We start from the raw sequence: 55,467 nt of genomic DNA on the forward strand, positions 1-55,467 counted from the left end.
GGGACGATCTGCGCGAACAGCGTCTGGAGCGGGCAGCTGCGCTCGGGATTGTGCCTGCCGACACGCCCATGGTGCGCATGGAAACAACCGACGATTGGGACGCGTTGAGCGAAGAGGACAGGCGTTACCAAGCAAAGCGCATGGCGGTTTATGCCGGTATGATCGAGGCGATGGATTTCCACATCGGCCGCCTGATCGACCATCTCAAGCAGACCGGCCAATACGACAACACGATCTTCATTGTCACTTCCGACAATGGCAGTGAGGCAAGCGGGCCTGCTGACCCTCGAGGGTTCCCGCAAAGGCTGGGTCCGGCAAATCTCGGCTACAATATCGATTATGAGACTCTGGGCATGAAAGGCAGTTTCAGCACAATTGGTCCCAGCTTTGCCAGCGCCTCTGCAAGCCCCTTAGCCTATTACAAATTCTACGCCGGTGAAGGAGGAATGCGTGTTCCTCTTATCATTGCAGGTGAGCCAGTTGGTCCTCAGCTGCGAATGACGCGCGCATTTGCTTGGGCAACTGATATCACGCCCACTATTCTATCGCTGACCGGCGTATCCCAGCCAGCGGAGCGCTATGCTGGCCGACCGGTTCAACCGATCACCGGACGCGACCTGACGCCGGTGATCTCGGGACAGGCCGAACGCGCCTATGGGCCCGACGACTGGGTAGGCTATGAACTGACCGATCACGGTGTGCTCTTCCAGGGTGACTACAAATTGGTCGTAAACCAGCCGCCGGTGGGCGATGGCCGATGGCGATTGTTCAACATCGCAACTGACCCCGGCGAGACCGTGGACCTGGCTACATCAGAGCCGCAGCGCTTCCAGCGAATGCTGGCCAACTATGAGCAATACCGCCGCGAGAACAAGGTGGTGCCCGTGCCCGAAGGCTACAGCCAGATGCGACAAATAGTCCTCAACGCGCTGTTACAGAGCCGGGAGAATATCATCGCCTTCTTGCTGACACTCCTGCTGCTCGTGCCATTCTATGTCGCCTATAAGAGTGCCAGAGCAAACAGGGCCTAGCCGTCCGATTAGGATCTGATGCGGTTTCGCAGCACCAGTCACAAGCTCGATGAAGCCGTGATCGGGCTATCGATTCCTCTACCAAACCCACAATGCCACTTTCGCAGGGCTCGAAGTCGGCAAGGATACAGCATTCGGCAAGGCGCTCTACGACCAGCGCAGCTCCGTTCGACTCCGACGTTTCACCCGGTGACGGGTCTATCTCGATCTTGGCGTCAGGCTAAGGGGCGAAACCCGAGATGGTGTTTGCAAATCCCTGAGCCTCCCCTTCTTGAGGTTGCGTTCGAATCCTGCGTTGGGACTGGAACGCAGCGGTGATCTTGGGACATTTTGGTTGATCCGCTTTTTGAATTCGCTTCGACAAGCCGTTGCATTTGGATGAGAATCTACTTCTCGCCGCAAGTTCACGGGTGGGGGTATCGCCTGATTCCACCCAAGCTGAATATACCCCCATCGATACCCCCCGAACGGCTCCGGCTTTAGGCGGACACATGCGGACGCATACGGCCCCAAGCGGACTGGCGTGGTAGCACATCTGTAATTAAAATCAGTGATTTGGGTCGAGAATCCGGACCCATGCGAACACAAGCGAACCTATGCGGACGCTGTTTCCTGGTAGCGGAGGAGGGACTTGAACCCCCGACACGCGGATTATGATTCTCAGTGCGATCGTTGATTTTAAACGATTTTTTTGTAGAACATTTCCTTAATGGGGCTTAAACCCCCCTTAATGGCGCTTAACTCTGTAAAACATTTTCGGAGGGGTGGCGGCAAATGCTTGGCGCCTGATGCTTGCAGTCTGTCAAGGCGAATGAGGAAAAAGCGCCACGCGCACAGCTCTATTATTGGATTCTCTTCGATGCCGCGAAGTGGCTTTATGACTGGCTAGCTTACTTCGGCTCAACTTTCGGCACACAAAACTCATCCCTCGGCCATGCCAAAGGGGTGACCCATACATGGCTCGACGTAGAACTTCGGCAAGGATGCATCGCTAAACGACAGAATGAACTGCGAGGGACTCGCTTAATCATTGGTGTTCTGACAAAGTCGTTCTCCGGCCGGAAGAGCTGTAGACGAGTACCGGCATCTTATCGTAATGCACTGATGTCGATTAGCTTTTCTCCAAATTAGACCGGTGCCAGATGGACAATCACGAATCCGAAGACATTAAGCTTGTCCAACGCTGGTGCGAGGCGAAAGGGGATGGTTGGTCCGTTATCAACAAAATGGGAGAAGGCGGTACAGCGTCAGTTTATGCTGTGGAATCTCCAACCGAAACCCTCGCGTTCAAGCTCTACAACAAAGAGTTTTCGGGGCCGAAAGGAGAAGAGAGCGAACGCAGACTTGAGCCGCAGCTGAAGCTTGGTCTTCACGACTGTCCTTTCATGGTGCGGACTCATGACGGAGGTCGGTTCGAAGAGAGACTATACACTCTTCTAGACCTCGCAGAGGGAAGAGAGCTGGAAAAGTGCTTGTCTGAAATTCCGCGAAGTCGGATTCAAGGCATTATCGATCAGATTGCACGAGCCGCACATTTTCTCAGGGAAAAAGGTCTCACCCATCGTGATCTTAAATCTGCAAACGTCTTTGTCTCGGATGACTTTGAGCGGGTGAAGGTTCTAGACTTGAGTGTGTTGAGAGACATTCATGACCCGGTAGGACTTGGAACCGATCACGGTGGAAAGCTGCCCGTCGTAGCTACTTCCCGATACTCCCCGCCTGAATACTTATTTCGCCTCATCGAGCCGAGCCCAGAAGCTTGGCATGCGCTCGACATATATCAGCTCGGCGGAATTCTACATGATCTCATTATGCGCAAACCAATGTTCTCTGATGAATATGGCCAAACGCGCGACACGAACAGATATCGATTTGCGTGGATTGTCGCGACGCAGGAGCCAAAAATCCAAGCGCCAGATGTCAGCGCTAACCTGATGTCACTCGCAAGACGAGCTTTGGACAAGAACTGGGAACGAAGGTCTACACTTGAGCTAAGTGACTTCTTCCAAGATGAGGATGTTCTGAAAGATCAGGCGTTAAATGCCATTGGATTAGGCAAGAGTACCGTTGTGGACCCGATATCTTTGGCGGAGACACAGCAGTTTATGACGGTCTTGAGTTCTGATATCGAAGAGATAATCGTGTCCGTACTCAAAACTGACGGAGTGACTTGTATACATGAAATAACAGGCACCGAGTCTAAGCGGGTTCTTAAGTTCAAATGGGAAAATCCGACATCACTCGAAGTCGAATATTCATCTGTTGAATTCATTGTTGACCTCGATTTGGCGCAGAATGCACTCGGTCCTTCGCTCGCACACAATTCAAAACTGAAGGTGAACATTAATGAGGAGCAGAAGGAAGCATCACTGGCGTTGCCCGATGTGACTGACATGGCAGAGGCAGCGACACGTGTAGCAAGGGCATCAATGAGTGCTCTGGGTGACTTAGCAAAGCAGATCAGAGAAAGCTGAGGTAACAATCGATGTCATTGTGGTGGGCGCGAAAAAATCAATTGGACGAACATCAAATTGAGCTAATCGAGAACACGCCTCTCGAAGGAAATTATATCGTAGTTGGACCGCCGGGCTCTGGGAAAACAAATGTCCTTCTTAGAAGAGCGCAATTTGTCAGAGCCCAAAATATGCCGAACATACTTGTTCTTACTTTCACAAGGTCCCTCACGGAATTCATCAGAACCGGATGTTATGCTGACGGAAAAAACATCTTTCCCGAGAAGCTCATCACAACAGTCGAGGCTTGGGTTCGCTCGATTTTCCAAGAATGCAAAGCTGATCCCCCAGCTGCTAATCAAGACCATAGGGAACGGCGAATTGCATTTGCGGAGAAGGCGATCGAATGCTTAGAGAATGCCTCTATCCCGAGATACGATTCCATATTCGTGGATGAAGGACAGGATCTTTTAGAAGCTGAGATCCGCCTCCTTTCGCGCCGCACCGACAATTTATTCATCGTAGGTGACGACAGGCAAAGAATTTACGACGGCGCGGCAGGGGTTGAAGGCCTAAGCAGCATTGTCTCAGATTTGCAGAAAAGGTCGTTGCCTTTTCACTATCGCATCGTACCAGAAATTTGCTCAATGGCTGATAAGATACTGATCCCCACTGGGCAGGAATCGCTTGCAAGCACCGCTCACTATCAAGGCCCAAAACCGGGGAGAATCTCAGTTGAAGGGCCTCTAGCTAGGGCTGAACAGATTGAGCAAGCGGCAAAGAGGCTTAAGGATCAGGTCCGTGTCTACGGCGATCTCATCGCTGATGGAGATCGCCTTGGAGTAGTGGTTCCGCGAAAAAGCGATCGCGATGATGTGTTCGAGTTTTTTGAAGCCGATCCGGAGCTTAAAGGAAAAAGCCAGATTGTGAGGGCGCGCGATGGGACAACATCCGATAGCCACAATCCTCAGATCGCGATCGACCAGCCCATTTTGATACTGACCAAACAGGGGGTAAAGGGTCTTGAGTTTAGAGGGGTCCAATGGTTGTTTGCAGACGATCTTCAAAAGTATGAAACGCCCGAAAAGGTCTACACCGTTGTGACAAGGGCGAAAACGAGCTTAGATATCTACTTCACTGAAACTGAACCGCCCCACGTGGCAAAATCTTTTGCAAAACCGGTGGAAGGGGGGCTTTGGTGATTGCCATGAGAAGCCTGCAATTTTCCCTCGTAGATGAGCACGAGCTAAACAATTTAGTGACCGGTGATATCTCGGTCCCTTCAGAGCCTTGGAACAACCGCTCAGCCAATAAGCGCATCCCAAAAGGCAAGTCTGCTGCTATCTGGAATGAGTATGGCAGCCCGAGCCCTCACGCCAGGCCTGTGTTGCTCGCGATCCATAGCGACGAAATGCCAAGGCTATTTGCCAGATTCTCTCAGTTGCGGTCAGAGCTTTCGCCATTGTCGTCATGGTGTCACATCATCTCGACCGATCAGTTTTCAAAGTTGCACGGCTCACGGATCGAATCAGACATTTTTGGCCTTGATGCCTGCTGGGCGGGATTGATCATTGCCGAAGCAAGAGTTCTTGCCTCTCGTCCGGTGTCGGCTCTCAAAGTCGCAAGCTGCTTTGCCACCCAGTCCTTTGCAATTGCAAGGACCGCAAGTCTCTGGGGTCCGCAGCCAATTGATCAAGTGCTTAATGCATATGACAACCTTCAAAGTGGGCTAAGGCATGCACCATCGAGCATGGGAGCGCTTCGTAACTTCCTGACCCCAGTCTGGAAGATACTCCTCCACGTAATGGGAGGAAAAGTCACTTTGAATGGAGATGAACAGGATGTGTCGTCGGCGATCATTGGGATTCAAGATGCGCGCTTCGACGGCACAGACCCATCACCCGGTCTCGCGAACTTATTTGGGTCTGTCGCTGATGTCAGCTTTTTGGAACAACTAGACAGTCTCACCGCTGAAGATCGACTGAAGGAATTTGATCGCCTTATCGAGGCATTGGCAAACTCAAAAGAGGGGTCTGGTGAATCGACACGACTAGGTTTTTTGGCAGGCTACCTAGCAACAATCGCCGCAGGAGGCGCTGCTAGTCTAAAATTGGCCGAAGGAGTGGTCGATCGCTTTCCACAAGTTACAGCTTGGGCTTATACAATTGGTGGTCTAGGCGAGCCAATAACGTGGACTTCAGGCTTTTCAGGCCTTGGCCGCCTTGTGGCGCGCGAGCTTCAAAGATCGTTTTTCGTTGACCAACCCCCGACAGCTGACTTTTCTGCCATCGAAGCCGCTGCGTTAATCGATCGGCAGCTTGCCGACCCATTGGTCAATCTTCGAATAAAACAAGCACGTTCAGTGACCGTTTCCCTCTATCCGGGGGTAAATGTGGTAATGCCGATCCACGAGCAAGTCTCCGAAGTTACTTCTTCAGCTTCAACGCCCACAAGCGCCCGTAGTCACCAGAATGACCCTGCGATGGAGACTTTGGCGAAAGCAATTTATCCTTACATCAGCAGACAGCTCGACGATCAAATCGCGGCAGCGCTACGCAGCGGATCAAGTAATAAAAGCCGAAAGAAAACGTCGCAGAAAAAGTTACTTTAGCGTTATTCCAGCTGCGTAAAGACCTCACTGCAAATATGATCCTCGTTTGCTACGAGCCAGACCAAGGCCGCAATTTATGATCAGCATAATTACAAGAAGCACTTCAGGATCAATAACTGACCTGTCTTGATCAAAACTTCCTCCGATACCTCGGAAATGGTTTCATCCTTTTCAATATCGCACGACTATCACTGTGCTGGAACGACCTCAGTCCGGCAAGTTGGGTAAGAATGGAACCGGTAATCCCGCATCAGTTAATTCCTGCCGCGCGGCCTTGCGGAGCCTATCGCGAATCCAAGCCGACTTTGTCATTCCTGCTAGCTTTGCGGACGATGCAATCGCGTCCTTTTCTTGCTCATCAATCCTGACCTGAAGGTTGAAAGTCTTCATTGGAACGCTCCGCCATGCCGTGCGGTGGCACTAGCGCGGACGGTCCTTTGATGTATGTCATGCATTTTACATTACATTCAGAGAAGGTAGGCTCGATATGCCGAGTGCAGCTAAATTTCCCTCATCACCTGAACTAAAGCGTGTTCTCAAAGCCGTACGGGATTCCGAAATAGCGGTTGGCAAAATCGAGATACAAGCGCGCAAAATCGTAGTTTATCCCGAGCTGTCCGAGCTGGACACGATGACCGAGAAAGAGTGGAAAAAGCTCCAAAGAGATTTGTTTTTCGGGGATTGAGCACAGGACTGAAATTCCGCAGCTCCAAATCCGTAATCCCCTGAAATAGAAAGGTTTTTTAGAAATTGGCCAACGATGTTTTACAAGGATGTGTAAAACAGGCGAATTCGTTGCAAAATCGAGGGCAACACCGGTCTCGTTCAAGTTACTGTTTTTTATAGGTTTTTTGGTAGCGGAGGAGGGACTCGAACCCCCGACACGCGGATTATGATTCCGCTGCTCTAACCACCTGAGCTACTCCGCCACACCAGTTTGCCCTGGGGGCTCCCGATTGTCGGTTGGCAACCGGGATTCGCGAGGCTTAATGCCTCAAGCGAGCGGCGCATTTAGGGCGCTCCCATGCCCCGGTCAACCTCAAGTTTGCGATTGCTCGGCGTCATCCTGATTTGCAGGTGCATTGGCCCTGTTCATGCGCATGACCTTGACTGCCAGCGAACGGTTGAAGGCGTTGTCGACCGCGCGCCCGATCTCGGGCAAGCTCTTGGACAACTGTGCGAGGGCATCGCGGTCGATGCGGGCGCAGCGCATCGGTTTCGTGACCTTGACTGTCGCGCTCGCCGTATGGCCGGAGATGTGGCTCATTTCGCCAAGAAACTCCCCTGCCCCGCATTCATTCACGGCCTCGCCATCGCGTACGATCGAAGCGCGGCCGCTGGCTATGTAGATAAGTGGCGGGTCGAGTTGGCCCTGGACGATCAGGTCTTCACCCACTTCCATGTCGCTCCACACCATGAGATCGCGGAGGCGGTTTTGACGAGCGGGATCTTCGATCTGCATGACGTGGTCGAACAGTTCGCGCTCTTCACTGGTCATCACGCCGCTGCGAGCGCGCCGATAGAGTGCGAAAAGCCGGAATGCATTGACCAGCAGAAACGCCGCCGCGATCAGCAGCGCTACGCTGAATTCTCCCTTGAGAGCGAAATGTGCAACGCCGAGAATACCTGCGACGAGCGCGATGATGCGTATCGTGCGCACCTGTCCCGGCAACATCGCCGCGACCAGCGCCGCGCCCGCGGCCCAGCCTGCTAAGGTGCTCGCCTCTTCCATCAATTTCCCCCCAAATGCGCCGGCGCACTGCGTCCGGATTCGCGCAGCCAATTACGCGGACTAAGTGCCTATACTACAAGCGCTCGCGTCCACGAAATGGCATTCGCTTCAGCTCTTTCCAAGGGCCGCCCTCATACAGGTGCAATTCGAGCGCGGGAAAGGTGAACCACCCACGTTCGATCCAAGGGTCAAGCTGGGGACCCAACCGGGTCTGGAGCCCCCTAGCCTCCTTTTTCGATACCTTGTTCTGGATCGTAATGTGAGGCCGCGGTTCGTGCAGATCCTGCTCGGTCAGCATGCCGTGAAAATGCTCTGCGATAATCCTGCGAACGGCGATGAGGCCCGGAGCTTCCAGCCTGATCGCCGTGCCCTTGCCGAAATCAAGCAGACCGGTGATGCGTCCCTCAGGAGGCTCGAATTCTCCCGTGACCTGCGGCAGAAAGCCGAGCAATTCCTCGCGCAAGGAAGGCGCAAACGCGTGGAACAGCGTCACATGTGCGTGCAGATGGTTTCGCTCTGGCGGAAAATGCGCGCGCCTTAGTCCTTCTGCCCAGCCACGAACCGGTTCAGGGATCGAAGCGGTCAGGATGAAAGGCTGCGAGCCCAAGACTAGTTCATCTCGCCGCGCTGCCTGCGGATTTCGAACCAGCGTCCGACCGCTTCATTGTGACCGTCCAACGTTTCGTTGAACTCATGACCGCCGGTGCCGTCGGCAACCATGAAAAGGTAATTGTGATCCTCAGGGTTAAGCACTGCGGCAATGCTCTCACGGCCCGGATTTGTGATCGGACCCTCGGGCAGGCCGACGCGGGTATAGGTGTTGTAGCCGTTGATCGCGGCAATCTCAGATTGGCGGATGCGGCGGCCCAGTGGCTTCCCCTTGGTGATGGGGTAGATAATCGTTGGGTCGGCCTGAAGCATCATGCCCACTTCGATCCGGTTGGAATACAGGCCAGCCACCGTGCGGCGCTCTTCGGGAGTGCCTGTCTCCTTCTCAACCACTGAGGCCAGGATCAGCGCCTCGCGGATCGTGTCGACGGCGATGTTCTCGCCCCGCTCGGCCCATGCTTCGGCGAGGTACAGGTCCATCGCCGACTGCATCTGCTCGAGCAGCTCGGAGCGCGGCTGTCCTCGCTCAAAGGCGTAGGTGTCAGGCAGGATCGAGCCTTCGGCAGGCACGTCGATTTCGCCGGTCAGCAATTCTTCGGCCATCAGGCGCTCCCAAACCAGCACCGAGGGCATGCCCTCTGGGATGGTGACAAAGCGCCGGATCACGTCACCCGACTGGAACGCAGTCAGAATGTCCTGCTGGCTCATGTCCGGCGTCAGGGCGAACTCGCCCGCCTGGATCGGATCGGACGAGCCGAACAGCCGGGCCGATAGCAGGAACCCGTCAGCCGAGCTGATAAGTTGCTTCTCTTCCAAATCCTGAGCCACGGCGCTGAGCGATGAGCCCGCCGGGATCATGAACGGCGTCTCTTCCTCGATCTGCGCTTGCCCAAGGAGCTGCGGCGCGAGCAGCAGGCCGACGCCTGCCAGCATGATCAGGCTGATGATGAGCAGCCCTAACCTGCGCACCGGCTCAGTCGACCTTCTGCATGATCAGCGAGGCGTTGGTGCCGCCGAAGCCGAAGCTGTTGTTGAGCACCGCGCGCACTTCGCGCTTTTTCGCCGTGTGCGGTACGAGGTCGATGCCTTCGGTGCCCTCGTCCGGATTGTCGAGGTTGAGCGTCGGCGGGACGATCCCGTCGCGCATGGCGAGGATGCAGAACACAGCCTCAACCGCGCCAGCGCCGCCCAGAAGGTGGCCAATAGCGCTCTTGGTCGAGCTCATCGAAGCACCGCTCAGGTTGTCGCCCAACACGCGCTTAACTGCGGCGAGTTCGATCGTGTCGGCCATCGTGCTGGTGCCATGCGCGTTGACATAATCGATGTCGCCCGGACCAAGGCCTGCCTTACGCAGCGCCATCTTCATGGCGAGTTCCGCGCCCTTGCCTTCGGGGTGCGGTGCGGTGACGTGGTAGGCGTCGCCCGAGAGGCCGTAGCCGGTGACTTCGGCGTAAATCTTTGCGCCGCGTGCCTTGGCGCGCTCATATTCTTCGAGCACGACGACACCGGCGCCCTCGCCCATCACGAAGCCTTCGCGGTCCTTGTCGTACGGACGGCTTGCTTCTTTGGGGCGGTCATTGAAATTGGTGTTAAGTGCGCGGGCCTGTGCAAATCCGGCGATGCCCAGCGGGTTGATGGTGCTCTCCGCACCTCCGGCCAGCATCACGTCCGCATCGTCCATCGCGATCATGCGCGCGGCATCACCAATCGAGTGTGCGCCGGTCGAACAGGCGGTCACGACCGCGTGGTTCGGGCCCATGAAACCGTATTTGATCTGAACCTGCCCGGTAACAAGGTTGATCAGGCGGCCATGCACGAAGTGCGGGCTGACCCGGCCAGGGCCGCGCTCGTGCAGGTTGACGCTTTCATATTCGATACCTGGAAGCCCGCCGATGCCTGCGCCGATTGAGCAGCCCACGCGTTCTTTTTCCTCGTCGGATAGGTCGGTGAGGCCTGCATCTTCGAGCGCCTGTCCGGCAGCATCGATGCCATAGACGATGAACGGATCAACCTGCCGCTGAACTTTGCTGTCGACGCGCTTGTCGGCGTCAAAACCCCATGGGTGGTCCTTGCCTTTGACTTCGCAGGCAATCGTGCATTTCTGGCCTTCGGTGTCGAAGCGCGTGATCGGACCCGCGCCGCTTTCGCCAGCGATCAGGTTCTTCCACGAGGTTTCAACGTCACCGCCAAGCGGTGTGACAAGGCCAAGACCGGTTACGACAACGCGGCGCATCAGGTATCTCCACAGCCCACAAGGGCAAAATTCGAATTTACGTCCAAAACACTACAGGCCCGAAGGCCCTTCACAAAGGGCTCGGGCCTGTTGGTCAATTGCGCGCCTCATGTGTGATGCGACGCGCATATTGCGGGGCGATTAGCCCTTGTTTTCCTCGATGAATTTCGTGGCATCGCCAACGGTCGAGATCTTCTCGGCTGCATCGTCGGGAATTTCGACGCCGAATTCTTCTTCGAAAGCCATCACAAGCTCGACGATGTCGAGGCTGTCTGCGCCAAGATCATCGATGAAGCTTGCATCCTGAGTGACCTTGTCACCTTCGACGCCGAGATGTTCGACGACAATTTTCTGCACGCGGTCGGCAGTATCGCTCATGTGTATCCCTCTTGAGACTGGGTATTAAACTCGTGAATGGCCCTAAAGGTCGGTTCGATTAAGCGCAAGTCAAGATCGCCATGGTTTTCCGCGAGTGTGTCACGCAAACAGATCGGCGGTGTCGAGCAGGGCAATGTCATTGCGTTGGGAAATGCTGCGGCGGATCATATATTTATGCGCCGATCCAAACATGATGAGCGCTGTGAGCCCTTCCCCGGAAATTTCGTCGAGGGCAGCATTGATAAGGTGGGTGTGCGCTCTGTTGATCTGACTCCAGCCACCCGGTCCGAGGTCTTGATCGAAATAGCGCTGATAAGGTTCGCGCGATTTTTCAACGAGTTGATCGAAACGTTCGGTGTGAATGAACCGCGGATCGTCGCTACGCCCGGCGACGGCCTGTGCAAAATCGCTCTGAGCCGCGCGGTGCTCGGCCCATTGCTCCGCGCGCGCCGGATCGTTCTGGATTCGCTCAAGCGCCTGGGCTCGGTCATCTGCGATTTGCCTTGTCCAGCCAGCACAACCAAACAGCCGAAAAGGCATCTCCCGGCTCAGCGGAAAAACGACCTCTGTGTATTCGGGGAAAACTTCAGTGCGCATTTCATCGACTTTTCCGGTGGAGGCGAATGAGGAACGCGCCTGATCGATGCGATCAGGCGGTATCTCGGTAAGGATCACATCAGGAGCGGCAATGCGGATCGCCTCTTCCAGCACCGCGAGCGAATAGCTCTCGCTGCGCCGATGCCGCCCGTGGATCACACCCATCACGTGGACCTTGGTGCTCGAAGGCGACGGTCCGCACCCCATCAAGGGATGAGCGGCAGCCATGGTGGCGAGGCTTCCTGCAAGAAAGGTGCGGCGCGTTGAGGTCATGTGTTTTCCTTCGCAAGACCCCTTCGCAGACAGTGCGTGCAAGGTTACTGACGAACGCATCCTACGCGCACCAGCGACCACTCAAAAGGCATCCATGCTCACCTTTTATTCCGACCACCAGTCCGCCCATGCCCCATTGCGCGAGCTCAATAATGGCGAGTGGATGGACTTTGCCGAAAGCCCGGCAAGGCTCGCATCGATCCACGCTTCCATCGGAACGGGCGAAGCGCCGCGCGACCACGGCATGGCTCCAATCGAGGCAGTGCATGACAGCGAATATCTCTCCTTCTTGAGAGCAGCACACGACGAATGGCTCGTAGCGGGGCGCGAAGGTGACGCGATCGGCTATGCCTTCCCGGTGCGCGGTCGCAGGCGGCTGTCGCTCAACCGGATCGACGCAAAGCTTGGCGCCTTCGGGTTCGATGCCGCATCCCCAATTTCCTCCGGCACATGGCAAGCGGCATATTGGGGTGCACAAAGTGCGATGAGCGCACTCGAATCGGTTGCAACAGGTCGCGCGCGCCAAGCCTTCGCGCTCTGCCGCCCTCCCGGTCACCATTCGGGCCGCGATTATTATGGCGGCTACTGTTATCTCAACAATGCGGCCATTGTCGCGCGCGCCGCAGTCGATCGCGGTCTCGGTCCGGTTGCGATCCTCGATGTCGATTACCACCACGGCAACGGGACGCAGGACATATTTTACAAGGATGCAGAGGTGTTCTTCGCCTCGATCCACGCCGACCCGGCGAGCGATTACCCCTACTTCTGGGGCCATGGTGACGAAACGGGAGAAGGCGCGGGCGATGGCACGACTTTCAACCAGCCGCTGCCGCGCGGGACCACATGGGAGACCTACGAAGCGGCGCTGGACCGAGCGCTTGAGGCCATCGCTAAGTTCGGGGCGAGGTTCCTTGTTGTCAGCTATGGCGCCGACACGTTTGAGCAGGACCCAATCTCACACTTCAGCCTTACGACACCCGACATGGAGCGGATCGGCGCGCGTATTGCGCAGGCCGATCTCCCGGCGGTCATTGTCATGGAAGGCGGCTACCGGATTGACGCGCTCGGGCACAATGTCGCCGCATTTCTGAGCGGAATCGAGAGTTAAATCATTGAAATAGCGAGCTATCGCAGCTCATGAACGGTCCAGCGAGCTCATGGAACGATCACCCCTCTCAATTCATAAGAGAGGTGAAAGCAAGGCGCGGACGGCGCAATGCTAACTCCAGCAACCCCATCAAGGAGACCCATGAGTAATATCAGCACTCTTAAATCGCTTACCCAGACTACCTACGATTCGGTCGAAGGCTATCGCAAGGCCGTCGACAAGGCAGACAGCCCCGCACTAAAGGATGCGCTTAACCGCCGCCTGAACTCGCGCGAACAGACGCTTTCGAAGCTGAATTCGGCGCTTGAGAGCAACGGCGAAGAACGCATTTCCTCGTCGAGCATGACCGCATCGGCACACCAGACTTTCATGAGCATTGGCGACTCTTTTGAGAATGGAAACGAAGCCGCAGTCGAGCGCGTGGAAGAAGGCGAAGACTATGTCGCCGGTAAGTTCCGCGATGCACTCGAAGACGACAATCTCGATGCCTCTTTCCGCAGCCTGATCCAGCAGACGTATCAGGAAATTTCGGAAGGCGAACGGTTCAGCGACATGCTGGAAAAGCAGTACGCGTAACCGAATGACACCAATCGCAGGTGGGGACCTGCGTATGAGCGTCGAGCGCGCCTGAGCGGCGCCTACGCATCGCCAGACTTGGGCTGCGCTCCGCTCACCTCTTTAAGAATATAATTGTCCCAAAAGACTGGGGCGCCCATCCAAACCGGAAGGGCGCCCCATTTTTCTGTCAGCTTTCGTCGGAAACGATGTCGGGCTTGGGCGGTGCCTTTTGCGCCGGTTCAACGAGGCGCAGATGAAGTTCGCGCAGCTGCGCTGGCGTTGCCTTGGAAGGCGCGCTCATCATGAGGTCCTCGCCCTTCTGGTTCATCGGGAACGCGATGACTTCGCGGATTGCTTCCTCGCCAGCGAGCAGCATCACGATGCGGTCGATACCCGGAGCCGAACCACCATGCGGCGGCGCGCCAAGCTTGAAGGCTTCGATCATGCCGCCAAATTCCTTGTCGACGGTCGCGTTGTCGTATCCCGCGATCTCGAAAGCCTTGTACATGATTTCCGGCTTGTGGTTCCGGATAGCGCCCGAGCTGAGCTCGTAGCCGTTGCAGACGATGTCGTACTGCCACGCCTTGATTTCGAGCGGGTCCATGCTTTCCAGCGCTTCCATCTCGCCTTGCGGCATCGAGAAGGGGTTGTGGCTGAAATCGACCTTCTTCGCTTCCTCATCGTATTCGTACATCGGGAAGTCGACGATCCAGCAGAACTTGAAGCAATCGGGCTCGATGAGGTCGAGCTGTTCGGCGATCTGCGTGCGGGCCGCACCAGCAAGCTTGGCTGCGTCCTTTTCCTTGCCGGCGGCAAAGAAGAGACCGTCATCCGGGCCAAGGCCGAGCTCGTTGTAGAGCTCTTCCATGCGATCGGGGCCGTGGTTCTTGGCAATCGGACCGCCAAACTCGCCGCCCTTGCGAGTGACGTAGCCGAGGCCAGCAAAACCTTCGGAGCGCGCCCAGTTGTTCATGTCGTCGAAGAACTTGCGGCTTTTCTCGTTAGTTTTCGGGGCCGGGATCACACGAACCACGCCGCCACCGCCGACAATCTTTTCAAACAGGCCAAAACCGCTCTTTTCGAAGTGGCTGGTGACGTCGCTGATAATCAGCGGGTTACGCAGGTCGGGCTTGTCGGTGCCATACTTGAGCATCGCCTCGGCGTATGGAATGCGCGGGAACTCGCCCGATTTCGTGACGGTCTTGCCGCCCGAAAATTCCTCGAAAACGCCTGCAAGTACCGGCTCGAGCGCCTGGAACACGTCTTCCTGCGTGACGAAGCTCATTTCGAAGTCGAGCTGGTAGAACTCGAGGCTGCGATCGGCGCGCAGGTCTTCGTCGCGGAAGCACGGCGCGATCTGGAAGTAGCGATCAAATCCCGACACCATCAGCATCTGCTTGAACATCTGCGGCGCCTGCGGGAGCGCGTAGAAGCTGTTCGGGTGCATGCGGCTCGGCACGAGGAAATCTCGTGCGCCTTCGGGGCTCGATGCGGTGAGGATCGGGGTCTGGAATTCGGTAAAGCCCTGTCCAATCATGCGCTGGCGCAGCGAGGTGATGACCTGGCTGCGAAGCATGATGTTGCGATGCATGACCTCGCGGCGAAGATCGAGGAAGCGGTACTTGAGGCGGATGTTCTCCGGATACTCTTCTCCGCTCGCGACCGGCATCGGCAGCTCGTCGGCGGCGCTCTGAACCGTGATCGAGCGTGCGAAAATCTCGATTTCGCCGGTCGGCAGATCCTTGTTCACCGTCTCGGGCGTGCGGGCCTTCACTTCGCCGTCGATGGTCACAACCAATTCGGCGCGCAGCTTTTCGAGCACGGGAAGCGCGGGCGAGTCCTCGTCCGCCACGACCTGCGTAATGCCGTAATGATCGCGTAGGTCGACGAACAGCACGCCGCCATGGTCGCGTTTCCGGTGCATCCAGCCCGAAAGACGGACGGTTTCGCCGACATTTTCAGCCGAAAGCTGTGCGCAAGTGTGGGAACGGTAGGCGTGCATCTAAATTCTTGTCCTGTTTGGGTGTATGGCGCTAAGGGCGCGCCAGCGTCTCGTAGGACAAATTGTCCCACGTGGATATGCGCGCGCTAACAGGGCATGACCTGCGCTTTGTCAAGTCGCGCACCTCTCGAATTGCTGGGTCGATAAAGGCCCGAGAGCGGCACTCCGCTCAAAACACTAGAAACGATAGACATGAAAATACACGACCTCATTACAACTTCCGACGCTCTGGCCGACCTGTGCGAGCGCCTTTCCCAATCCGAATTCGTTGCCGTCGACACCGAATTCATGCGTGAAAACACATACTGGCCTGAACTGTGCCTGGTTCAGATCGCCAACACTGAAGAAGCCGCGGCGATTGATCCGTTGGCTGACGGGATCGACCTGTCGCCCCTGCTCGAACTGCTGACCGAGAACGATGAGGTTCTGAAGGTCTTCCACGCTGGCGGTCAGGACGTCGAGATCATCGTCAACATGACGGGCAAGACACCCTTCCCCATTTTCGACACGCAAATCTCGATGATGGCGATCAGCCAGTCCGAGCAGATCGGCTATGCCAATCTCGTCGACCACTGGCTGAACATTACGGTCGACAAGGGCGCGCGTTTTACCGACTGGAGCCGCCGTCCGCTCACCGACCGCCAGATTGAATATGCAATCGGTGACGTGACGCACCTGTCGAAGATCTTCCCGAAGATTCTCAAGAAGCTGATGAAGACCGAGCGCGGCGCCTGGCTCGATGCCGAGATGGAAAAGCTCGCCGACCCGTCGAACTACATCGTCGATCCCGACACCTCGTGGAAACGTATCCGCCAGCCGGGCCGCAATCCGCAGGTGCTTGGCCGCCTGAAAGCCCTTGCCGCATGGCGCGAGGGCGAAGCGCAGCACAAGAACATTCCGCGCGGTCGCATCATGCGCGACGAAACGCTCGCCGACATTGCCTCGCACCCGCCCAAGAAACAGGGCGATCTCGCGAAGGTGCGCGGGCTTTCGGCTTCGTGGAAGGACAACGATATCGGCAAGCGCCTGATGAAGGTGGTTGGCGATGCCGAGCCGCTGCCCAAGTCGGAAATGCCCGAAAAGATGAAACGCGGCGCACCGCTCGGCAAGGAAGGTGCTTTGGTTGCCGACCTGCTCAAACTGCTCCTCAAAATCCGTGCCCGCGAAATCGACGTGGCCGCCCGCCTGCTCACCCGCGCAGACGAGATGGAAGCGCTCGCAGCCGGTGTGCGCGATCTCAAGGTGCTGCAGGGCTGGCGCTACGACGTGTTCGGCAAGGATGCGCTCGAGCTGGTCGAGGGCAAGCTCGCTTTCGCGGTCAAGGACGGCAAGCTTACCATGACCCACATCGACGACATGCAGGCGAGCATGGAAGAAGCGCTGGCGGCGGAGTGAATCGGCCTTGAGCACTTACCTCCCCACGATCAAGCAGTTGCAATATCTCGTCGCACTGCACGAGCACGGCCACTTTGGCCGCGCTGCTGATGCGAGCTTCGTGTCGCAGTCGACTTTGTCGGCCGGCATTCGCGAGCTTGAATCGCTGCTTGGCGTAACGCTGGTCGAGCGTTCGCGCCGCGTGGTGCGCTTCACCGCGCTTGGCGAGCAAGTCGTGGCGAAGGCTAACAAGTTGCTGCGCGAGGCGGAGGAATTGTCCGACCTAGTGCAGGCCGCTGGCAAACCGCTCTCGGGTCAGCTGCGCATGAGCGTGATCCCGACCATCGCTCCCTTCATGATCCCGCGTCTCTTGCCGCGCCTCAAAAAGGAGCGCCCCGACCTGCAATTGATGCTGCGCGAAGAGACATCGCACGACGCACTTGAATCACTCCAGCATGGCAGGGCTGATTGCGTGCTACTTGCGCTACCGTTCGACACGGGCGAGGCGGACTGGGTTCACATCGCGGATGACCCGCTCTTCGTTGCCTTTCCCAAGGACGACCCGCGCGATCCGCCGGCGACAATTCCGCCCGACATGATCGACCAGGGGCGCCTGCTCTTACTTGAGGACGGCCACTGCCTGCGCGACCACGCGCTCGCCGCCTGCAACCGCTCAGAACTGCGCGCGAGCGCCAGCATGATCGGCACGAGCCTGCACACGCTGGTCCAGATGGTCGATAACGACCTCGGCCTCACCATGCTGCCAGAAATGGCGATCGACGCTGGCATCCTGAACGGCACCGAAGTCGTCGCAAGGCCTGTGGAAAGCGACAACGCCAAGCGCGAGATTGTTCTGGCTTGGCGCAAGAATTCACCGCGCGAGGCGGATTTCAGGTTGCTGGCGGATGAGCTTCGGGCTGGCTGACTAACGCATTGGCTCTACACAATGGCATCTCGTGATGATTTCAAGAAACCCACTGCTCGGACGATCGCGCAAAGAGCTGGCTATAGATGCTCCAATCCAGCTTGTTTGCGCCCCACGATAGGGCCTGATGGTGGAGACCTTGCATCAAGCATTGGTGTGGCGGCACATATTTGTGCCGCTGCCGAAGGCGGCCCTCGCTACAACGATGAAATGACAAAGGAAGAAAGGATCGCTCCCGAGAATGGGCTTTGGTTGTGTCAGACGTGCAGTCGGCTGGTAGATGTTGATGTCGCTAGCCATTCAATCGACACGCTACGCGAGTGGAAAATGCTTGCGGAGATGCGGGCCTACTTAGGACTACGCGGTTTCTCGGTTGTTGTTTCGCGCAGCTTTGAGAGGCTAGAAGAGAAAATGCCAGAACTTGTCGATCAAATGCGGGTCGACATACGCGCCAATCAATTCACGAGAGAATTCATCATACTGAGCAAAAATTGGTCCTACGCTGGCCAAGATCGGCCATACTTCTATTATTACTTCGAGGATCACGAAGAACTTTTAGGAAAACTGAAGGTGATGGAAAACTTTGGCGCTATAATCGATATCAAATTCAACGATGTATACAGATATGAGTTAACTGAGGATTTCGTAGAATACCTCGAATTGCCAAAGATTTGACACCAAAGGTTTATCGACGAAGTGCGGTCTGCCCTCATTCCATGTGCTTGAGGCCGACCCGCAGATAGTCCCAACCAGTGATGCAGGTTAGCACGGCGGCAGCCCAGAGGCTGGCGAGGCCGACGACATGGATCCAGGTTTCTTCGACGCTAGCGCAGGCGGCCCCGGGCGATTGGCATGGCTGCCCGTGCACAGCTCCGCCCAGGATCAGCGCGCCAAGAGCGACCAGTTGAAACGTCGTCTTCCACTTTGCGAGTTTCGTAACCGGGACTGACACCTGGATGCCGCCCAAAAACTCGCGCAAACCGCTCACCGTGATCTCGCGGATAAGGATCACCAGCCCCGCGATGACGTGCATATCGCCGACATACGGACCTCTCAGGAAACCTTGCGCGGTCAGGATCAGGATCACGGCGGCGACCATGATCTTGTCCGCAATCGGATCAAGGAAGATGCCGAGTTTCGACACGGTCCCCTGTGCTCGCGCCAGATAGCCGTCGAAAAAGTCGGTGATCGCAATCACGCAATAAAGCGCAAAACCGATGAGGTAGCCGAGCTGCCAGTCCGGCCACCACAACAGGAAACCGAGCAGCGGCACTGCGAAAATTCGCGAAAGGGTCAGGATGTTGGGCAGCGTCAGCATCTTCGTTTTCCCCCTTAGCGCGGGCGATGCTCCAAGCAAATGATCCTCAACGTTCTGCTAACAGCTATACTTCCTCGCCCTTGCTCCCGCCCGCATCGTCGCTATGTGGGGAACAGAAGAGAGAACGGGCTACCACTGCTTTAACGCATGACCACATCGACGCACCTCATGCGCCGTAAGCGCTTTCTGCCGCTTATGGTCACGCAGTTCTTCAATGCCTTCAACGATAATCTGTACAAGACCGCACTCGTCCTGTTCGTGGTCTACACGGTCTACAATGACGAGCAGCAAGAAGCGCTGTTCAGCGGCCTAGCATCGGTCATTTTCATCGTCCCATTCGTGGTCTTTTCGGCGCTTGCCGGACAACTTGCCGACACGCGCGACAAGGCGCGGATCATCCGCATCGTCAAGATATGCGAGATCGGGTGGGCATCACTCGGCGCGATTGGCCTTTTCATGGCGTGGCAGGGGATCATGGTGCACACGGTTGCCATCCCGCTCCTGCTCTTCGTCGTATTCCTTGCCGCCACGCAATCGACTTTCCTCGGGCCCATCAAATACGCAATCCTTCCGCAGCACCTCAAGAAGGAAGAGGTTCTCTCCGGAACCGGGTTGATCGAGGCGGGGACGTATATCGCCATCCTGACCGGTACGATTCTGGCCGGATTCATCGCGGTCGAGATCGCAATGGTCCTGATCGTGATAACCGCTTTCATCGGCTACTGGGTGAGCCGCTACGTGCCCGATGCGCCGCCGCAGAGCGATTACGAGATGCATTACCCGCTGCTCGAGCCGTACCGCGAAAAGGTGGGCAGCAAGCTCATGCGCTGGCTTGGCTATCCCTTTGTCGCAATCGCCGACCAAGCGATGATGAGCTACAAGCTGGTGCGAGACACCGCGCATAATCGCGAGATTTTCCTCGCGATCATCGCGATCAGTTTCTTCTGGACGATTGGCGCCGTGCTGTTCATCCAGTTCCCGCCGCTTGCCAAGAATCAACTGCTTGCCTCCAAGGAAGTGGCGAGCCTGTTCCTAGTCATCTTCTCGATCGGCATCGCTATCGGTTCGATCGGCATCAACGCGCTTTTGAAAGGCGACGTATCGGCGCGTTACTCGCCCGCTTCCGTGATCATCATGGGCATCTTCGTGATCGGCTTTTACCTCGTCTCGAAGGCTTGGACGCCAAATGCCTCTGGCGAGTTGCTGCCAATTCAGCTTTGGATCCTTGAGCCGCTTGCCATCCCTCTTTCACTCATGCTGCTCGGTATCGCGACTGCGGGGGGTTTCTTCGTTGTGCCGCTTTACGCGTTTCTCACCACCCGGTGTGCGCATGACGCGGCAAGCCGAACCATTGCCGCGAACAACATCGTCAATTCGCTCGCCATGGTGGTGGGTTCGTTGATCGCGATCGGGCTAACTGGCCTCGGCATCCCGGTGGTTGAGCAATTGCTCTTCGCAGGCGCGATGACGGTCATTTCCGCATGGCTGGGCATGCTCTTGTTCCGCGCCGAGAAGGATGCAGCGGCGGCCAAGAGCCTCGCAGACGCTGCTCCAGCCGAATAAGTCTCACATGATGAAGACGAGCATCGCTGCAAACGCGGCGAAATAGACGCTCGCGAAACCGCGCATATCGTCAGCGGTAAAGCGCCACAGGCTCTCAGCCGGTTCTTCGATCAGATCAGCAGTGACATGCGGAGGCAGGCTTTGACGAAACGGGTGGCCAGCGCCTTCCTGGGTCAGGACGAGCGAACGACGCTTTCGCCCAAGCAGGCGCCTGCGCTCAATTTCGGGGCCAGCCGGTGCGTTGAGGATCGTATCGATTGCGACTTTGCTTTGTTTCATAGGGCCAAGCGTTAACACTTTCTTAAGAGTTTACGAGGCCGCGATTTCCCCTGCCCAAAATGGAGACAGTTAGCCGATTTCGTGGTTAATCGGTGGAACGCCAAGAAGCGCGTGTTTGCCAGTTTGCCGTGCCCCGGCTAAGCGCGCGGACAAGAGGAGAGCACATGTGAGCCAAGCGACTCAGACCGCCGCCGAACTGCTGGTCGATTGCCTGAAAGAACAAGGCACTGACCGGATTTTCACCGTGCCGGGTGAGAGCTTTCTCGCGGTACTCGACGCGCTTCACGAGCGTTCGGATATCGACACCGTTGTATGTAGGCAAGAGGGCGGAGCAGCCTTCATGGCGTGCGCCGATGGCGCGATGAGTGCTGCGGGCGACTGCCTTCGTCCAGGTGTCGCTTTTGTCACTCGCGGCCCCGGCGCGACCAACGCATCGATCGGCGTTCACGTTGCTCATCAGGACTCCCAGCCGATGATCCTTTTTGTCGGCGATGTGGCGCGCCCGATGCGCGATCGTGAAGGCTTTCAGGAAGTCAATTTCGAAGCGTTCTTTGGCCCGATCGCCAAATGGGCTGCGCGTATCGATGACCCCGCCCGAGTGCCCGAATACGTAGCGCGCGCTTATTCCGTTGCGGTGAGCGGGAGGCCGGGCCCCGTGGTGCTCGCGCTCCCGGAAGACATGCTGTGCGATCCCGTCAGCGCCGACATCAAGCCGCGTCCAGCAAACGTCCGCCCGGCTCAGGCCGTGTGTCCCGACGCTATGCAGGCGATGTTCGCACTGCTCGCCGATGCGGCCAGTCCCATAGCGATCATCGGCGGCGCAGGCTGGAACACCAAGGCGCGGGAACACTTCCAGGCCTTTGCCGAAAGCGTCGGCTTGCCGGTTGCGACGGCTTTTCGCAGGCAGGACGCGATCTCGCCAGACTCGCCAGTCTACGCTGGCAACCTCGGATATGGCCCAAACCCTGCGCTCGTGAAGCGCGTGAAGGAGGCCGATTTCGTCCTCGCAGTGGGAGCGCGGTTGGGTGAAGCAACGACCGACGGCTACAGCTTCCCGGCGACCGATCATCCTGACCAGCTACTCGTACACGTCCATCCCGATCCGAACGAGCTTGGCCGGGTTTATTTGACCGAGTTGGGGCTCGCCTGCTCAGTTGACGAATTCGCGGAAGCTGCCGCGCTGTGGGAGGACCATTCGATCATCCCCTTCGATGCGGGCAAGGAGGCGCATGCAGAATGGGAGGCTTGGGCGACGCACAAACCGTCCGACACCCCGCCCACACTCGGCATGGGCGCCTGCGTGACCGCAATGCGCAAGACGCTGCCTGCCGATACGATTGTGTGCAATGGAGCGGGCAACTTTGCCGGGTGGTGGCACCGCTATTGGCGCTATGCCGGCTATCCGAGCCAGCTTGCCCCCACTGCGGGCGCGATGGGTTACGGAGTGCCTGCATCGGTCGCAGCCGCCTTGCGTTATCCGGATCGCACCGTCGTCGCAGTTGCAGGCGATGGCGATTTCCTGATGAACGGACAGGAGCTGGCGACCGCAGCGCAATACAACGCAAACCTGATCGTACTGGTGGTCGACAACGGCGCATACGGCACGATCCGCATGCATCAGGAGCGCGAATATCCAGCGCGGGTTTCGGGCACCGAACTGTCGAACCCCGATTTCGCGATGCTCGGCGCATCCTTTGGCGCGTGGAGCGCTACCGCCACAACGACACAGGAATTCACCGCCGCGCTGGCCGAAGCCAAGGAGCGAATTGGCCTTCGCCTCATCCACATGAAGATCGACGTCGAGCAACTCGCAGCCAGCGGCGCGACGGTCAGCGGGCTCAGAGCCAAGGCCTGACATAGGAACAGAAAGGCCGCCCCCATTCGCCGGGAGCGGCCTTCGATTGTTCTTGGACTGGCGGCTTAGATATCGTCGCCAAGAGCGCCCTTCACTTCGCCTTTGGCTTGATCGGCCTTGCCTTCCATTTCCTCGGCCTTGCCTTCGGCACGGGTTTCCGGGTCATTGGACTGCTGCTTCAGCTCACCCTTGGCTTCCTTGAAGTTGCCTTTGATCTTGTCGGTAAGTTCACCCATGGTCTAGCTCCTTGATGTTGCAACAAAATCGCCCCCGATCACCTGACAGCGAACGGGGGCGTTTCGTTCCAAATTTTGCGGCGAAAAGGCTTATCTGAGCGTCATTCCGCCATCGACCATGTATTCCGAACCGGTAACGTAGGACGCCTGATCGGACAGCAGGAACAGCGCGACCTGCGCAGCCTCTTCCGAATTGCCAAAGCGGCCGAGCGGGACCTGATTCTTGATCTGCTCGCTCATCTCTTCGACCTGCTCTTCATCAAGGCCCATGCCGTCGAAAAAGTTGGTTTCAATCGGGCCCGGTGCGATCGAATTGACGCGGATGTTGCGATCGGCAAGGTCCGATGCCCAGCTGCGCGATGCGGCTCGGATCGCGCCTTTGGTCGAGGCGTAGACCGCGCCCATCGGCTGGCCGAGATAAGGCGAAACCGAAGCGGTCACGACAACCGAACCGCCTTCGTTGATTGCCGGGATCAGTTCGGCCATCTGAAGGAACGGGCCCATCACGTTCACGTCGGTCATTCCGCGGAACATATCCTTGTCGACCTGCTTGTTCGGGCCGAATTTGCCGAAGCCTGCATTGAGCCACAGCCCGTCAATGCCGCCCATCTGCTCCTTGACCTTGGCTCCAAGCTCCTTTGCCGCTTCGGGGTCGGAAGCGTCATTGCGAAGCACCAACGAGCCTGAAGGCAGCGCCTCGCCCGCTTCGTCCAAGTGATCCTGACTCGTGCCAGTCACGGCGACTTCGCCTCCTTCGGCAACGATCATCTTCGCGCCTGCCAGCCCCATGCCGCTTGTTCCGCCGGTGATGAGTACGCGTTTGCCTTCGAACCTGTTCATGTCTGTCTCCGTGACTAGGGGGTGTTTCCCTCAACTTACGGAGCGCAAGAGTTATCGTTCCAATCCAGTCGAACAGATCCCCCTAGCCTTCGGACATCTTGCAGATGAGCTTCCACTCGTCCGGTTTGATCTTGGCAACTGAGAGACGCGAAAGGCGAACCAGTTCGCAGTCAGCAAGCTTGGGTTCGGCCTTGATCTGCTTGAGCGTCACCGGATTGCCGAACTTACGTTTCGGCTTGATCTTCACCGCAGCCCACTTGCCGGTTTCATCGGTCGGATCCCCGATCCCGGCGACCGTCACTTCGACAACGCCAACAATCTCAAGCCCCTCGCGCGAATGGTAGAAAAACGCTTCGTCGCCCACTTCCATTGCTCTTAGATTCAGCTTTGCCGAATGGTTGCGCACGCCATCCCATGTGCCCTCTTCCTCGGCAACGAGGTCGTCCCAGCTGTATTTGAAGGGTTCGGACTTCATCAGCCAGTAATTGGGCATGTACTTGCTCTCCTTGTTTGCAGATCTGCATAGCGTGGTTGCGCCGCTCCGACCTAGTGCGCCGACGCCCGGTCTTCCACCCCTCGAAGTCAGCCTTCCCCAAGGGTTAACGGAAATTTCAACATGTCTGAGCAATTACACGCATTGGTAAATCACTAGGGGCGCGCCGTCTTCGGCAGGGGAAGAATACGACATTGGCACACTCGAAGCCGGAAAATGGAATAGGTAAAGCTGAGCGCGATCTGCTGGCTCTCGGGCTCGCCTTTGCCGCGATCATCCTGTTCGTGGCGACTGGGTCGTCAGTGATGCCCGCCGCGATCAATTCCCTTCTGGGCAACGGAAACTCGCCAGACAATCTTCTGGTTAGCGCCCTGCTTCTCAACATCGTTCTGATTATCTTCTGCTGGCGTCGCTATCGCGATCTTCAGAGCGAGATCGAGGAACGTCGCCGCGCCGAAGAACGCGCACGGCAGTTGGCCGAAATCGACCCGCTCACCGGATGCCTGAACCGCCGCAGCATGGCCGGCGCAACCAGCGAATTGCAGGAGTACGCCAAAACACGCGGCGTTGCGATTGCGTACGTCATGATCGACCTCGATAACTTCAAGCAGATCAACGACATGTATGGCCACTCGGTCGGCGATGCTGTGCTTGTCCAGATGGCATCGCGCATTCGCAATCAATTGCCAAAGGAAGCCCGCCTTGCTCGCCTTGGCGGGGATGAATTCGCCTTTGTCACGCCATACAACCCCGTGGGCCGCGAGCGCGTTGACGATCTGGTGGTGCGCCTTTTCGAAAGCATGGCTGTCCCGTTCGAACACAACGGTATCAGTATCGATGCCACAATATCGATCGGCGTGACGTCGGATTACGATGACAATTGCCCTGATCCGGACGTCGCGACTTCCGATGCCCTGATGCAGCGTGCTGACATGGCGATGTACCAGTCCAAAAAGGAAGGCAAAAACCGCTACTTCTGGTTCGAACCGAGCATGGAAGACGAGCTGCGTTTCCGCCACGAACTGGAATCGGGAATTCGCCGCGGCCTGCTTAATTCGGAATTCGTGCCATACTACGAGCAGCAAGTGGATATTGAGAGCGGCGAGCTCGTCGGTTTCGAAATGCTTGCCCGCTGGCATTCGCCGATGATGGGCAAGGTCAGCCCGGAGATTTTCATTCCTGTCGCCGAGGATATCGGGGTCATTACCGACCTGTCTGACCAATTGATGTCGCAGGCTTTCGTCGATGCGCGTGAATGGCACGAAGAACTCACGCTTTCGATCAACATCTCGCCGGTGCAACTGCGCGACCCGTGGTTCGCGCAAAAGATCCTCAAGGCGCTGACCGAGCACAATTTTCCGCCGCATCGTCTCGAGATCGAAATCACTGAAAGCTGCCTGCACGAAAACATTGGCATGGTCCGCTCGATCATCACGAGCCTTCGCAACCAAGGTGTGCGCGTTAGCCTTGATGATTTCGGGACTGGCTATTCCAGTCTCGAACAGCTGCGCACGCTGCCCTTTGACCGGCTAAAGATCGACCGCAGTTTTGTTGGTGAACTGCGCAATCCTTCGACGAAATCAAGGATCGTCGATGCGATTGTTTCGCTGGGCCGGGGTCTCGAACTGCCCATTACAGCAGAGGGCATTGAGGACGAAGAGATCCTCGACGCTCTCAAGAAAATGGGCAAGCTGAAGGGTCAGGGCTATTACTATGGCCAGCCCGAAAGTGCCGAAGAAGTCGCACGGCGCCTGAAAAGCGCTGGCCGCCTTGCCCGCGATCAAGCGCCAGAACTTCCCATCGCGCGGGAAATCGTCGAGGAAGAAGAGCACCACGAGTTGCCGCAGCCGTCTGGCAAACGCATCGTCAACGAATAGTTGGCGCGCGGTTGCGCTTCCTTTGCCTTCACTGACCTTTACGCCGGGCCGCGCGATGCATAAATGCGCGGGGCTATGCGCGTAGACTTCACCAAGATGCACGGCCTCGGCAATGATTTCGTCGTGCTTGATGCGCGCAGCAGGTCCTTGCCTGCCATTTCGAACGCCACGGCCAGCGCGCTTGCCGACCGCAACACCGGGGTCGGTTGCGATCAGCTGATCGTGCTCGAGCCGAGCGACGATCACGATTTCCGCATGCGAATTTACAATTCTGACGGCGGCGAGGTCGAAGCCTGCGGCAATGCGAGCCGCGCTGTCGCGATGCTGCATGGCTCGCCGGCAACCGTCGAAACAGCAGGCGGAGCGATCAGGCTCGAACCTGCTCAAGGCGGCGCGAGCGTCGATATGGGCGAGCCGCGCTTCGAATGGGACGCGATCCCACTCGCCTATGCGATGGACACCGCCAACATGCCGGTTGGCTGGGGCGAGCTTGAGGCGGGGATCGCGGTCAATGTTGGCAATCCGCACGTGATTTTCTTCGTGCAGGACGCCGATGCGGTCGATCTTGCCGAGCTTGGCCCACAAATCGAGACCGACGCCCTTTTTCCTGAACGCATCAATGTGAATGTCGCGAGCCGGGTGGGCGATAGCCACCTGAAACTGCGCGTTTGGGAGCGCGGTGCCGGTCTCACGCGCGCCTGCGGCACCGGTGCATGTGCAACGGCAGTGGCAGCAATCTCGCGGCTGCACATGAAGAGCCCGGTGACCGTCTCCCTCCCCGGCGGTGACCTCGAAATCGCGTGGGAGCGCGGCGAAAGCATCGTCATGACCGGCCCTGCGACCGAGAGCTTTCGCGGCAGCTTCGAATGGAATGATTTCGCGTGAGTGCTCCGGAAGTTATCAGCCTGGGATGCCGCCTCAACATTGCCGAGAGCGAGCGGATGAAAGGCATGCTCGCCGACGCTGGCGACGTTGTCGTCGTCAATTCCTGCGCCGTGACCAGCGAGGCCGTTCGCCAAACGAGGCAGGCGATCCGTAAAGCGCGCGCGGCACGGCCCGATGCGCGATTGATCGTCACCGGATGCGCGGCCGATATCGAGCGCGACCAGCTTGCGGCCATGCCTGAGGTCGACGGGCTCATCGCCAACGCATCAAAGCTCGACCCGCGCAGCTGGAACGTGCCTTTACCCGAGGCACCTCCCCCGCCCACTCGCACGCGCGCATTTATCGCGGTCCAGAATGGCTGCGACCACGCCTGCACATTCTGTGTCATCCCGCAAGGCCGCGGAAAAAGCCGTTCGATGACGATTGCCGAGGTTCTGCGCGAGGTCGAGCATCATCTGGAGCTTGGCGCGAAGGAAGTGGTTCTGACCGGCGTCGATGTGACCAGTTGGGGCCACGATCTGCCCGGCACCCCGCCGCTCGGCGCGCTGGTGGGCGCGGTGCTTAAGCAATTGCCCGATCTATCGCGCCTTCGCATGTCGTCGCTCGACGGGATCGAGATTGACGAGGCGCTGTTCGAACTCTTTGCCAGCGAGGAGCGGCTGATGCCGCACCTGCACCTCTCGCTTCAGCATGGGCACGATCTGATCCTCAAGAGGATGAAGCGCCGCCATTCGCGCAAGGATGCGGTCACGCTGGTTGAGCGCCTGAAGCAGCGCCGCCCGGATATCGCCATCGGCGCGGACCTGATCGCTGGCTTTCCCACCGAGACCGACGAGCATCACGCGGCCAACCTCTCGATCATCGACGAACTGGGCATCGTGCACGGCCACATCTTCCCCTATTCGCCCCGCCTCGGCACGCCCGCCGCGCGCATGCCGCAGGTCGAGCGCCGCGTGGTCAAGGCGCGCGCTGCCGAATTGCGCGAACGGGTCGCACTGAGGCGCAGCGCATGGCTCGGCACGCTTGTGGGCGAAAACCTGCAAGTCCTCGCCGAACGCGACGGCACGGGCTATGCGCCCTCCTATGCGCGGGTGGACCTGCCCGAGGGCACTCCCGCCGGACGCATCGTATCAATCACACCGCACGCCATTGAAGGAGGCCTGCTTAGATGAGTACCAGCTGGAGCGACCGGCTGCTCGGCGGGTTTCGCAAAACCTCCGAACGTCTTGGCGCGAACCTCACCGGGGTCGCGACCCGTCTCGACGAGGCGACGCTCGACGATGTCGAAGACGCGCTGATCATCTCTGACCTCGGCCCGGCAGCGGCGGCGCGCATCCGCGCGAAGCTGAAGGAAAAGAGCTTCGGGCTGGAGATCACGCAGCGCGAGCTCAAGGAAGCGGTCGCCGAAGAGATCGCCGAAATCCTTCGCCCTGTGGCAAAACCGCTCGAAATCACCGCCTTTCCGCGCCCTCAAGTGATCCTTGTCATCGGGGTGAACGGATCGGGCAAGACCACCACCATCGCCAAGCTCGCGCACCTGTTTACCGAGGACGATTACGGCGTGCTGCTGGCGGCGGGCGACACCTTCCGCGCTGCCGCGATTGGCCAGCTTGCCACATGGGCAGAGCGCGCCGGTGTAGACCTCGTGCGCGGGCCCGAGGGCGGCGATCCTGCTTCGATCGTATTCGACGCGGTGAAGCAGGCGACTGACACCGGAATCGATGCGTTGGTGGTGGACACCGCCGGCCGCCTCCAGAACAAGAAAGAGCTGATGGAAGAGCTGGCGAAAATCCGCCGCGTCCTTGGCCGCCTCAACGAGGAAGCTCCGCACGATGTGGTGCTCGTGCTCGATGCGACCAATGGCCAGAACGCGCTTTCGCAAATCGACGTGTTTCAGGAAGTCGCGGGCGTCACTGGCCTTATAATGACCAAACTGGACGGCACCGCGCGCGGCGGCGTTCTGGTCGCTGCGGCCGAGCAATATGGCCTTCCGATCCATGCAATCGGTGTGGGCGAAAAGATGGAAGACCTGCGGCCCTTCGACCCCGATCTGGTCGCGCGCGTAATTGCAGGAGTGGCGTAATGGCGAGCGAAGAAGCCAAGAAAGCCGGATCAAGCTGGCTCAATGTCGCGGTCGATTATGGGCCGCTGCTGGTGTTCCTCGGCGTCTATCGCTGGAACGCGCCCGCCGACCCTAACCCGGCGGGTGAGCTTCTCGCCATCATGTACGGCACAGGCGCCTTCATGGTCGCGGCCATTTCGGCGCTCATTATCTCCAAGTGGAGGCTGGGCAAGGTCTCGCCGATGCTGTGGTTCTCGACCGCGCTGATCGTCGGCTTCGGCGCGCTCACGATCTTCTTCGGCGATCCGGTGTTCGTGCAGCTGAAGCCCACGATCATCTACGCTGTGTTCGGAGTTGCGCTGCTCGCAGGGTTTTTCATGGGCCGCGCGCTCCTCAAGATCCTGCTCGAAGCCGCGTTTGAGGGGCTGTCGGACGAAGGCTGGCTCAAACTGTCGCGCAACTGGGGCGTGTTTTTTCTGGTGCTCGCGGTGCTAAACGAAGTGCTGCGCGCACAGATGAGCTTCGAAGGCTGGCTTTGGGCCAAGTTCTGGGTGTTCATGCCGCTGAGCTTCCTTTTCACCTTCACCCAGTTGCCGATGCTGATGAAGCATGGGCTCAGTCTCGAAGGCGAGGAAGAGGCGATCAAGGACGAACCGCCGACTGCTTGAGGAGCTGGGGTCGATTTGACACCTGACGCCACCAGCGTATTATAGCGATAACACGGCGAGCGAGTGACGGGTCCAGCTACCCCTCCTCGCTCGCCGTGTTGATTCACCTGCAGAGCGCAAAATGAACGGGCCGGAATACTGCCGCGCCCGGCGAACTGTGTTATAATCGCAATACAGCAAGGAGAGACCTAATGGACCAATCGAGCATGCACATCGGCGATATCGGCAAGCTCGTTCAGAAGGTGATCGATGACTGGCGCTTTGCCGAACGCAAGGCTGTGCGCGATCGCCTACGGGACTTCGAGGACCGGTTCGAAAAACTCGGATCGCGCGAGCCCCATCCGGACACAGACTGCTTCCGGGAACGCCTGCAACGGTCCTTCGATGAATTCGTCAGCCGCGTTGACGCCAAATATGCGATGATCGACGAAGCCCACCGGCAGATGACCGAATTCGTCGATCAGCGCGGGCGCACGGCAAACTAGCGCACCTGCCTAAATCTCCACCTGGCTGCCCAGCTCAACCACACGGTTCGTCGGCAGCTTGAAGAAGTCCATCGCGCTGGCCGAGTTTCTCAGCATCCACGCAAATATCTTCTCGCGCCAGATCGGCATTCCTGGCTTGTCCGAGGCAAGCAATGTTTGGCGCGACAGGAAGAAGCTGGTCTGCATCATGTCGAAGTCGCCGCCGCAATAGATGCCCATGCCCTTGAGGCCCTGAGGCACGTCGGTCTCCTCCATGAAGCCGTATCGCAGCACCGCACGATAGAAGCCGTCACCCATGTCGGTGTATTCGCAGCGCTCGGAAGGGTCGATGTAGGGCACGTCCTGAATGTCGACGGTCAGGATGACGACGCGTTCGTGGAGCACCTTGTTGTGCTTGATATTGTGGAGCAGCGCCGAGGGGACGCCTGCCGTACTCGATGCCATGAAGATCGCGGTGCCGGGAACGCGCAGGGCCGAGTTCTTGGCAGACTTGGCAAAGATCTCCATCGGCAGCGCGACCTCGCTCATCCGCTCACGCATGAGCTTGCGCCCGCGCGACCAGGTGGTCAGCAGCGTGAATGCGATGAAGCCGACCATGAGCGGGAACCAGCCGCCATCGGGCACCTTGGTGAGGTTGGCTGCGAAATACGCTCCGTCCACGATCAGGAACAGGAACACGACCGGTGCGGCGTACCACCACTTCCATTTCCACACGCTGACGAAGAGAAGGCCCATCAGAAGCGTGTCGATCGTGACAGCGCCCGTGACCGCGATACCGTATGCGCTCGCAAGGTTGGACGAGTTCTGGAAGGTCAGCACGAGGATGATGACCGCCACCATCAGCGCCCAGTTGACGACCGGGATGTAGATCTGCCCACCCTCGGTCTCGGACGTATGGAGGATCGAGAGGCGCGGCATGAAGCCCATCTGAACCGCCTGATGCGTGATCGAGAACGCGCCTGAAATCACAGCTTGGCTGGCGATGAAGGTGGCAACGGTCGCAAGGAAGACCAGCGGCAGGCGCCATTCTTCGGATGCGAGCAGGAAGAACGGGTTCTGTACGACGACAGCCGCTTCCTCTGCCGGGAGGCCAGCGATCATCGCGCCCTGCCCGAAATAGTTGAGCAGCAGGCACGGCATGACAAAGCCAAACCACGAAAGCCGCATTGGCCCTCGCCCGAAATGCCCCATGTCCGAATAGAGAGCTTCGGAGCCCGTCACTGCCAAGACCACCGCGCCGAGCGCGAGGAAGGCGACGAAGCCGTCGGTGACAAAGAACATCACCGCGTAATACGGGTTGAGCGCCCACAGGATGTCGGGATTGTTAATGATCTGCCACCCGCCCAGCAGAGCGAGCACGAGAAACCACACGATCATCACAGGCGCAAACAGGGCGCCCACCTTCGCCGTCCCGCGCGCTTGAAGCATAAACAGGAATACGAGCAGGCCCAGCGCAATGGGAATCACATATTGCTGCAGACCAGCATCGACCACAGTCAGGCCCTCGACCGCCGAGAGCACGGAAATCGCGGGCGTAATCATGGAATCGCCGTAGAAAAGCGATGTCGCAAAAACGCCCAGCAGCACCACGAGCCAGCCATATTTCGACTTGCCCATATGGCGCGACAACAGCGCGACGAGAGCGAGCGAACCGCCCTGCCCCTTGTTATCGGCGCGCATGAGGATCGTCACGTACTGGATCGCCACGACGAGCAGCATCGACCAGAAAATCAGGCTGACGACGCCAAGCACATGCATCCGGTCAATTGCGACGCTGGCAGTGCCAGCGAAAGTCTCACGAAATGCGTAAAGCGGGCTGGTGCCGATATCGCCGAAGACGATACCGATCGCGCCCACCGCAAGCGCAGCCTTCGAGCCTTTATGCCCGTGACCATTGCTTGTCGTAGTGGAGGCTGCGTTATCGCTCATAAGTGGCGGCTATCCTGCTGCGCGCGAGATGGCTGTTTACGCCGCGTCTCGGCCAAGGTCGCGGCCCTTAGCACCGCGGGTTCGCACCTGCAACATCGCGCCCTGCCCCGTGACCCTTATTGGAGCATCGGGGCGTTGGCGATCATCTGGTCGAGCCGGGCGACCTGCGCCTCGGTATCCGCGCGCCATGGTGCATCCTCGGGCGTGTTCTCAAGAAGGCGCGCAAAGGTGTCTCGCGCGGCGATGATCTCGCCCGACCTCAGGAAAGACACCGCGAGGAAGTAATCCGCGCCCGGACTGGCCGGGTCGATCGCGCGCGCCTTTCCATAGGCATAGAAGGCCGCCGGTGTCACAATCCCGTCGGCATGGCCCGTCAGCGCCATACCAAGCGCCAGCCAGCCCTCAAAATGCTCTGGATTGTCGTTCAACCCGCGCCTGAGCAGCTGCGCGGCCTCCGCAAACTTGCCGCGACGGGCAAAGCCATCCGACAGCATCAGATAATCGGGCTTGGGCGCCATCGAGTCGAAAAGCTGGCGGCGCGCTTCGACCATTTCCTCGCCCGAGCGCTGCTCGGTCGTTTCAGGCTGTTTGGGACTACCCGGCTGTCCGGGAGAGCCTTGCATCCCATATGCGGCGAGGCCGAACAGCAGCGTCGCGCCGAACACCGCATAGCCTTCTTTCGGCAGGCGCAGCGTGAAGGCAGCGATTGCAAAGCTGACCAGCGCCAGCGCGAGAATGCCCAACCATGCGCCGATCATTGGGTCGGCTCACCGTCAGAGCGCTTCTTGCCGAGCCGCCGCAGCAGGATAAGCCCGACAAGCGCCAACAGAACCAGCGGGATCGCAAATAGCGGCCAGGTGGTCGAACTGACCTGCGGCTGATAGCTGACATAATCACCATATCGCTGGGTCAAAAAGCTGCGGATCTCGTCCGGACTCTCTCCCGCCAACAGCCGCGAGCGGACCTGGTGGCGCATGTCGCCTGCCATCGGCGCATCGCTGTCATTGATGCTTTGCGACTGGCACTTGAGACAGCGCAGCGTTTCCATCAGCTCGGTCGCCTCGGCTTCGAGCACCGGGTCTTCAAGCTGTGTGTAAGCATAGGGCGCTGCGGGCATCGACTGCTGCGCTGCAAGCGGGGCCGCGATCAAGGCCAGGGCGGCGCATAGGAGGCGCAGGAAGTCCGTCATGACCGCGCTTCCTCCAGTTTTTCGAGAAGCAGCGGCACCGTTTCTTCGCGCACATCGCCGATATGCTGGTAGCGAATGTTGCCCTCTGCATCGATGACGTAGGTTTCCGGCACGCCCGATGCGCCGATCTGGATCATGAGTTCGCTGATCTCGTCTGCGCCGATGCGGGTATAGGGATTGCCATAGCGGCCAAGGAAGTTCGCGACGGCTTCGGGCCGATCGCGCACGGCGACGCCGATGATCTCGACGCCCTCTTCGCGCAGGCGTTCAAGGTGCGGCGCTTCGGCAATGCATGGGAGGCACCAGCTCGCCCAAATGTTGAGAAGGCGCGGCTCGCCACCGACGAAATCTGAGCGGCTGACGCCCGGCATCCCGCCGAGCGCAGGCTCGAGCGTGAATTCTGGCAGCGGCTGCTCAATCATCTGCGAGGGGATCTGGTCTGCTTTGGGCTGGGTCAGCATGTAGCCCGCCAGCCCTGCGAAGAACAGGAACAGGCCGAGCGGGATCAGATACAGCGCACGGTTCATTCGGCAGGCTCCGGAACGGCGCCGCCGGTCTTGAGCGCGTCCATATCTTCACGCCGCGCATCGCCGAGCGCCTTGGCATTGCGGCGCTTGAGGTCGACGCGGATGCGGCCGACAATCGACAACACACCTCCGAAGGCGATCAGCAGACCGCCATACCAGATGAAGGTCACAAACGGCTTCCACCATACGCGCAGCTGCCAGCGCGTGTTGCCATTGGCGTCCACGCCTGCCTGATCGCCGATTACGGCGTAAAGCTGTCCATCCCAGCGGGTGACGAGCGCGCTTTCGCTGGTGGCTTGTGGAGGCGACCAGAAATTGCGCGCCTGCGGGTTAAGTTCGATCCGCTCTCCGCCATCGCGCGATGCGAAGATGCGCGCCTCGACAGCGGTCCAGTTGGGGCCTGCGACAGGGTCGACGCTTTCCAGTTCGATGGTCCAGCCTGCAACTTCTTCAGAGCCGCCGGGCGCAACGGCCGCAAGCTTCTCGCTGGTGAACGCTGTTTCACACGCCATACCGAACAGCGCTACCGCGACGCCGAAATGCGCCATCACCATGCCCCAGGTTGCGGTGGGCACACGGCGCAGATTGCGTCCGCGCAGCGGCAGGAAAGCGGCGATGCCAAGCCCGATGGCTAGCGCAAGACCGAGAACGGAGAGAATGCTGTAATCGCCAAGGATCGCGACGAGCGCGCACACCGCAATGACCACGGCAGCGAGCATTGCGAGTTCAAACTGGATGCGCGCCGGTTTGTCGTCCTTCCAGCGCAGCAACGGCCCAACCGCCATTACCAAGAACATCGGGATCGCGAAGATCGCACCTGCCGGGTTGAAATATGGCGGGCCTACGCTGACGCGCACGTCAAACGCCTCGGTCAGCAGCGGGTAAAGCGTGCCCAGAAGCACGATCGCTAGGATCGCCGAGAGCATCACGTTGTTGAACACAAGCGCGCCCTCGCGGCTTGTAGCGGAGAAGCGCTTGCCTTCCGCGATGCTGCCAGCGCGCAGAGCAAATACGCCAAGAGCGCCGCCAATATAGAGGCCAAGCAAGATGAGAATGAAAGTCCCGCGCTCCGGATCGACCGCAAAGGCGTGAACGCTGGTGAGCACGCCCGAGCGCACGAGGAATGTGCCGAGCATCGACATCGAGAAGGCGAGCACGCCAAGCATGATCGTCCAAGTGCGAAGCGCGTCGCGTGCGGCGAGCACGCTCACCGAGTGAAGCAGCGCTGTCGCAGCGAGCCACGGCATGAGCGAGGCGTTCTCGACCGGGTCCCAGAACCACCAGCCGCCCCAGCCAAGCTCGTAATATGCCCAGTAGGAACCGGCCGTGATGCCGAAGGTGAGGAACACCCAGGCGCCCAGCACCCAAGGCCGCATGACCTTGGCGAAATCGGGCGTCACCTGCTTGGTGATCAGCGCGCCCATGCAAAGGCTGAAGGCAACCGAAAGGCCGACATAGCCGACGTAAAGCGTGGGCGGATGGATCGCGAGGCCGATATCCTGAAGCAGCGGGTTGAGACCCGACCCCTCAAGCGCGGGGACCGGAAGCCGCTCGAACGGGTTCGAGGACAGAAGCAAGAAGGCGTAGAAGCCGAGCGCGACAAAGCCCTGCACGCCGAGCGTCGCGCTCATCGTCTTTTCGGGCAAGCGCCGCTCAAGCCCGGCAAGCAAGCCGCCTGACAGCGCAAGCACCGCGACCCACAAGAGCATCGAGCCTTCGTGGTTTCCCCAAGTGCCGGTCAGCTTGTAAATGAACGGCTTGGCCGAATGCGAGTTGGTTGCGACCAGCTTGATCGACAGGTCGGTGATCGCAAAGGCCCAGAGCAGAAGGAAGAACGCGAGCGTCGCGAGGAAAGCCTGCACCACCGCAGCCGGGCGCGCATAGATTGCAAACCGGGCATTGTCGCCGCCAGCGAGGCCAAACGCACCTGATGCCATCTGCAAGACGGCAAGCGCGGCCGAAAGCCACAGAGCGACAAGTCCGAGTTCTGCGATCATGAGCGCTTACTCGATGCCCCGCGTGCTTTGCGCGACGGTTTCGGCGTAATCTTCCGCCTGGTGCCCTTCGAGCCCTTCAAGCTCGCGCGGGACGTAATTCTCATCGTGCTTTGCCAGAAGATTGGTCGCTAGGAAGGTGCCGTCTGCCTGAAGGCTGCCTTCTGCCACCACGCCGGAGTTTTCGACGAAAAGGTCAGGCAGAATGCCCGAATAGGTCACGGGGATCGTGCTGTCGCCATTGCCGGTCACGACGAAGTTGACCGTGATGCCGTCAGCCTGCGTCTCGATCGAGCCTTCCTGCACCATCCCGCCGAGGCGCACGGCCTGGCCCACTGCGGGCGGCTCGGCGGCCATCTGTTCGGGCAGGTAGAAATAGTTCGCCTGGCTGCGCAGCGCCCATGTCGCGATCAGGCCAGCGCCGATGATCGCCACGAGCGCTAGCACGACAAGGGTCATGCGTTGATGTTTGGCTTTCATTTGCGCCTCATGTCCTCACGGCGTTTTTCTGCACGGCGCATGGTGGTGTAGCTCCATGCGATCAGCATTCCCAGCGCTACTGCGCCAACTGCGTATGCCCCAATGACGAAGGGCCAGTGGTCGAGTGCTTCTCTCATTCTGCCGGCTCCGCTGCGGGCGAAACGGCGGCAGGCGCATCGTCATCCAATGCACGGCGGCGCAAGCGCGCTTCGACCTGTTGCTCTGCGATAAGAGCGCGCATGCGCATCAGCACCACGCCTCCGAACAGCAGCGAGAAGCCCAGCACCGCAACCAGCAGCGGAAACAGGAAGGTCGGGTCGATCGCGCTTTTGCCCACGGTGATCGAAGGCGGTTGGTGAAGCGAGTTCCACCATACCACGGATCGGTTGATGATCGGAACGTTGATCGCGCCGACGAGGCCGAAAATCGCAGGGATTTTGTAAGAGCCACCCTCGCGCGATGCAGCCTGTGCCAAGGCGATGTAACCGCCGTAGAGGAACAGCAGCACCAGCATGCTGGTCAGTCGCCCGTCCCACTCCCACCAAGTGCCCCATGTGGGACGTCCCCAGATAGAGCCGGTTGCAAGGCAGATTATGCAGAACACCATGCCCGGCACTGCAATCGCCCGAGCGGCGATGCCTGCCAGCGGATGTTTCCAGATCAGCAGTGCGCCGCTCGAAATCGCAAGGCCAGCCCAGCCTCCCATGCCTAGCCAAGCGGCGGGCACGTGGATGAACAGGATGCGCACGCTCTCGCCCATCAGGCGATCGGGCGGGACCATAAACAGACCCCAAGTCACCGCGCCAAGCGACAGCACAAGTCCGCTCCAGAACAGAAGCGGGGTAAGCCATTTGGCGAGCGACAAAAAGCGCTTTGGATTGGCGTAGATATGCACCGATTATTCCCTTGCGCGTACTATTAGAGCCAATGGCTCACCGGGCAAGAGCGCAAAGACTGCAACACAAGGTTGCACCCCGTTGATCAGGCGCGCCCGATCAGTTCCTGCGCCATGCGGTCGGCAACCACGTCAGGCGATGTATTGTCCGCATCGCTCTTTTGCCAGACCTGAGCGAGGCGCGACGGGATCTTTTCGATGAGCGCATTCACTTCATCGCGGCTTGCTTGGCGTCCGTCGCGCCGTGCGGCGTATTCGGTGCCGACAGAGATAATGCCGCCAGCATTGATGACATAATCGGGCGCGTAGAGGATGCCGCGCTCGAAAACGGCCTGACCGTGGCGTGCGCGGGCAAGCTGGTTGTTCGCGCCGCCTGCAACGATCTTGGTATCGAGCTTGTCGATGCTTTCATCATCGAGGATCGCGCCCAGAGCATTGGGGCTGAACACATCGCATGGCGTCGTCATGATCGCATCGGGAGCGACCACTCCTGCGCCCAGTTCGTCAGCCAGCGCCTTGACGCCGTCCGCATGAATGTCAGCAAGCGTCAAACGAGCGCCATCCTTGGCCAGCAGGCGCGCTACGCCGCCACCGACGCTGCCGGTGCCCTGCACAGCAACGTGCACGCCGTCCATGCTGTCGGTGCCTAGTTTGTGCGCGACCGCGGCCTTGATGCCGAGATAAATGCCAAAGGCGGTGAACGGGCCCGGATCGCCGCCTGCGCTGCCCTCGCCCGTTACTGGAAGGCCGCTGACATGCTGAGTGCGCTTCGACACGGCGACCATGTCTGCCTCGGAAATGCCCACGTCTTCCGCCGTGACATAGCGACCGCCCAGCCCTTCGACCGCGTCACCGAATGCGGCGAGCAGTTCGGGCGTTTTGGTGCGCGCTTCGTCGGCGAGGATTACGGCCTTGCCGCCGCCCAGCGCGAGGCCTGCCATCGCGTTCTTGTAGCTCATCCCGCGCGACAGGCGCAGCGCATCGCGAAGGCCATCCTTTGGGTCAGGATAGTGCCAGAAGCGCGTTCCGCCAGCGCCCGGACCGAGGTGCGAGGAATGGACCGCGATAATCGCCATCAGTCCCGATGCGCGATCGCGCACGACATGCACCATCTCGTGGTCGTCAAAGTCGGGTTCGGTCCAGAAAGCGGTCATGAGCAAAGCCCCCAATAAAGGCGCAGCGGAAGGCTCATAGCCTGAAAGCGTGGGAGAAGATGGGGCGATCGAGGGGTCTCGAACCCCCGACCTCCGGTACCACAAACCGGCGCTCTAACCAACTGAGCTACGATCGCCACATGCCCTTCCCCAGCGTCGATCTTTCTCAAGACCATTTGCCAAGTGCCGCGCAAGAGCGCCGCAATTAATGACGGCGCTTGGCGCGTCAAGGCCGCTGTGGATGGGCGCGAGCCTGTTGCACAATCCATCGGCCAAGGGAAGCGAAAACTGTGTTTGAAAGCCATGAGCGCAAGATTATTTCGCGCCCCGTTAGAAGCTTGCCTGACACAGCGCGGCTTTTAAGGTCAAAACCCATGGATGCGATGACCGATTCTGTTTCCCAAAGGCTCTCACGCTTCGACAACGCGCAGCGCGTGCCGCATCCCAAAATCGAGCAATTTCAGGTCAAAGGCTTCATCAGCCCAGAACTGTGCGCAGAGCTGATCAGGCTGATAGACTTGGGAAGGCGCCCCAGCACGATCGCCGATGCCAATGGTGATGACTACTTCCGCACCAGCGAAACCTGCGACCTCGACGCGAACGAAACTGCGGTCAAAGAGCTGGAAGCGAAGTTCTTTTCGCTCAACGGTATCGACCCCAAGCACGGCGAGCCGGTTCAGGGGCAGCGCTATGACGTGGGGCAGGAATTCAAGGCACACACCGACTATTTCACCCCCGGCGGCGCGGATTTCGAGAAGTTCTGCGCAGAAAGCGGCCAGCGCACCTGGACCTTCATGATCTACCTGAACGAAGTCGAAGCGGGCGGCGCGACGCGCTTCAAGGTGATCAAGAAGTCGTTTCAGCCCGAAACCGGCAAGCTCGTTTGCTGGAACAATGCGCGGCCCGATGGCAGCGTGAACCCGGCTACGCTCCACCACGGAATGAAGGTACGAAAGGGCGTGAAATACGTCATCACCAAGTGGTATCGCGAGCGGGAGTGGGGATGGTGAGAAGGTTAGCCATTGCTCTTGCTTTCACCCTTTCTGCTTGCGCCCGGGGTGACGACGTTCCGAGCGAAATCGTAGGATGCTATTTTTCGGAACAAACCGCACCGGTGTTTCTAGGGCGCGATCTTCTCAGGACTGAGTCTGGGAGTATGCGAGAGAAATATCGATTTGTTCGATCATCAAATGAGGGCACTCTAGGCACGCTCGTGCTCTCAGCGAAGAAGGCTGCCAATTTCGACCAGAATTCTGGCGATTTTGTCGGCTGGGTCGCACCCGATGACACGGGAGCAGGATTCACGACACGCATAGATTTGAATCGGTGTGGCCAAACTCCCTGCTTCTCAATTCCCGGTTTCGCGGGTGAGCCCCGTATCGAGTTCCGAAAGGCTGAATGCAACGGAACCTTCGAAATGCCCTAAGTGAAGAGAAAAAGGGCGACCCGCGAAGGCCACCCTTTTCTATCTTGTCATCCCAAGTTTCGCGTCAGTCTCGCGTCACTTCTTAAGCGACAGCCCGCCGAAGCGCTTGTTGAACGCAGCCACACGGCCACCTTCCTGAAGCTGCTGCTTGCCGCCGGTCCATGCCGGGTGGCTGGTCGGGTCGATGTCGAGCGACAGGGTGTCGCCTTCGCTGCCCCAGGTGGAGCGCGTCTGAAACTCGGTGCCATCGGTCATCTTGACCGTGATCATGTGATATTCGGGATGCCCTTCGGCTTTCATCGTAACTGTCCTTGCTAGCGGGTGCCCGGTTCCGACCGGGTGAGCTGTTTGCGGGAAAGCGCGCCACTTAGTGTGGTTCGGCTGCGAAAGCAAGCTTTGTGAGCCAGCGTTTTCCTACTTGGATCATGCGAGCTAGACCTGCTTGCGCCGCGCCTTTTCGCGGCGAACGCAGACCCATTGGCGAGCCTGATCTTGGAAAGTCACACGTCCTACAGCGAATTTTTAGAAAACCGCTATAAAATCAGACCTTTGCCAGGAGAAGCCATTTTTCTAAACCACCCCGATGCGAGGTCCAAGAGGCAGGCAGGATGGCCCAAGAATGCGCCCATCGGCGCCACAGACGCCGCAAGGGCGACCGCCCGCCCGCAGCGGGTGCGGCTACGCCGCGCGTTTAGCGAGGATGAGGCTGCAAAATCAGCCTTCCGGCGGATCGGCGATCATCGCCGTAAACTCGGTCTCGCAGGTGACCTTGCCCTCGACGCTAGCACGACCCTTGAACTTGTAGATCGTGCGGCGTTGCTGGAGGAACTCGACCTCGAGATCCAGCAGGCAGCCGGGCGTCACGGGTTTGCGGAACTTGGCGCTCTCGATGCCCATGAAGATGACGAGCTTGCCGGTCCCGGCGAGTTCGAGCGTTTCGATGCCGAGGATCGCGGCGGCCTGAGCCAGCGCCTCGATCTGCAGTACGCCGGGCATGATCGGCGCGCCGGGGAAGTGACCCTGGAAGAACTCCTCGTTCATGGTCACCGCCTTCACCGCGTGAATGCGCTCGTTGAGGTGGAGCTCCTTCACCCGGTCAACCAGCAGAAGCGGGTAGCGGTGAGGCAGGGCCTTCAAGACCTTGTGGATGTCGTAGTCGGTGATCGGCTGCGACGCTCCCCCGCCGTTCTGGCCCCCGCCATCATGGCTCTCGGTCTCGCTCATGCCCTGCCCTTTCCTGCTTCGCGCAACGCGGCCTTATCGGCCCGCGGGCGCCTGCGGTTCCTGCGCCTGACCCTGCTGCTGCTGTTGCTGCTGCTGAATGATCTGCGCGGTCAGGAGCGTCTGCTGAATGTCCTGGAAGATCTGCGCGGTCTGGCGCTGAGGACGCCAGTCAGCGGGCGGAACGATCTGGACCGAAGGCACCTTGGCGTTAAGCGAGGTGGTGATCAGCTGCGTGATGTCGGCGCCTTGTGCGGCGAACTGGATCACGTCGGGCTGCAGGACCATAACGACCTGCTGCTGCGTGGTCACTTCGGTGAGAGCTGCCGGATACTGAGCGAGGATTTGCTCGACCGCGTAGATACGGGCAGCGTTCACCTGGCTGGTGAGACCGGCGACTTCCTGCTCAAGCGTCTGGATCTGAGCGAAGTTCGACGCGCTCTGCACGGCAGGCAGTTCAGCTTCGTCGAGCTGGCCGTTGCCGTTGGTGTCGAACGGCTGAAGCAGCGTGGTGAGTTCCTGCTGCTTGGTCTGACGCTGTTCGATCTGCGCCTGGTAGGTGGTGCCGATCTGGTTGTACGCGGTCTGCAGCGCGGTGGTGCCGATGATGGCGCGGCTGATGTCAGCGGTGGCGACACGGCCATCGACCTGTGCCTGTGCCGGAGCAGTTGCAGCGAGCGCGCCAACTGCGAGCGCACCGGTGGCGAGGAGTTTCGAGGTAAGCTTCATTAGAATTGTGTTCCTACGTTGAACGTGAAGGTCTTGTCGTCATCGCCCTCGACCTTGCGGATCGTCTGGGCGAAATCGATACGGAACGGGCCGAAGGGCGAGTTCCAGTTGACCCCGATACCTGCCGTGATGCGAGGGCTGGGCGAATCGCCCAGGAAGACTTCGCGGATCGCACTGTTGGTGCGGATCAGGCGGGTGTTCGGGGTTACGCCGTCACTGGCAAGCGGATCGGTCGTAAGCTGGCCCGTATCCGTGCTGATGAACAGCGGGTTTCCGTTGGCATCGACCTGCGGAAGGCCGGTCGGGTTATCCTGAAGGATCGGCTGTTCGACGCCCCATAGCGCGCCGACATCGAGGAAGATCGACGGGCGAAGGCCAAGCTCGCGCGCGCCGGTCCCGAGCGGGATCTCAAGCTCTGCACGGCCAAGGTAGTAGTTGCGGCCACCGATCGAGTCGTCGCGAATACGGTTGCGCTCGGTGATGAGGATTGGATTCCCGTCCTCGTCGAGCTGGTTGTTGTTGAACGCATCGAGGACGTATGGCTGTGTCAGGATACGCGGGCCTACGCCGCGAATGTCGAAGCCGCGGAATTGTGGCTCGCCGAGGAAGAAACGGTCGGTGAGGAGGATGTCGTCCACCCCACCTCCGCCGCGTTCTTCGAGCGGGATGATCGTGCCGCCCTCAAGCGACAGGGAGAAGATGAAGCCCGAGTTGAATACGTTCCAGAACTGCTGGCCACGACCGCGAAAGCGCAGATACTGCACGTCGCCGCCAAGGCCTGCGAATTCGGTGCTGAGCGTCACACGGCGACCGCGCGTCGGGCGAAGCAGCGAGTTCAGCGTGTTGTACTGCAGGCTGAGACCCACGATCGAGGACAGGCGATTGCCGAGCGCATCGCACAGGAAGCGACCGGCCAGAAGCGGATCGCATTCGACGTCTCCATCACCGTCGATGTCGGAGAAGAACAGGTTCTCGTCGAGGCTGACCTCGTCGTAATTGAGCGTGTAGCTACCAACCAGCGACATGAATTCGGTCAGCGGAACGCCGACGCGCACAGCACCGCCGGTAGTGCCCTGCTCGAAGGTTGTGTTGCGGTCGTTGTTCGTGAAGTTGAAGCTGTTGAAGTCGCGGCGATAGATATCCGCGCCAGCCGAGATGTTACGGTCGAAGAGATAGGGCTCGGTGAAGCTGACCTGCGCCGAACGCGAGAATTGCGAGTAGTTGAGGCTGAGGCCAATCGTCTGTCCGCGACCGCGGAAGTTACGCTGGCGGATGGAACCTGCAAGGATGAAGCGCTCAATCGACGAGAAGCCGGCGGAGAACTGAAGTTCACCGGTGGGCTGCTCTTCGACGTTGGCTTCAAGGACGATACGGTCAGGCGCAGAACCCTCGACCTGGTTAACTTCGAAGTTCTCCTGGAAGTAACCCAGCGAATTGATACGCGCAGTTGTACGGGCCACGCCGAGCGAGTTGAAGGCATCGCCTTCCGACAGGCGGAACTCACGGCGAACAACCTTGTCCTGCGTGAGCGTATTGCCGTTCACGTCGACGCGCTCGATATAAACGCGCGGCGCCTGACGCAGGATGAAGGTGATATCCATCGTCAGGTCTTCGGGATTACGATTGAAGCGCGGCTGCACGTCGGCAAATGCATAACCGAAGCGGCCAGCAAGCTCGGTCAGCTGTTCAACCGTGTCCTCGACGGTCGCTGCGTTGTAGAAATCGCCGGACTTCATCGCGAGACCGGCCTGCAGGGCATCGCTGTCAAAGTCGCGCAGCTGGCTTTCAACCTCGACGTCGCCGAAGGAATAGCGCTCGCCCTCTTCAACGACGTAGGTGATGATGAAGTCACGCTGGTCCGGCGTCAGCTCTGCGACGGCCGAGACGACGCGGAAGTCGGCATAGCCTTCGGTCAGATAAAACTGGCGCAGCTTCTGCTGGTCGAACGCGAGACGGTCGGGGTCATAGGACGTGTTCGAGCTGAAGAAGCGGAAGAAGCGCGCCTGCTTGGTCACCATTTCCGAGCGAAGCTCACCATCGGAGAACTCTTCGTTGCCGATGATGTTGATCTGGCGAACCTTGGACTTGGGCCCTTCGGTGATCTCGAAGACAACGTCGACGCGGTTCTGCGGCAGCTGAACCATCTGCGGTTCGACGGTCGCGGCGAAGCGGCCCTGACGCTTATAGAGCTCGACAATACGAGCAACGTCGGCGCGGACCTTGGAACGGGTGAAGATCTGGCGCGGGGCGAGGCGGATCTCGGGAAGGATCTTGTCGGCGTCGAGGCGATCATTGCCTTCTAGCACGATGCGGTTGATCACCGGGTTCTCGACCACGGTGATGACGACGTTGCCATCCTGGTTTCGGATGGAGGCGTTTGCGAACAGCTCGGTCGCGTAAAGGTCGGACAGCGCCTGGTCGGCTGCTGCGGCCGAATAATCCTGGCCCACGCGAAGGCGAATGTATGACAGGATGGTGCTCGGCTCGAGACGCTCTGCGCCGGTCACGCTGATTGAGCGGATCGTGTTCGAAACGGGAGCGGGGGCAGGCGTTGGTTCAGACGTTGACTGAGTGGCTTCGGGCGCGGTCTGCGCCTGCGCTTCGGCTTCGTCCTGTGCGAGCGCGGTGAAAGGCACCCCGGCAAGCATGGTTGCGCCCGTGAGCGCAAACGCCAAGCGGCCGCTGGCGCCCTTTGACTTGGCAGAAGTGGATTTCACAGACTGAGCGCCTGCATTCTCGCATCAATTCATGGAAAGTATGTTCCCGTCCAACCCGTATTCGTAAACGCGCCCCGCCCGTCTGAGGGCCCCCTTAAAGCGCGCGGCAGAGCCTGTCAGCCCTGCCTGTCCCAAAACGTCATCCGCCTGTGCCCGATGCGTCACCTGCAATCAAGCAGGCTATACGCACAATGCCGGATGGAGTGCCCGCTTTCCCCGGCAAACTGCCGCATCGAAGCGACAGGGCAAGCGAGGTTAGCTGCTCAGTTCTAACTGCCGAAGATCGGCAGCGAGACCACGTCGTTCACGGTTACCACAACCATGAACGCCAGCACGATCGCGATGCCGGTGCGATACGCCCACTCCGTTGCCTGAGGCCCGACCGGTTTGCGCCGGATTGCCTCAGCAGCGTAGAAGGCGAGATGCCCGCCATCGAGTGCGGGGATTGGCAAGAAGTTGATGAACGCCAAGTTAAGCGAGATCAGCGCTGCAAAGAAGACGAACTCGGTGAGCCCCAAGCTCAGGCGTTCGCCAGAGAACTTGGCGATCTTGATTGGCCCGCCCAGCTCCTTGATCGAGCGATCGCCGAACAGGATCTGCTTGATTCCAGTGACCATCATCTTGGTCATGTCCCAGCATTGCCAGGTAGCGAGCGGGATGGCCTTAAGGATGGAGACGGGCTGGAAATCGTATTCGAGCGCGGCCGGAGCGACCCCGATACGGCCGACGGTGTGGCTGTTTCCGAAGCCGTCTTCCTCGGTGACGCGTGCAGCGGTCACGTCGAACGCCATCTCGTCTCCGCTGCGTTCGGCCACGATGGTCATCTCGCGGCCCGGATAAAGGGCAATCTCGCGCACGATGTCATCGAAGGTTTCGACCTTCTGCCCATCGATTGCGATGATGCGGTCGCCGACTTCCATGCCTGAAGCCTGCGCGACGGAGGTTTCGGAGAAGCCGCCAATCTCTGTCGAGCTTTCCGGATTAGCGACAACGCGCTGCCCGTAGATCGAGAACAATGCAGCGAGGATCGCGATCGCCACCACAAGGTTCGTCACCGGGCCAGCGGCAACGATGAGCGCGCGCTTCCACAAGGATGCGCTCTGAAAGCTGCCTGTTTCGGCAGGGGCATTGGGATCGGGGACGCTTGCCGGGTTCATGTCGCCCTTGAACTGGACATAGCCGCCCAGCGGCAGGGCGGAGAGCTTCCAGCGCGTGCCATGCTTGTCGGTGCGGCCTGCGATTTCCTTGCCGAAGCCGACCGAGAACGCTTCTGCCTTAACTCCGAACCAGCGCCCGACCAGATAGTGGCCAAGCTCGTGCACTGTCACCAATGGCCCAAGCAAAAGCAGGAAGCCGACAAAGTACATCCAGAAAGGGGGCGATTCAAACAAGGGCGAGGTTCTCCGTGGCGGCGCGGGCGCGGTTACGCGCCTCTGCGTCAATCGTCAGCACATCTTCCAGGCTGGCCGGCGCGGCGGCGCTATAGCCCGCCAGCGTCGCTTCCGCCACTGCCGTAATGCGGCTGAACCCAATCTGACCGGCGAGGAATGCCTCGACCGCGATTTCGTTCGCGGCGTTGAGCACTGCCAGGGGCTCCCCCGCCCGCCTCGATGGCTTCGCGCGCGATGCGGGTCGCGGGAAAGCGCTCCTCGTCGGGCGCGTGGAAGGTCAGTTCACCAATGCTTGCAAGGTCAAGCGGTTCTAGCGGCGTCTCCATCCGCTCTGGCCATGCGAGGCACGATGCAATCGGCACGCGCATGTCGGAAGGGCCCAGCTGCGCGAGGGTCGAGCGGTCGCGATACTCGACCATTGAATGGATCACGCTTTGGGGATGCACCACGATCCGTAGGCGATCGAGCCCGACAGGGAATAGGTGAAAGGCTTCGATATATTCGAGCCCCTTGTTCATCATCGTTGCGCTGTCGACGCTGATCTTCGCGCCCATCGACCAGTTGGGATGCGCGACCGCCTGCTCCGGTGTCGCAGCCTCGATTGCCTCGCGCGACCAAGTGCGAAGCGGTCCGCCGCTCGCGGTCAGCGTGATGCGCGCCACATCCTCGATCTTGCCGCCCGCAAGACACTGGAAGATCGCGTTGTGCTCGCTATCGGTGGGCAGCAGCGTCGCGCCGTTTTCAGCAACAGCCGACATCATCACATCGCCTGCGGAAACCAGCGCTTCCTTATTGGCTAGCGCCACAGTCCCGCCGCGCCTGACCGCCGCCATGGTCGGAGCAAGCCCTGCGCAGCCAACGATGGCCGCGACCGTCATGTCGACTGGGCGCGCTGCGGCTTCGCAAAGGGCATCGCACCCGCCAGCGGCTTCGACACCTGAGCCCGCGAGCGCGTCTTTTAGATCGCCGAGGCAGCTTTCGTCGCCGACCACCGCGACCTTCGCCCCGAATTCTCGGGCCAGCGCGCCCAGCTCCTTTGCAGAGCAATTCGCGCTCAGTGCCTCGACCTGCCAGTCATCCGGGTTGCGCCGCACGAGGTCGAGCGTCGAGGCGCCAATCGAGCCTGTTGCTCCCAGAAGTGTGATCGAGCGGGTCATGTCACTGCAATCCGATATAGGAAGGTACGACGGCGACCAGAAACAGGACGAAGTACACCGCGATGAAGCCGTCGAGACGGTCAAAGATACCGCCATGACCAGGGATGAGACTGGAGGAGTCTTTCGCACCCGCGCGCCGCTTCATCCAGCTCTCGAAGAAGTCACCCGCCTGCGCGATCACTGCGATAAGAAGAGCGGATAGCGCAGCGAACCCGATTGCACCGATCGTGTATCCGGGCGCCGTGGTGGCGACGAGGTCGCTGATCTCAATCCCGACCGTGAAGATGCCCGCCGCCAGAGCGCCGCCGAATAGCCCCGCCCAGGTCTTCGACGGACTGATGCTCGGCGCGATCTTTGGCCCTCCGATCAGGCGGCCTGCGAAGTAGGCCCCCACATCGACCGCGATCACAGGCGCCAGAAAGGCCAGCGCCACGGTCCATATGTCGTAGTTGATCCGGACCTGCACCATCGCAAGCGCCGCCGCCCCGACATAGAGCGCCCCAACGAACTGCCACGCGACCTCTGCCACTGGCGAGATGTTGAAGCCTTTGACCAGCAGGTTCCACTCCCACAGGACCAGCCCTGCAAGAAGGGCCACGAAGCCAACCCAGAACCATCCACCCAGCCACAAAGCGATGAAGGCGACGCCAAGCATCGCGACCGCTGAGACGAAGCGCACAAGCAGGTCGCTCATCGCCGAACCGCCCTTGCTAGCTTTGGTATCAGCGCCCGCCATATCTGCGCTCCCTTCGCGCAAAGTCGTCCAGCGCTTGCGAGAGATGCTCGGGCTTGAAGTCCGGCCAAAGCGTATCGACGAACAGCATCTCTGCATAAGCCGCCTGCCACAGCAGGAAGTTCGACAAGCGTATTTCCCCGCTGGTGCGGATCAGCAAATCGAGCGGCGGCAGGTCAGCCGTGTCGAGCTGAGCCTCGATTGTCTCCGCAGTGATTTCGCCAGCTTCGGCCGCTTGTGCCGCAGCGCGGGCGATCTCATCCTGAGCCCCGTAATTGAGCGCGACCGCCAGCAGCTTCGACCCGCGCGAGGTGCGCTCCAATGCGTCTTCAAGCATCGCAACGATGTCGGGCGCGAGCGCTTTCCAGTTGCCTATGATCTTGAGCTTCACGTCGTTCGCGACGAACTCTTCAAGGTCGGATTTGATGAACTTGCGCATCAGGTTCATGAGGTCGTCGACCTCGTCTTCTGAACGCTTCCAATTCTCGGAACTGAAGGCATAGAGCGTCAGGCAATCAAGCGCCATCGGGTCGAGCCCGCGCACAAGCCTGCGCACCGCTTCGACACCGCGCTGATGGCCAACCGCACGCGGCAAGCCCCGCTTCTTGGCCCAGCGACCATTGCCATCCATAATGATGGCGACATGTTTGGCGCGACCTTCGCCCAAGCGTTCCTCTCCTCGATCCCCTGGCCCCTCTCAGGAGCGCTTACTGGGTCAGGATTTCCTGTTCCTTCTTCGCCGCCGCTTCGTCGGTGTCAGCGACGTATTTGTCGGTCAGCTTCTGGACTTCGTCTTCCATCCGCTTGCGATCGTCCTCCGAGATTTCCTTCTTCTTCTCGTCGGTCTTGAGGCTTTCCATCGCGTCGCGGCGGACATTGCGGATCGCGATCTTGGCCTTCTCGGCATACTGGCCTGCAAGCTTTGCCAATTCCTTGCGACGCTCTTCGGTGAGGTCGGGCATCGGAAGGCGGATCGTCTGACCATCAGTCATCGGGTTGAGGCCAAGGTTTGCCTTGGTGATACCCTTTTCGACCGCGCTCACATTGCTCTTGTCCCACACTTGCACGCTGATCATGCGCGGCTCTGGCGTGTTGACCGTGGCAACTGAAGCGAGCGGCATCATCGAGCCGTAAACCTCGACCACCACCGGATCGAGCAGCGAGGTGTTGGCGCGGCCCGTGCGCAGGCCCGAAAGGTCACCCTTGAGCGATTCAACCGCGCCGTTCATCCGGCGCTCGGTGTCTGCCTTGTCATACTGAGGCATCGGTTAGTCCTTCTGTACTATCGTTTGTGTGCCCTCGCCCGACAGAACGCGGGCAACGTTGCCTTTTTCGCGGATCGAGAACACCACTATCGGAATGTCGTTCTCGCGGCAAAGCGCAACCGCGGTTGCGTCCATCACCTTGAGGTTGTCGGCAAGCACGCGGTCATAGCTGATCGTTTCAAAGCGCGTCGCATCCGGGTTGTGCTTGGGATCGCTGTCATAGACACCGTCGACGCTCGTGCCCTTGAGCAGTGCATCGCAGTTCATCTCGGCTGCGCGAAGGGCAGCGCCGGTGTCGGTGGTGAAGAACGGGTTGCCGGTGCCAGCCGCGAAGATGACGATGCGGCCCTTTTCGAGGTGCCGTTCGGCGCGGCGGCGGATGTAGGGTTCGCACACGGAGGACATCGGGATCGCGCTCTGCACTCGGGTCTGCACGCCTGCCTGCTCCAGCGCGTTCTGCATCGCGAGCGCGTTCATGACGGTGGCGAGCATGCCCATGTAGTCGCCGGTGGTGCGATCAAGGCCGCGCGCCGCACCTGCGACACCGCGGAAGATGTTGCCGCCGCCAATCACGAGGCAGACCTCCAGACCCGCCTCCTGTGCCAGCTTCACTTCTTCGGCAAGCCGCGCCACATACGCCGGGTCGATCCCGTAATCCTGCTCTCCCATCAGCACCTCGCCCGACAGCTTGAGGAGGACGCGCTTGATCGGAGGCATCGCGGCAGGTTGGGTCATGGACAGGTGATTTCCGGTTGGAGTTGTTGTGCCGCTCCCCTTAGACATGGTCGCAAGGTCGCGCAAAGGGGAAGTTTGAAAGCGGGGAGACTGGCTGGTGAAAAGGGTGATCGGGTACGGGACGCTCGCCGTGTTGGTCTCGGCAGGCGTGCTCGTGTGGACCATGCAGCGCCAGATCGGTGAGCAGGTCTTCGCCAGCGTTGCCGCACAGCGGATCGTCTCCAACAATCTTCGCTCTGACGACGGGCTGCACCTCGTCTTGTGCGGGACAGGTTCGCCCCTTCCCAATCCGGACCGTGCAGGCCCGTGCAACCTCGTCGTTGCCGGCGATCAGGCCTATGTCGTCGACATCGGCGAAGGAGGCGCGCGAAACCTCAACCTGATGGGCTACTTCATCCCTTCAACCACCGCCCTGCTCCTCACCCATTACCATTCTGACCATGTTGACGGGATCGGCCCGCTGTCGCTTCTCTACTGGACGCAAGGCACCAAGACCGCGCCCCTGCCCGTTCATGGTCCGCAGGGGCTAAACGTGCTGGTCGACGGCTTCAACCGTGCCTACGAGCTCGACCGGACCTACCGCTTGGAACACCACACCTCCGAGATCGTGCCCGAAACTGGCGGCGGGCTTACTGCGATCCCGTTCGAGATCGGCGAGCAGCCTGTCACCGTGATCGAGCACGACGGTCTACGGATCACCGCTTTCCGCGTCGACCATGACCCGGTGCGCCCTTCGGTCGGATACCGTTTCGACTACAAGGGCCGCTCAATCGTGATCAGCGGCGATGCGGCCAAGTCGGACAGCATCGCAAGGGCGGCGCGCGGGGCGGACATCCTCGTTCACGACGCGCTTCAGCCGCGCCTGGTCGGCCATCTCACCGGCGCTCTTGACGAAGCTGGCAACCAGGCGGTTGCGACCATTACGCGCGACATCCTGGACTATCACGCCTCCCCAGAGGAAGCCGCCGAAACCGCACAAGCCGCCGGCGTGCGTCACCTGATCCTCTCGCACCTCGTCCCGCCGATCCCGAACGCCTTCTTCTACCCCGCATTCCTCGGCGATGCCGAAGATGCCTTCGACGGCAAGATCACGGTGGGCGAAGACGGCATGGTCTTCTCGCTCGATCCGCAAGGCGAGGAGATCGAGCGCGACCGCCTGCTTTAGCTTCGGGTGGAACACGCAAGGGGGTGCTTTGGAAAAACGCTCATTCCCGATTTCGCAAGGTATATCAGGGGATAGCGCCCTATATCAGTGTAGGAGATGTGACTTTCCAGATCGGCCAAGGTGACACTTTGCCTGCTGCATGCTCGGCGATGCCCAACAATGTCAAAGAACGCCGCCGGTGATACCTGACTGATCCGATGTAGGAAAACGGCGCGAGGGCAAAACCCGATTGCCTTGCGCTCCGCCGCAGTCAGGACGCCTCGGCCGACTTCCCTCCGCTGGTCATGACGAGCGTGAAGAACAGGCTCACCACGAACACGAAAGCCAGCGCACCCGGAAGCGTCAGCGGCTCGACCAGCAGCAAGTCGAGGAACTGGCCAAGCAAATGCACCCCGCGCGCCCTGCGGCCCGAAATCGGCTCCTCATAACCAATCGCGACCGCAAGCGCGAAAAGCCCAGTCAGGACAAAGGGAACGGCAAAGCGGTTCATGCCTGATAGCCATAAGCCGCGCCTCCAAACAAATGACTAATCGAAAGGATGCCGCCGTGATCTGATGGTGCAGAGACCTCGAACTCCAATCGGCGGCATCAGACTGTTTAGTCTTTATCCGGCGTAGCGCTGTGGGGAGACTAGACGGCAATAACCGATTAAATTGATGCGATTATGATAGCAAATATAGCACTTGGCATTACTGCAAAGAATTTCTTGGAATTAAGGGGGCGATGACATTTGAGGTTCACCACCGATATCCATACTCGCAAGATCCATCAGGCAGAAACACCCCTCGATGCATGGCAGAACCTGGTCGATACCTGCACTGATATGCACATTCTCGGCTGGCTCATGGAGTGTAGTGACGACGATTGGTTGAGCCATACGCACGGCTTCAATCTCTATGCCGAACTGGAGTTCATTGAACGGAATGGGCTCGACTCGATGTTGGTCGCTAATGACTTTGCCTATCCTCTTTCAGAAATTGAGTCGTCGCAGACAATGGGTTGGGTCCCTCTGACTGAAGCCTACAAACGCCTCGTTGAATTCCGCGGCCAACAGGACTGGACATATGGCAGCGCCGAAAAACTGGTGCACATAAAATGCAGGCGGTCCATCAGGAAAACGCTCGACATGCCGCCGCTGACACTCACCGAAATCGATGCTTTTCTGGCGAGCCCGGTGCCAGTCGGGCCGGACAGTTCGCTTTCGCCGCACGAGCCGACCGATGATATCGATGCAAAGTTCAGTCGCGATCAGTTAATGGTCGTGGCGAAATACATCAATCAGAACATCCCGAGCGTCGCTTCCTATCTCAAGGCACTGGTCAATCATTCGAAAGCCCAAGGGTATAGCGGCTCACGTGCCCTGTTCAGTCAATCCCGACCACTGGCAATCGTGGACATGACGACGCACTACTTCCTGACCGAACACGCCTGGAAGATACGTGGCGAAATCATAGAACTGGTTGCGGAGAGTTGAGAATTCGGCACTGCGAGCGATGGCGCGTTCATCCTCCAAAATCATCTTTCATCCACGCTGGCTCCGTCGCATTCGGACTGCCACAAACTGAGTGTTCACTAAGCTATTAAGCCTACAATGCAGCTGCAAAAAAGGCCGCCGCAGCAAAACGCTGCGACGGCCTTTTCGAACTAGCCAATAGCTTTGAAAGAAAGCTTAGCCGCCGACGGCAGCTGCGACTTCTGCTGCGAAGTCGCTTTCTTCCTTCTCGATGCCTTCGCCGAGCTGGTAGCGGACATAGTCGGTCAGCTTGACGCTGCCGCCATTGTCCTTGCCGAACTTGGCGACGGTGTCTTCGACACTGGTCTTGTTGTCCATGACGAACATCTGCGACAGAAGCGCGTTTTCCTTCGCGTACTTCTTGATCGCGCCTTCGACCATCTTTTCCTGCACGTTCTCAGGCTTGCCGCTTTCGGCTGCTTTTTCCTGTGCGATCTTGCGTTCACGCTCGATCACTTCGGCGTCGAGGCCTTCGGCGTTGAGAGCCTGCGGGAACATCGAGGCGATGTGCATGGCAAGCTGCTTGCCGAACGGCTCGAGCACGTCTGCGCCAAGGTCGCTTTCAAGAGCGACGAGAACACCGATCTTGCCGAGGCCTTCAGCAGCCGCGTTGTGGACGTAGGACACGACCGAACCCTGCAGGACCGAAACGGTCTGCATGCGGCGAACCTGCTGGTTTTCGCCGATGGTTGCGACGTTGCTGGTCAGCTTGTCGGTGACGGTGCCGCCATCGGGATAGTCGGCAGCCTTCAGCGCTTCGACATCGTCGCTGTCGAGCGTGAGAGCAACCTGCGTGGTCTTGCGCACGAAGTCCTGGAACTGGTCGTTCTTCGCAACGAAGTCGGTTTCCGAGTTGACTTCGACGGCAACGCCCTTGGTGCCTTCAACGGCAACGCCAACAAGGCCTTCAGCCGCGGTGCGCGACGATTTCTTCTGGACAGCGGCCAGACCCTTGGCGCGCAGAGCGTCCTGCGCTGCCTCAAGATCGCCAGCGGCTTCTTCGAGAGCCTTCTTGGCGTCCATCATGCCAGCGCCGGTCATTTCGCGCAGTTTCTTCACATCAGCGGCGGAGAATGCAGCCATGGTGATTTCCTCTTGTAAGTTAGGGGGCGCCGGGAAGCACCCGTTCAAAGGCGTGCCCGGCGCGCTAGTCTTGAATTGTGACGAGCGGGTTGCGCACCCGCCCGGTCGGATCAGGCTTCAGCCGGAGCTTCTTCAGCGGTCGGTTCGGCAGGCGGGGTTTCGGATGCACCGAAATCTTCGCCCGACTGCTCGACAGCCTGGCCACGACCGGCATTCGCCGCGTCGCTGATGGCCTGGCAGTAAAGACGAACGGCACGGCTTGCATCGTCGTTGCCCGGAACCGGGAATGCGATGCCGGTCGGGTCGACGTTGGTGTCGAGCACTGCGATCACCGGAATGCCGAGCACGGCTGCTTCCTTGATGGCGAGGTCTTCCTTGTTGGCGTCGATCACGAACATCACGTCCGGAATGCCGCCCATGTCGCGGATACCGCCGAGCGAAAGCTCGAGCTTGTCGCGCTCACGCGTGAGCTGGAGGACTTCCTTCTTGGTGAAGCCGCTGGTGTCGCCCGAAAGCTGCTCTTCAAGGGTCTTGAGACGCTTGATCGAGCCGCTGATGGTCTTCCAGTTGGTGAGCATGCCGCCCAGCCAACGGTGGTTGACGAAGTGCTGGCCCGACTGGCGTGCAGCTTCGGCGATAGGCTCCTGAGCCTGACGCTTGGTGCCGACGAACAGAACCTTGCCGCCTGCGCGAACGGTCTGCTCAACGAAGTCGAGAGCGCGCGCAAACAGCGGAACGGTCTGCGACAGGTCGATGATGTGAACACCGTTGCGGTTGCCGAAGATGTACGGCTTCATCCGCGGGTTCCAGCGGTGGGTCTGGTGGCCGAAGTGTGCGCCGGCCTCAATCAATTGCTGCATGGTGACGGTAGTGGCCGCCATAGGTATTTCCTTTCCGGTTGTTCCTCTGAAAGGCCGTGGAAACTTGAACTGGCGGAGATCCCGCTCGGCAAGCACCGGTATGTGTGGCCTTCCATGTGAATTTCACTTGGCGTTGCAGGCGGTGATTCGCCTTCGCAGACAAGTGAGGCCGCGCACATAGGGGCATCGACCCACAAAATCTAGGGCCAAGTGAAACTATTGGAACACAAATGGAACAAACTGCTTGACCCTGTGGAACACTTGGTGAACAAGGGTCGCGGAACAAACGCCGAACTTAAATGATCGGCGGGGGTTTCGAAAGGGAAGGAAAGGACCGCTCACATGATGCTCGCAATGATCCTCACAGCGTTGTTCACCGTGACAGCGATCGCCACCGGGCTGAGCCTCATCGACAGCTGGATCCGTGGTAGCAGCGCTTATGGCGTGCTGCGCCGCGAACAGGCATTGCTCGATGCGGGCTTCGTTCCGGCGGTTGAGGCACGCGATACGCGCCTTCGTCGTCCCGCCTCGTCCCAGCCGCGTCGCACGGTCGCATCGGCCATACGCTCGCACGGTCGCAAGCGCGCTCTCGCTAGCCTTCAGCTTGCCGGTTAGCCGCCCTTAAAGCGCGGCGGCGCTTGACCTTGCCGTACTTGAACAGAGCGTACGGCATCAGCGCGAGATAGGTCAGGCTGATTGCGGTCAGCGTCCACCAAGGCTCAAGCAGCAAGGCCGCAAAGGCGAGCGCGACGAGCGCAATCACCCACAAACGAATGCCCCTGCGTGGCCGGATCGCAGTCCAGCTAAGCGTCGCCATGTTCGAAATCAGCAAGACCGCAATAATGCTGACCCAGATTGC

The 55,467-nt window shown here is 59.4% G+C and carries 57 protein-coding genes, 2 tRNA genes and 1 pseudogene (2 of these 60 cut by a window edge); 21 read left to right on the forward strand and 39 right to left on the reverse strand.

What is annotated here, in order from left to right; genetic code table 11:
- The 4 genes from AC0V6T_RS08325 to AC0V6T_RS08340 all read left to right on the forward strand — a co-directional run.
- A protein-coding gene (locus AC0V6T_RS08325) for an arylsulfatase (RefSeq protein ID WP_486125970.1) crosses the window boundary here: on the forward strand, window positions 1-1,031 show its 3' portion. Its footprint begins 802 nt before the window's first position; the window shows 1,031 of its 1,833 coding nt (coding positions 803-1,833); its start codon lies off the left edge, out of view; it ends in the stop codon at window positions 1,029-1,031.
- A 1,142-nt stretch (window positions 1,032-2,173) separates the two neighbouring features.
- A complete protein-coding gene (locus AC0V6T_RS08330) occupies window positions 2,174-3,505 on the forward strand; it encodes a protein kinase domain-containing protein (protein ID WP_486125972.1) in 1,332 nt (443 codons plus the stop codon).
- Between the two features lie 11 nt (window positions 3,506-3,516).
- Entirely contained in the window at window positions 3,517-4,686 is a 1,170-nt protein-coding gene (locus AC0V6T_RS08335) for a UvrD-helicase domain-containing protein (protein ID WP_486125974.1), read from the forward strand.
- Window positions 4,683-6,095 (forward strand): hypothetical protein, encoded by a 1,413-nt coding sequence (locus AC0V6T_RS08340; RefSeq protein ID WP_486125976.1) that lies wholly within the window; start codon window positions 4,683-4,685, stop codon window positions 6,093-6,095. Before AC0V6T_RS08335 ends, AC0V6T_RS08340 begins: the two co-directional genes overlap by 4 nt.
- 207 nt (window positions 6,096-6,302) lie before the next feature.
- Here AC0V6T_RS08340 and AC0V6T_RS08345 read toward each other — a convergent pair whose 3' ends face one another.
- The 9 genes from AC0V6T_RS08345 to AC0V6T_RS08385 form a co-directional block, all read right to left on the reverse strand.
- The gene (locus tag AC0V6T_RS08345; protein ID WP_486125978.1) at window positions 6,303-6,485 is read right to left on the reverse strand and encodes a plasmid mobilization protein; all 183 of its coding nucleotides are present in this window, start codon (window positions 6,483-6,485) and stop codon (window positions 6,303-6,305) included.
- 133 nt (window positions 6,486-6,618) lie between these two features.
- Complete coding sequence (locus AC0V6T_RS08350; protein ID WP_486125980.1) at window positions 6,619-6,924, reverse strand: hypothetical protein; 306 nt, start codon at window positions 6,922-6,924, stop codon at window positions 6,619-6,621.
- Between the two features lie 23 nt (window positions 6,925-6,947).
- Window positions 6,948-7,024: transfer RNA gene (locus AC0V6T_RS08355), tRNA-Met, on the reverse strand.
- A 110-nt stretch (window positions 7,025-7,134) separates the two neighbouring features.
- On the reverse strand, window positions 7,135-7,827 hold the full coding sequence (locus tag AC0V6T_RS08360) for a cyclic nucleotide-binding domain-containing protein (protein ID WP_007163738.1): 693 nt from the start codon (window positions 7,825-7,827) through the stop codon (window positions 7,135-7,137).
- Between the two features lie 73 nt (window positions 7,828-7,900).
- Window positions 7,901-8,434, reverse strand: coding sequence for a 2'-5' RNA ligase family protein (locus tag AC0V6T_RS08365; protein ID WP_486125982.1), 534 nt, complete (start codon window positions 8,432-8,434; stop codon window positions 7,901-7,903).
- A gap of 2 nt (window positions 8,435-8,436) precedes the next feature.
- Window positions 8,437-9,405, reverse strand: coding sequence for an endolytic transglycosylase MltG (mltG, locus tag AC0V6T_RS08370; protein WP_486125984.1), 969 nt, complete (start codon window positions 9,403-9,405; stop codon window positions 8,437-8,439).
- Between the two features lie 4 nt (window positions 9,406-9,409).
- Window positions 9,410-10,669, reverse strand: a complete 1,260-nt coding sequence (gene fabF / locus AC0V6T_RS08375) for a beta-ketoacyl-ACP synthase II (RefSeq protein WP_486125986.1) — start codon at window positions 10,667-10,669, stop codon at window positions 9,410-9,412.
- 141 nt (window positions 10,670-10,810) lie between these two features.
- Window positions 10,811-11,047: an acyl carrier protein gene (locus AC0V6T_RS08380; protein WP_007163734.1), complete on the reverse strand. Its 237-nt coding sequence runs from the start codon at window positions 11,045-11,047 to the stop codon at window positions 10,811-10,813.
- Between the two features lie 99 nt (window positions 11,048-11,146).
- The gene (locus AC0V6T_RS08385) at window positions 11,147-11,917 is read right to left on the reverse strand and encodes a hypothetical protein (protein ID WP_486125988.1); all 771 of its coding nucleotides are present in this window, start codon (window positions 11,915-11,917) and stop codon (window positions 11,147-11,149) included.
- Between the two features lie 94 nt (window positions 11,918-12,011).
- On the opposite strand from AC0V6T_RS08385, the gene AC0V6T_RS08390 reads away from it, so the two are divergent.
- Together AC0V6T_RS08390 and AC0V6T_RS08395 are read left to right on the forward strand one after the other, a co-directional pair.
- The gene (locus AC0V6T_RS08390) at window positions 12,012-13,025 is read left to right on the forward strand and encodes a histone deacetylase family protein (RefSeq protein WP_486125990.1); all 1,014 of its coding nucleotides are present in this window, start codon (window positions 12,012-12,014) and stop codon (window positions 13,023-13,025) included.
- A 141-nt stretch (window positions 13,026-13,166) separates the two neighbouring features.
- Window positions 13,167-13,601 (forward strand): ferritin-like domain-containing protein, encoded by a 435-nt coding sequence (locus AC0V6T_RS08395; protein ID WP_486125992.1) that lies wholly within the window; start codon window positions 13,167-13,169, stop codon window positions 13,599-13,601.
- A 169-nt stretch (window positions 13,602-13,770) separates the two neighbouring features.
- Here AC0V6T_RS08395 and aspS read toward each other — a convergent pair whose 3' ends face one another.
- Complete coding sequence (gene aspS / locus AC0V6T_RS08400; RefSeq protein WP_486125994.1) at window positions 13,771-15,585, reverse strand: aspartate--tRNA ligase; 1,815 nt, start codon at window positions 15,583-15,585, stop codon at window positions 13,771-13,773.
- A gap of 192 nt (window positions 15,586-15,777) precedes the next feature.
- Here aspS and rnd point away from each other — a divergent pair, with 192 nt between their 5' ends.
- Genes rnd through AC0V6T_RS08415 form a run of 3 tightly spaced genes read left to right on the forward strand, consistent with a single transcriptional unit; the run spans window position 15,778 to window position 18,559 of the window.
- The gene (rnd, locus tag AC0V6T_RS08405; RefSeq protein WP_007163728.1) at window positions 15,778-16,980 is read left to right on the forward strand and encodes a ribonuclease D; all 1,203 of its coding nucleotides are present in this window, start codon (window positions 15,778-15,780) and stop codon (window positions 16,978-16,980) included.
- Between the two features lie 7 nt (window positions 16,981-16,987).
- Window positions 16,988-17,884: a hydrogen peroxide-inducible genes activator gene (locus tag AC0V6T_RS08410; protein ID WP_007163727.1), complete on the forward strand. Its 897-nt coding sequence runs from the start codon at window positions 16,988-16,990 to the stop codon at window positions 17,882-17,884.
- 21 nt (window positions 17,885-17,905) lie between these two features.
- Window positions 17,906-18,559 carry a hypothetical protein gene (locus tag AC0V6T_RS08415; RefSeq protein WP_486125997.1) on the forward strand — a complete coding sequence of 218 codons (654 nt, stop codon included), beginning with the start codon at window positions 17,906-17,908 and terminating at the stop codon, window positions 18,557-18,559.
- A 34-nt stretch (window positions 18,560-18,593) separates the two neighbouring features.
- Here AC0V6T_RS08415 and pgsA read toward each other — a convergent pair whose 3' ends face one another.
- Window positions 18,594-19,202 (reverse strand): CDP-diacylglycerol--glycerol-3-phosphate 3-phosphatidyltransferase, encoded by a 609-nt coding sequence (gene pgsA, locus AC0V6T_RS08420; protein ID WP_007163725.1) that lies wholly within the window; start codon window positions 19,200-19,202, stop codon window positions 18,594-18,596.
- A gap of 147 nt (window positions 19,203-19,349) precedes the next feature.
- Here pgsA and AC0V6T_RS08425 point away from each other — a divergent pair, with 147 nt between their 5' ends.
- Entirely contained in the window at window positions 19,350-20,765 is a 1,416-nt protein-coding gene (locus AC0V6T_RS08425; protein WP_007163724.1) for an MFS transporter, read from the forward strand.
- Between the two features lie 3 nt (window positions 20,766-20,768).
- Here the strand turns inward: AC0V6T_RS08425 and AC0V6T_RS08430 are convergent, their stop codons facing one another.
- The gene (locus tag AC0V6T_RS08430) at window positions 20,769-21,044 is read right to left on the reverse strand and encodes a hypothetical protein (RefSeq protein WP_007163723.1); all 276 of its coding nucleotides are present in this window, start codon (window positions 21,042-21,044) and stop codon (window positions 20,769-20,771) included.
- Window positions 21,045-21,210: 166 nt separating this feature from the next.
- Between AC0V6T_RS08430 and AC0V6T_RS08435 the strand changes: the two genes are divergently transcribed.
- Entirely contained in the window at window positions 21,211-22,899 is a 1,689-nt protein-coding gene (locus tag AC0V6T_RS08435; RefSeq protein WP_486126000.1) for a thiamine pyrophosphate-binding protein, read from the forward strand.
- Window positions 22,900-22,964: 65 nt separating this feature from the next.
- Here the strand turns inward: AC0V6T_RS08435 and AC0V6T_RS08440 are convergent, their stop codons facing one another.
- From AC0V6T_RS08440 to AC0V6T_RS08450, 3 genes are all read right to left on the reverse strand, one after another.
- Window positions 22,965-23,135 (reverse strand): CsbD family protein, encoded by a 171-nt coding sequence (locus tag AC0V6T_RS08440; protein ID WP_007163721.1) that lies wholly within the window; start codon window positions 23,133-23,135, stop codon window positions 22,965-22,967.
- A 90-nt stretch (window positions 23,136-23,225) separates the two neighbouring features.
- Window positions 23,226-23,975, reverse strand: coding sequence for an SDR family oxidoreductase (locus AC0V6T_RS08445; RefSeq protein WP_007163720.1), 750 nt, complete (start codon window positions 23,973-23,975; stop codon window positions 23,226-23,228).
- 82 nt (window positions 23,976-24,057) lie between these two features.
- The gene (locus AC0V6T_RS08450; protein WP_486126003.1) at window positions 24,058-24,468 is read right to left on the reverse strand and encodes an EVE domain-containing protein; all 411 of its coding nucleotides are present in this window, start codon (window positions 24,466-24,468) and stop codon (window positions 24,058-24,060) included.
- 194 nt (window positions 24,469-24,662) lie between these two features.
- On the opposite strand from AC0V6T_RS08450, the gene AC0V6T_RS08455 reads away from it, so the two are divergent.
- The 6 genes from AC0V6T_RS08455 to AC0V6T_RS08480 all read left to right on the forward strand — a co-directional run bounded on the left by AC0V6T_RS08455 (window position 24,663) and on the right by AC0V6T_RS08480 (window position 30,445).
- The gene (locus AC0V6T_RS08455) at window positions 24,663-26,345 is read left to right on the forward strand and encodes a putative bifunctional diguanylate cyclase/phosphodiesterase (RefSeq protein ID WP_486126005.1); all 1,683 of its coding nucleotides are present in this window, start codon (window positions 24,663-24,665) and stop codon (window positions 26,343-26,345) included.
- A 75-nt stretch (window positions 26,346-26,420) separates the two neighbouring features.
- Window positions 26,421-27,230, forward strand: coding sequence for a diaminopimelate epimerase (dapF, locus tag AC0V6T_RS08460; RefSeq protein WP_486126007.1), 810 nt, complete (start codon window positions 26,421-26,423; stop codon window positions 27,228-27,230).
- The gene (locus tag AC0V6T_RS08465) at window positions 27,227-28,402 is read left to right on the forward strand and encodes a MiaB/RimO family radical SAM methylthiotransferase (RefSeq protein ID WP_486126009.1); all 1,176 of its coding nucleotides are present in this window, start codon (window positions 27,227-27,229) and stop codon (window positions 28,400-28,402) included. The genes dapF and AC0V6T_RS08465 overlap by 4 nt, the downstream gene beginning before the upstream one ends.
- A complete protein-coding gene (gene ftsY / locus AC0V6T_RS08470; RefSeq protein WP_007163715.1) occupies window positions 28,399-29,313 on the forward strand; it encodes a signal recognition particle-docking protein FtsY in 915 nt (304 codons plus the stop codon). The genes AC0V6T_RS08465 and ftsY overlap by 4 nt, the downstream gene beginning before the upstream one ends.
- On the forward strand, window positions 29,313-29,960 hold the full coding sequence (locus AC0V6T_RS08475) for an inner membrane-spanning protein YciB (protein WP_486126011.1): 648 nt from the start codon (window positions 29,313-29,315) through the stop codon (window positions 29,958-29,960). Before ftsY ends, AC0V6T_RS08475 begins: the two co-directional genes overlap by 1 nt.
- Window positions 29,961-30,151: 191 nt before the next feature.
- Window positions 30,152-30,445, forward strand: coding sequence for a hypothetical protein (locus AC0V6T_RS08480; RefSeq protein ID WP_486126013.1), 294 nt, complete (start codon window positions 30,152-30,154; stop codon window positions 30,443-30,445).
- A 9-nt stretch (window positions 30,446-30,454) separates the two neighbouring features.
- Here the strand turns inward: AC0V6T_RS08480 and AC0V6T_RS08485 are convergent, their stop codons facing one another.
- The 10 genes from AC0V6T_RS08485 to AC0V6T_RS08530 form a co-directional block, all read right to left on the reverse strand.
- Complete coding sequence (locus tag AC0V6T_RS08485; RefSeq protein WP_486126015.1) at window positions 30,455-32,374, reverse strand: potassium transporter Kup; 1,920 nt, start codon at window positions 32,372-32,374, stop codon at window positions 30,455-30,457.
- Window positions 32,375-32,490: 116 nt separating this feature from the next.
- Window positions 32,491-33,132: a tetratricopeptide repeat protein gene (locus AC0V6T_RS08490; RefSeq protein WP_486126017.1), complete on the reverse strand. Its 642-nt coding sequence runs from the start codon at window positions 33,130-33,132 to the stop codon at window positions 32,491-32,493.
- Complete coding sequence (locus tag AC0V6T_RS08495) at window positions 33,129-33,563, reverse strand: cytochrome c-type biogenesis protein (protein ID WP_486126018.1); 435 nt, start codon at window positions 33,561-33,563, stop codon at window positions 33,129-33,131. Before AC0V6T_RS08495 ends, AC0V6T_RS08490 begins: the two co-directional genes overlap by 4 nt.
- Window positions 33,560-34,090 carry a DsbE family thiol:disulfide interchange protein gene (locus tag AC0V6T_RS08500; protein ID WP_486126020.1) on the reverse strand — a complete coding sequence of 177 codons (531 nt, stop codon included), beginning with the start codon at window positions 34,088-34,090 and terminating at the stop codon, window positions 33,560-33,562. Before AC0V6T_RS08500 ends, AC0V6T_RS08495 begins: the two co-directional genes overlap by 4 nt.
- Window positions 34,087-36,087 (reverse strand): heme lyase CcmF/NrfE family subunit, encoded by a 2,001-nt coding sequence (locus tag AC0V6T_RS08505; RefSeq protein WP_486126022.1) that lies wholly within the window; start codon window positions 36,085-36,087, stop codon window positions 34,087-34,089. The genes AC0V6T_RS08500 and AC0V6T_RS08505 overlap by 4 nt, the downstream gene beginning before the upstream one ends.
- Window positions 36,088-36,093: 6 nt before the next feature.
- Window positions 36,094-36,564 (reverse strand): cytochrome c maturation protein CcmE, encoded by a 471-nt coding sequence (ccmE, locus tag AC0V6T_RS08510; protein WP_007163708.1) that lies wholly within the window; start codon window positions 36,562-36,564, stop codon window positions 36,094-36,096.
- Window positions 36,561-36,701, reverse strand: a complete 141-nt coding sequence (gene ccmD / locus AC0V6T_RS08515) for a heme exporter protein CcmD (protein ID WP_007163707.1) — start codon at window positions 36,699-36,701, stop codon at window positions 36,561-36,563. The genes ccmE and ccmD overlap by 4 nt, the downstream gene beginning before the upstream one ends.
- The gene (gene ccmC / locus AC0V6T_RS08520) at window positions 36,698-37,459 is read right to left on the reverse strand and encodes a heme ABC transporter permease CcmC (RefSeq protein WP_486126025.1); all 762 of its coding nucleotides are present in this window, start codon (window positions 37,457-37,459) and stop codon (window positions 36,698-36,700) included. The genes ccmD and ccmC overlap by 4 nt, the downstream gene beginning before the upstream one ends.
- 86 nt (window positions 37,460-37,545) lie before the next feature.
- On the reverse strand, window positions 37,546-38,613 hold the full coding sequence (locus AC0V6T_RS08525; RefSeq protein ID WP_486126027.1) for a Leu/Phe/Val dehydrogenase: 1,068 nt from the start codon (window positions 38,611-38,613) through the stop codon (window positions 37,546-37,548).
- A 60-nt stretch (window positions 38,614-38,673) separates the two neighbouring features.
- Window positions 38,674-38,750, reverse strand: a tRNA-His gene (locus AC0V6T_RS08530).
- A 237-nt stretch (window positions 38,751-38,987) separates the two neighbouring features.
- Here AC0V6T_RS08530 and AC0V6T_RS08535 point away from each other — a divergent pair.
- Entirely contained in the window at window positions 38,988-39,623 is a 636-nt protein-coding gene (locus AC0V6T_RS08535; RefSeq protein WP_486126029.1) for a prolyl hydroxylase family protein, read from the forward strand.
- A 491-nt stretch (window positions 39,624-40,114) separates the two neighbouring features.
- Here the strand turns inward: AC0V6T_RS08535 and rpmE are convergent, their stop codons facing one another.
- The 10 genes and pseudogenes from rpmE to pyrH all read right to left on the reverse strand — a co-directional run bounded on the left by rpmE (window position 40,115) and on the right by pyrH (window position 49,987).
- Window positions 40,115-40,339, reverse strand: coding sequence for a 50S ribosomal protein L31 (rpmE, locus tag AC0V6T_RS08540; protein ID WP_007163702.1), 225 nt, complete (start codon window positions 40,337-40,339; stop codon window positions 40,115-40,117).
- A 414-nt stretch (window positions 40,340-40,753) separates the two neighbouring features.
- Complete coding sequence (fabZ, locus tag AC0V6T_RS08545; protein WP_007163700.1) at window positions 40,754-41,263, reverse strand: 3-hydroxyacyl-ACP dehydratase FabZ; 510 nt, start codon at window positions 41,261-41,263, stop codon at window positions 40,754-40,756.
- 33 nt (window positions 41,264-41,296) lie between these two features.
- The gene (locus AC0V6T_RS08550; RefSeq protein WP_486126032.1) at window positions 41,297-41,989 is read right to left on the reverse strand and encodes an OmpH family outer membrane protein; all 693 of its coding nucleotides are present in this window, start codon (window positions 41,987-41,989) and stop codon (window positions 41,297-41,299) included.
- Window positions 41,989-44,637, reverse strand: a complete 2,649-nt coding sequence (gene bamA / locus AC0V6T_RS08555; RefSeq protein ID WP_486128540.1) for an outer membrane protein assembly factor BamA — start codon at window positions 44,635-44,637, stop codon at window positions 41,989-41,991. Before bamA ends, AC0V6T_RS08550 begins: the two co-directional genes overlap by 1 nt.
- Window positions 44,638-44,975: 338 nt before the next feature.
- Complete coding sequence (gene rseP / locus AC0V6T_RS08560) at window positions 44,976-46,097, reverse strand: RIP metalloprotease RseP (RefSeq protein ID WP_486126034.1); 1,122 nt, start codon at window positions 46,095-46,097, stop codon at window positions 44,976-44,978.
- Window positions 46,090-47,254 (reverse strand): annotated as a pseudogene (dxr, locus tag AC0V6T_RS08565) (1-deoxy-D-xylulose-5-phosphate reductoisomerase). The gene rseP and the pseudogene dxr overlap by 8 nt, the downstream one beginning before the upstream one ends.
- A 1-nt stretch (window position 47,255) precedes the next feature.
- Window positions 47,256-47,990, reverse strand: coding sequence for a phosphatidate cytidylyltransferase (locus AC0V6T_RS08570; RefSeq protein WP_486126036.1), 735 nt, complete (start codon window positions 47,988-47,990; stop codon window positions 47,256-47,258).
- Window positions 47,977-48,618 carry a polyprenyl diphosphate synthase gene (gene uppS / locus AC0V6T_RS08575; RefSeq protein ID WP_486128542.1) on the reverse strand — a complete coding sequence of 214 codons (642 nt, stop codon included), beginning with the start codon at window positions 48,616-48,618 and terminating at the stop codon, window positions 47,977-47,979. Before uppS ends, AC0V6T_RS08570 begins: the two co-directional genes overlap by 14 nt.
- A 76-nt stretch (window positions 48,619-48,694) precedes the next feature.
- On the reverse strand, window positions 48,695-49,252 hold the full coding sequence (gene frr, locus AC0V6T_RS08580; protein WP_007163693.1) for a ribosome recycling factor: 558 nt from the start codon (window positions 49,250-49,252) through the stop codon (window positions 48,695-48,697).
- A gap of 3 nt (window positions 49,253-49,255) precedes the next feature.
- Complete coding sequence (gene pyrH / locus AC0V6T_RS08585) at window positions 49,256-49,987, reverse strand: UMP kinase (protein WP_486126038.1); 732 nt, start codon at window positions 49,985-49,987, stop codon at window positions 49,256-49,258.
- A gap of 97 nt (window positions 49,988-50,084) precedes the next feature.
- On the opposite strand from pyrH, the gene AC0V6T_RS08590 reads away from it, so the two are divergent.
- Window positions 50,085-51,152 carry an MBL fold metallo-hydrolase gene (locus AC0V6T_RS08590; RefSeq protein ID WP_486126040.1) on the forward strand — a complete coding sequence of 356 codons (1,068 nt, stop codon included), beginning with the start codon at window positions 50,085-50,087 and terminating at the stop codon, window positions 51,150-51,152.
- A gap of 250 nt (window positions 51,153-51,402) precedes the next feature.
- Here the strand turns inward: AC0V6T_RS08590 and AC0V6T_RS08595 are convergent, their stop codons facing one another.
- Window positions 51,403-51,642, reverse strand: a complete 240-nt coding sequence (locus AC0V6T_RS08595) for a hypothetical protein (protein WP_486126042.1) — start codon at window positions 51,640-51,642, stop codon at window positions 51,403-51,405.
- A gap of 240 nt (window positions 51,643-51,882) precedes the next feature.
- Between AC0V6T_RS08595 and AC0V6T_RS08600 the strand changes: the two genes are divergently transcribed.
- Entirely contained in the window at window positions 51,883-52,626 is a 744-nt protein-coding gene (locus tag AC0V6T_RS08600) for a hypothetical protein (protein WP_486126044.1), read from the forward strand.
- A gap of 195 nt (window positions 52,627-52,821) precedes the next feature.
- Here AC0V6T_RS08600 and tsf read toward each other — a convergent pair whose 3' ends face one another.
- Window positions 52,822-53,748 (reverse strand): translation elongation factor Ts, encoded by a 927-nt coding sequence (gene tsf / locus AC0V6T_RS08605; protein WP_486126046.1) that lies wholly within the window; start codon window positions 53,746-53,748, stop codon window positions 52,822-52,824.
- Window positions 53,749-53,858: 110 nt separating this feature from the next.
- Window positions 53,859-54,629 carry a 30S ribosomal protein S2 gene (gene rpsB, locus AC0V6T_RS08610; RefSeq protein ID WP_007163687.1) on the reverse strand — a complete coding sequence of 257 codons (771 nt, stop codon included), beginning with the start codon at window positions 54,627-54,629 and terminating at the stop codon, window positions 53,859-53,861.
- A 321-nt stretch (window positions 54,630-54,950) separates the two neighbouring features.
- Here rpsB and AC0V6T_RS08615 point away from each other — a divergent pair, with 321 nt between their 5' ends.
- The gene (locus AC0V6T_RS08615) at window positions 54,951-55,223 is read left to right on the forward strand and encodes a hypothetical protein (protein ID WP_486126048.1); all 273 of its coding nucleotides are present in this window, start codon (window positions 54,951-54,953) and stop codon (window positions 55,221-55,223) included.
- Here AC0V6T_RS08615 and pssA read toward each other — a convergent pair.
- Window positions 55,201-55,467: the end of a CDP-diacylglycerol--serine O-phosphatidyltransferase gene (gene pssA / locus AC0V6T_RS08620; protein WP_007163685.1), read on the reverse strand. 600 nt of this gene lie beyond the right edge of the window; 267 of the gene's 867 nt are visible here — the last part of the coding sequence; the start codon falls outside the window, past its right edge; it ends in the stop codon at window positions 55,201-55,203. The two genes, AC0V6T_RS08615 and pssA, sit on opposite strands and share 23 nt — an antisense overlap.

The sequence above is a fragment of the Erythrobacter sp. S158 genome (genome assembly GCF_057364915.1).

What these genes read in the sequence shown, in the direction of transcription:
- AC0V6T_RS08495 (WP_486126018.1), bottom strand. Translation starts at nt 33,563, where the DNA reads ATGACGGACTTCCTGCGCCTCCTATGCGCCGCCCTGGCCTTGATCGCG.
- AC0V6T_RS08550 (WP_486126032.1), bottom strand. Translation starts at nt 41,989, where the DNA reads ATGAAGCTTACCTCGAAACTCCTCGCCACCGGTGCGCTCGCAGTTGGC.
- pgsA (WP_007163725.1), bottom strand. Translation starts at nt 19,202, where the DNA reads ATGCTGACGCTGCCCAACATCCTGACCCTTTCGCGAATTTTCGCAGTG.
- AC0V6T_RS08490 (WP_486126017.1), bottom strand. Translation starts at nt 33,132, where the DNA reads ATGATCGGCGCATGGTTGGGCATTCTCGCGCTGGCGCTGGTCAGCTTT.
- AC0V6T_RS08335 (WP_486125974.1), top strand. Translation starts at nt 3,517, where the DNA reads ATGTCATTGTGGTGGGCGCGAAAAAATCAATTGGACGAACATCAAATT.
- dapF (WP_486126007.1), top strand. Translation starts at nt 26,421, where the DNA reads ATGCGCGTAGACTTCACCAAGATGCACGGCCTCGGCAATGATTTCGTC.
- AC0V6T_RS08505 (WP_486126022.1), bottom strand. Translation starts at nt 36,087, where the DNA reads ATGATCGCAGAACTCGGACTTGTCGCTCTGTGGCTTTCGGCCGCGCTT.
- AC0V6T_RS08485 (WP_486126015.1), bottom strand. Translation starts at nt 32,374, where the DNA reads ATGAGCGATAACGCAGCCTCCACTACGACAAGCAATGGTCACGGGCAT.
- rpmE (WP_007163702.1), bottom strand. Translation starts at nt 40,339, where the DNA reads ATGAAAGCCGAAGGGCATCCCGAATATCACATGATCACGGTCAAGATG.
- AC0V6T_RS08480 (WP_486126013.1), top strand. Translation starts at nt 30,152, where the DNA reads ATGGACCAATCGAGCATGCACATCGGCGATATCGGCAAGCTCGTTCAG.
- AC0V6T_RS08595 (WP_486126042.1), bottom strand. Translation starts at nt 51,642, where the DNA reads ATGAACCGCTTTGCCGTTCCCTTTGTCCTGACTGGGCTTTTCGCGCTT.
- pyrH (WP_486126038.1), bottom strand. Translation starts at nt 49,987, where the DNA reads ATGACCCAACCTGCCGCGATGCCTCCGATCAAGCGCGTCCTCCTCAAG.
- AC0V6T_RS08445 (WP_007163720.1), bottom strand. Translation starts at nt 23,975, where the DNA reads ATGAACAGGTTCGAAGGCAAACGCGTACTCATCACCGGCGGAACAAGC.
- AC0V6T_RS08450 (WP_486126003.1), bottom strand. Translation starts at nt 24,468, where the DNA reads ATGCCCAATTACTGGCTGATGAAGTCCGAACCCTTCAAATACAGCTGG.
- AC0V6T_RS08440 (WP_007163721.1), bottom strand. Translation starts at nt 23,135, where the DNA reads ATGGGTGAACTTACCGACAAGATCAAAGGCAACTTCAAGGAAGCCAAG.
- AC0V6T_RS08345 (WP_486125978.1), bottom strand. Translation starts at nt 6,485, where the DNA reads ATGAAGACTTTCAACCTTCAGGTCAGGATTGATGAGCAAGAAAAGGAC.
- frr (WP_007163693.1), bottom strand. Translation starts at nt 49,252, where the DNA reads ATGCCTCAGTATGACAAGGCAGACACCGAGCGCCGGATGAACGGCGCG.
- fabZ (WP_007163700.1), bottom strand. Translation starts at nt 41,263, where the DNA reads ATGAGCGAGACCGAGAGCCATGATGGCGGGGGCCAGAACGGCGGGGGA.
- AC0V6T_RS08615 (WP_486126048.1), top strand. Translation starts at nt 54,951, where the DNA reads ATGATGCTCGCAATGATCCTCACAGCGTTGTTCACCGTGACAGCGATC.
- AC0V6T_RS08415 (WP_486125997.1), top strand. Translation starts at nt 17,906, where the DNA reads ATGGCATCTCGTGATGATTTCAAGAAACCCACTGCTCGGACGATCGCG.
- AC0V6T_RS08475 (WP_486126011.1), top strand. Translation starts at nt 29,313, where the DNA reads ATGGCGAGCGAAGAAGCCAAGAAAGCCGGATCAAGCTGGCTCAATGTC.
- ftsY (WP_007163715.1), top strand. Translation starts at nt 28,399, where the DNA reads ATGAGTACCAGCTGGAGCGACCGGCTGCTCGGCGGGTTTCGCAAAACC.
- ccmD (WP_007163707.1), bottom strand. Translation starts at nt 36,701, where the DNA reads ATGAGAGAAGCACTCGACCACTGGCCCTTCGTCATTGGGGCATACGCA.
- aspS (WP_486125994.1), bottom strand. Translation starts at nt 15,585, where the DNA reads ATGCACGCCTACCGTTCCCACACTTGCGCACAGCTTTCGGCTGAAAAT.
- bamA (WP_486128540.1), bottom strand. Translation starts at nt 44,637, where the DNA reads ATGCTTGCCGGGGTGCCTTTCACCGCGCTCGCACAGGACGAAGCCGAA.
- AC0V6T_RS08330 (WP_486125972.1), top strand. Translation starts at nt 2,174, where the DNA reads ATGGACAATCACGAATCCGAAGACATTAAGCTTGTCCAACGCTGGTGC.
- AC0V6T_RS08380 (WP_007163734.1), bottom strand. Translation starts at nt 11,047, where the DNA reads ATGAGCGATACTGCCGACCGCGTGCAGAAAATTGTCGTCGAACATCTC.
- rnd (WP_007163728.1), top strand. Translation starts at nt 15,778, where the DNA reads ATGAAAATACACGACCTCATTACAACTTCCGACGCTCTGGCCGACCTG.
- rpsB (WP_007163687.1), bottom strand. Translation starts at nt 54,629, where the DNA reads ATGGCGGCCACTACCGTCACCATGCAGCAATTGATTGAGGCCGGCGCA.
- fabF (WP_486125986.1), bottom strand. Translation starts at nt 10,669, where the DNA reads ATGCGCCGCGTTGTCGTAACCGGTCTTGGCCTTGTCACACCGCTTGGC.
- AC0V6T_RS08525 (WP_486126027.1), bottom strand. Translation starts at nt 38,613, where the DNA reads ATGACCGCTTTCTGGACCGAACCCGACTTTGACGACCACGAGATGGTG.
- AC0V6T_RS08535 (WP_486126029.1), top strand. Translation starts at nt 38,988, where the DNA reads ATGGATGCGATGACCGATTCTGTTTCCCAAAGGCTCTCACGCTTCGAC.
- AC0V6T_RS08430 (WP_007163723.1), bottom strand. Translation starts at nt 21,044, where the DNA reads ATGAAACAAAGCAAAGTCGCAATCGATACGATCCTCAACGCACCGGCT.
- AC0V6T_RS08360 (WP_007163738.1), bottom strand. Translation starts at nt 7,827, where the DNA reads ATGGAAGAGGCGAGCACCTTAGCAGGCTGGGCCGCGGGCGCGGCGCTG.
- AC0V6T_RS08390 (WP_486125990.1), top strand. Translation starts at nt 12,012, where the DNA reads ATGCTCACCTTTTATTCCGACCACCAGTCCGCCCATGCCCCATTGCGC.
- ccmE (WP_007163708.1), bottom strand. Translation starts at nt 36,564, where the DNA reads ATGAAAGCCAAACATCAACGCATGACCCTTGTCGTGCTAGCGCTCGTG.
- uppS (WP_486128542.1), bottom strand. Translation starts at nt 48,618, where the DNA reads ATGGATGGCAATGGTCGCTGGGCCAAGAAGCGGGGCTTGCCGCGTGCG.
- AC0V6T_RS08570 (WP_486126036.1), bottom strand. Translation starts at nt 47,990, where the DNA reads ATGGCGGGCGCTGATACCAAAGCTAGCAAGGGCGGTTCGGCGATGAGC.
- AC0V6T_RS08500 (WP_486126020.1), bottom strand. Translation starts at nt 34,090, where the DNA reads ATGAACCGTGCGCTGTATCTGATCCCGCTCGGCCTGTTCCTGTTCTTC.
- AC0V6T_RS08395 (WP_486125992.1), top strand. Translation starts at nt 13,167, where the DNA reads ATGAGTAATATCAGCACTCTTAAATCGCTTACCCAGACTACCTACGAT.
- AC0V6T_RS08425 (WP_007163724.1), top strand. Translation starts at nt 19,350, where the DNA reads ATGACCACATCGACGCACCTCATGCGCCGTAAGCGCTTTCTGCCGCTT.
- tsf (WP_486126046.1), bottom strand. Translation starts at nt 53,748, where the DNA reads ATGGCTGCATTCTCCGCCGCTGATGTGAAGAAACTGCGCGAAATGACC.
- AC0V6T_RS08385 (WP_486125988.1), bottom strand. Translation starts at nt 11,917, where the DNA reads ATGACCTCAACGCGCCGCACCTTTCTTGCAGGAAGCCTCGCCACCATG.